A 57,671-nucleotide genomic window follows, 5' to 3' on the forward strand; every position below is an offset into this window, starting at 1 on the left:
CATGAAGCTTGATGGTCACGGCCGCGATCCTCTCACGCCTGGCCCACGGGCCGTCCGCTCCCGACCCCGGTGAACCTTTCCGGTCACAGCACTAGACGGCAGCGACTGGAAGCAGCGACGCGGGGAAACTGGACCCTCTTCGCGTGACAGGTGGCCGCAGGGCTTGATCAAGTTCCGTAGATGTCCGGGTTGTCCGGCCCGCTGGTCCGCGTCGTCCCGTGGTCCCCGGGGGCTCTCGTCGGCGCACCGGCGTCGCGCACGGAGACATGGCCATTGTGGCGGATGCGAACCCGTGCGCGGACGGCGTCTATGAATCCGTTGTGGTGATAGCGCTTGCCGGACACATGCTGGTCCACGATCGGTCGACGTAGGAAAGACAAGCCCCCCGGCTTGCGGGCCCGAAAACAGGTGACCATCCGCGCGGAATGTCTACGAGATCCGGCCACAGTGCGTGCTGATTCTCGGCATTCACGACCACAACGTGCATCAGTGGTTCAGCATCGAACGGGTTTCCGCTCATCATGCGGCTCGCTCCGTGGTGGGAGACGGTTCGGAGTTGATGCGTTCGGCGGTGGGACAGAGCCCGCTCGGCATCGTAGAGATTAGGCGCCAATGGTGACTGATGTGTCGACGGAGATTCGAACACTCGAACAGTGCTCTGTCAAGGTGGTCGCGGCCGGCGGGGTGCCTACGGTGACCGTTCATTTTTCAGACCTCTGTCGTTCAGGTCGGGTTGCCTCCTTCTTGTGGTGGTGGTGTGTATCTGGATCACTGAGATTCCTGCGCGCCGTAGCTGTCCAGCTCCCGTGTTTGTACCACTGCGGCAACCACTTTCTCTCATCAGGGCTTCCCTTGCTGTCCTACGTTCACAACAAGATCTCGGCAAGTGCCGGAGATAGGGAAAGAGGGCCAAGTTGCAAGAGCAAGATTCTCACGTAGATGCGAGCGGATTGCGTTACTCGGAGCAACTCGACGCCCACGGACTCCAGATCGTCATAGATCGCAACAAAGGGCGTTGCGTCATTGCGGCAAGGTCATTCGATCCCGGCCAGACGGTAGTGGTCGGAGACGTCGAACGGATCGTTCCGGCCCGGACGAACCACTCGTTCCAAGTCGGATGGGACAGACATGTGGATCTGACGTCTCCAGCCCGGGACATCAATCACTCCTGTAATCCGAATACCGGCATCCGTGACAACGACCTCGGTGGATTCGACTTCGTCGCGCTCCGGGAGATACTCCCGTCGGAAGAGATCACCTGGGACTACGAGACGAGCGAGTATGTCAGTATCGCCGTCTCCAGGTGTCTCTGCGGTGAAACCCAGTGCCGGTCGGTGATACGCGGATTCGAGTACCGGCGCAGTGATCAATCCTGGCGTCCCACTCACCTGGCCGGCTATCTGCGCGAAGAGCAGCGCCCTCCGGCGCCGTCGGCCTTCACCGCCATGTACCGTCCGGATGGCGGTACTCCCTTGCCTGGGGCGTCTGATGGCCGGTGATCAGGTCGTGATCCACGGGTACCGAGTCGAATGTGCCGAAGTCGCCGACGAGCTCACCGGTCATCCAGGAGTCGCGCAGGCCTATGTGCTGACCGGACGGGACGCACGGGGCGAGGCCTGCCTCATCGCCTACATTGCGCCGAGTGACCGTCGCCGCGTCCCACGGCCGGCCGAACTGACCTCTCATCTGCAAGAGCGGTTGCACGTGCCGGTGACACCGCAGGAGTATGTGGTCCTCCACGCACTGCCGACGACCGGCGACGGGGAGGTGGACACGGCCGCGTTGTCGCACTTGTCACGGCTGGAACGGCAAGCCTTCCGGCCGTACACAGCACCACGGACCGGGACCGAGCGAGTGCTGGCGGACATCTTCCGTGAGGCAGTCGGCATCGACCGCGTCGGGATCCAGGATGATCCGTTCGAACTCGGTGAACACCCCCCGACAGCATTGCGTGTGATCTCCGGGATCAGGTCCGAGTTCGGTATCGACCTCCCGCTCCGAGACCTGTTGCGGCATCGAACCCTCTCCGAACTCGCCGACTGGCTGGACTCGGCGCGGCGCGACCCGGTCGGATTGCCTTCGTATCCGGTCCCCGAGCCCGACGACACCGACGCCCGAAACCCGATGTCTCTCCAGCAGGAGCAGATCTGGTTCCTGCAGCGGTTCGCTCCGGACAGCATTGCCTATCAGGCGCAGACGACGATCCGTATCGTCGGTGCTTTCGATCTCGACCTGCTCGATCGCGTCATCACGGAGATCAGTCGGCGGCACGAGATACTACGCACCACCTACTCGGAGGCAGACGGCGAACCGAGGCAGGTCGTGCACCCGCCGCGACCGGTGCACGCGGCGCGGCGGGACATCAGGGACGTCCGTGAAGGACAGCACGCACTTCTGGACCGGATCGTGGCCGAGGAGTTGCGCAAGCCCTTTGACGCAGAGCGTCTGCCGCTGATGCGCTGGACTGTGGTGCAACTGTCGGCCGAGGAGCACGAACTCATCCTGGTGGAGAGCCACCTGCTGCACGACGGATGGTCGTTCGCGCTATTGATGCGCGAGTTCAAGACGCTGTACAACGCGTTCGCCGAAGGTGTTGATCCCTCCCTGGAGGAACCGGACGTCCAGTACCGGGATTTCGCGCGCTGGCAGCGCGCGGCGCTGGATACTCCGTCCATGGGGGCGCAACTCGCTTACTGGCAGGACCAGTTCAGGTGCCCTCCGCCCCTGTTGGAGCTGCCGCTGGATCATCCGAGGCCCGCAGTCCAGAGTTTCCGCGGGGAGACTCTGCGGGTGGACCTGCCCCCCGAGTTGCCGACCGCGCTGCGCGCGTTCTGCCGCGCTCACCGGGTGACGCTGTTGAGCGCCGTGCTCGCGGCCTTCTACGCGCTTCTGTACCGCTACACCGGGCAGCGGGACATCTGCGTGGGGTCGTCGTTCGCCAGTCGGCAGGTACCGAGGACCGAGAACCTTGTCGGCATGCTCGTGAACACCGTGCTGCTGCGGTGCGACATCGACGCCACCCTGGGCTTCGAGGACCTGGTGAAGAAGGTGCACGGCGTCGTGCAGGACGCAACGGCGAACGACTTGCTGCCGTTCCCTGAACTGGTCAGGGCGCTCAACCCCGACCGGGAGCCCGGCCGCAGCCCGCTGACCGACGTCTTCTTCAGCGTCGACGACTCCCCGATGCCCGACCTCGACCTTGCCGGAGCGACCGGGACGATCTTCGAGCACGGGAACGGGTCGGCGAAGACGGACCTGAACATTGTGGTGATCCCGCACGCGGAGAGGCAGGGTGCCGACGCCGAACTGACCGACGGCCGGATCACCATGCTCTGGGAGTACGCCATCGACCTGTTCGACTCCGCGACCGTGCAACGGATGGCTGACGGTTTCCTGCGGCTGCTGGCTGATGCGATCGTCAGACCCACGGCACCGCTGTTCACGCTGGCCCTGCTCAGCAGGCAAGAACGTGCAATGGTCCTGGACGACTGGAATCGCGAACGTCACCGCCCGGCCGACGACGCCCCGCTCGTCCATGAAGCCGTCCGGGCGCAGGCCCGAAGCACACCGGACGCCGTGGCCATCCGTGACGGTGCCCGAGCGGTCAGCTACGCAGAGCTGATTGAGCAGGCGGACTCGCTGGCCGGCGTGCTTCGCGCACGTGGTGTCCTCCCGCAGACAGTGGTGGGTGTCTGTCTGCCACGTGGCGCTGATCTGGTGATCGCCGAACTGGCCGCCCTTTTCGCCGGAGCGGTCTATCTGCCCCTCGACCCGGAGAATCCGCCGGCCCGCCTGGCCGACCAGTACACCGCAGCCGGCGCGGTGCTCGTCGTCACCGACAGCGTGAGGGCGGAGCGCCTTCCTCGTGACCTTCCGCAGCTGTCGATGGACAGGCTGCCGGACGCCGGCGACGCGAGGAACTCCCCTCCCGCGCATCCTGCGACGGGCACCGACCTCGCCTACTTCATCGCGACATCGGGTTCAACCGGCCGGCCCAAGATCGTGATGGTCGAACACCGGTCGCTCTCCAGCGCGGTCCTCTGGCGTTGCCGGCGCTGCCACCTTGGACCGGCGGACCGGATTGCCCAGGTCGCCTCCCCCGGGTTCGACACCTCCGTGATGGACATCTGGCCCACTTTGGTCTCCGGCGCGACTCTGTACGTGCCCGACCAGGACACGCGGCTGGATCCCGAACGCCTGCGCTCGTGGCTGGCCGACGAGAGGATCACGGTCACCGAGCTGCCGACGGCGCTGGCCGAACGTGTGCTGGAGCTGACCTGGCCGACCGAGCCGGCCCTTCGAGAGCTGATTACCGGCGGTGACCGGCTTCGCGTCCGGCCGGCTGCCGACGTGCCGTTCCGGGTGCTCAACGAGTACGGCCCGACAGAGATCACGGCGACCGCGACGGCCGGGCACATCGAACCCGCCGGAACCGTGGACGGGCCGCCCGACATCGGACACCCGATCACTGGCGTCAGCGCGTACATATTGGACGCATGGAGGCAACCGGTGCCGCCCGGCGCGACCGGTGAGCTCTGGATCGGCGGCGTCGGTGTAGCGCGGGGCTACCACGGCGCGCCGGGCCTCACGGCGGACCGCTTCGTCCCCGACCCGTTCTCCGACGTCCCAGGGCGGCGCATGTACCGCACCGGCGACCTCGCCAGGTATCTTCCGAACGGGCGGATCGCCTTCTTGGGCCGCCGGGACCGCCAGATCAAACTGCGTGGCTACCGAATCGAACCGGCCGAGATCGTTGAGGTCCTGCGCGCCCACCCCGCAGTCACCGATGCAGTCGTACTGGCCACCACCGGCGCGGCAGGACAGGGGGAGAAGCGTCTCGTCGCCTACCTCGAGGCGGACGACCAGCCGGCGCTGCGACAGCAGGTGCGTGAGCATCTCGCCGGCCGCCTGCCGCGTTACATGATCCCCAGCGACTTCGTGGTGCTGGAGTCCTTGCCGCTCAACCGGAACGGGAAGGTGGACGAGCGTGCTTTGCCTGCTCCCGGGCCGATCGAGCCGGATCCCGGATTCCGGTCACCGAGGACCGATACGGAACGCTGGCTCGCCCACGCCTGGTGCACCGTGCTGGGCCTGGAGCAAGTCGGCCTCGACGACAATTTCTTCGACATCGGCGGGCACTCGCTGCTCCTGGCCGCGGTGCAGCGAGCGCTGGCCGAGCGGGGTCACGACCTGTCGATCGTGACGTTCTTCGAGTACACCACGATCCACCACTTGGCCAGGTACCTGGATGATCGCGGAGTCGCCGCCGGCAGGGATGCCGATGACTCCGGTCGAACGGTACGGCGAGGTGCTGGTCGCGCTCGCCTGGACCGACGCCGCGCGGTGTTGCGATCGGCTGAGTCAACGCATGCCCGTGACGCCACCGGAAGGGACGCGTGACCTCGCCGTCGCGCCGACGGCGACGACGTCCAGGCGGTCGGACCGTGGCCCTGAGGTGGACAGGAGGCCGTTGACCGTCTGGGCCTCGTCGCACCCGGCATCCCGCTCTGCTCGGTGAGGCGGTCGCCGGTCCGTGAGGGCGACGGTCAGGCGGAGCGGCAACGTGTCGGACGGACCGCGGTGGTGAGCTCCCCCGGCCCCCCGTCACCCGCTCCACCACCGGCATGATGCAGCGAGCATCGCGATCGGACGACGCGCCCAGGGCCATCCCATCCGGCGACGGACGGCGCTGCCCCGTGCCCGCCAGAGCGATGTGCACGGGCATCGGACCGCCCAGGCCGGACCGGCTGCTCCCGGACGTGCGGGATCCCGCCCCCGTCTTCCCGGACCACGGACACGTCCGAGCAGCCGGACGCGGAGCGAACGCGGGCAACCAGGACACCCAACACCGTTCGGGATGCCCGCAGCGAGCAGGCGTGGGTCCAGGACTCACGCCTGCTCACTGACTAGGAACGATCCTCGGGGAACGTGTCTGCCTCACCGGCTGCGCCAGCCGAATCGGGCGGCTCCTCTGCACTGTGGTGGAGGACATTGCGGAGCTTGGGAATGGCTGAGAACAAAGGAGGCAGGAAACTCGCGGCGTTGAGTCCGGCGGCGACCCAGAAAACCGCCCGTAGCCCGATGGAGTCGACAAGCAGCCCTCCGCCCGCCGCGCCCAGCGGGATGACGCCCCAGGTGGCGAACCGGAAGACGGAGTTCATCCGCCCCAACAGGTGCGGCGGAGTGACGGCCTGACACAGGCTGACCTGCAGTACGTTAAAGACCAGTGCACCGAGATAGGCGACGAACATCCCCAACGCGAACGTCACGGGACCGACGGACATCGGTAGGATCGCCGAGCCCGCGGTGAACAGCACGATGGAAACCATGAAGGCGGTTCCGGTGCCGAAGCGGCGTGCGAAGGGTTCGGCGACGAGCGCCCCGACGACACCGCCGCCGTTGCCGACGGCCAGCGCGACTCCGATCACCACGGGATCCATGGACAGCACCTCGGAGGCGTAGACCACCTGCAGGGCGAGGATGATCGCGGACGCCAGTTCGGCAAGGGTGGCACACAGCAACAGCGGGCGCATCAGCGGATGGCCGAAGACGAAGCGCACACCCTCGCGGATGTCCTGACGGAGGCTGTTCCGCCCGGTCGGCCGGTTCACCTGTGCCGGCTTGCGGATACGCAGGACGAAGTACGCCGACCACAGGTACGTCACAGCGTCGGCCAGCACCGAGAGTGGGGCGGTGAGCCACTGCACCAGCAGCCCACCGAGGGCCGGGCTGCCGATCTGCGAGACCGAACGGGACAGTTCCAGCTTCCCGTTGGCGTCGATGAGGCGGTCCTCAGCGACCAGTGCGGGCAGGACCGACAATTGCGCCACGTCGTAGAACAGCGCGCCCAAGCCGATGAGGAACGTTACGGCATACAGCAGCGGCATACTGAGGACGTCCAGGGCCATCGCGACCGGCACGGCGAGCAGTGCTACTGCCCGTGTCACGTCGGCTCCCACCATCACCGCGCGGAGCGGCATTCGTTCCACCCAGACGCCGGCGGGCAGACCGATCAGCAGGATCGGCAGGTACTCGACGGCCCACAGCACTCCGATCTCGAAGGGCGAGGCGTCGAGGAGAAGCAGCGCCACGAGTGGCAGGGCCAGCAGCGTGATGCCTGTACCGAACAGGCTGGTGGTCTGGGACATCCAGAGATTGCGGTAGTCGGCGGCACCCCACAGGCTCCGGCGCAGTCTCGATCGCCATCCAGGGCGCCGCTCAGCGGTCGTCTTGGGCATGGATGTCCTTCGTCGTGGTCAGTGAGGTCCCGCCGACCTCTCCACGCTCACCGACAGCAGGTCCGCCACCGCGCGCTCGATCGAGGGCGGGCGCTTCCGTTGTCAGCACATGCTGCGCATCCGCTCCGCTCGGACGCGACCTCGCGGAAAATAAGAGGACTTTCGCCGAGCCGAGTTTCCGTGTGCAGGGAGGGCTGGGCCTGGCCGCATTCGCGCTGAGTGACCCGCATGACCCTGAGTGCGAGTGAGCACAATAAGATTGCACGGGTCGCACATTTGTCAAGCCGTGAAGCCAAGTCCTGCTTCTTGCTGTGCAGTTCGCCACCACGGTCAGGGTGTCGCTTTTGTTTGGCCCATGGTCAATTACTCCGCCGGAATCCCTTGCCGCCTCATCCAATTGGCCTGTTGTTCACTTCCTCGGGGATTGCATGGACGCGTTATTGGCCTTCAATGGGCGCCGTCCTGCACAGTTCGCGGGTAATTGCCTGCTCGGCGTCACTGCCGTCGCGCCGGCGTCCCGATCCCTTTCGACCGGAGGCCGAGGTTGGGTACCGAAGACGTTGACGACAGCGGTTTCGTCGCCGTTACGGCCATGGCCGGTCGTTTCCCGGGAGCCCCGGACGTCGAGACCTTCTGGGACAACCTCTGCAACGGCCGGGAGTCGGTGTCGGTGCTGACCGACCAACTGCCGACCGCAGACGGGCATGTGCCGTCCTACGGGCTGCTGAGCGATGCGGAATGCTTCGACGCCGAGTACTTCGACTACTCGCCCGAGGACGCCCTGATCACGGATCCGCAGCACCGGCTGCTTCTGGAGTGTGCCCACGAGGTCCTCGAACGCTCAGGTCACGGCGGCCCGGAGCGCCTGCCGACCGGCGTGTTCGTCGGCGGGTCGGTCAGTGACCACGCAGCCCTCGTCAGGGCCTGGGCGCACACTCGGGGTATCCCCATCCCGGAGACCCGCATCCAGCAGGGGAACGACGTCGACTTCCTTGCCACACGCATCGCCTACAAGCTGGGCCTGACCGGTCCTGCCATGACCGTTCAGTCAGCCTGCTCCTCGTCGTTGGTGGCAGTGCACGTCGCCATCGGTTCGCTGCTCGCGGGCGACTGCGCGATGGCGGTCGCCGGTGGCGCATCGGTGCTGGCCGCGATTCCGGAACTGCGACACGATCCGGACGACATCTTCGCCGATGACGGACGGTGCCGTCCGTTCGACGCGCACGGTCGTGGCACCGTACGGGCGAGCGCGGTGGGGCTGGTGGTACTGCGTCCGCTCGACGAGGCGCTGGCCGACGGTGACCACGTGCACGCGGTGATCCGCGGTACTGCGGTGAACAACGACGGCCGGCGCAAGATGGGTTTCCACGTGCCGAGCGTGGCCGGACCCGCCGGCGCCGCCCGCGCTGCTCAACTGGTGGCCGGTGTCGCTGCCGACGAGATCGGCTACGTCGAAGCACACGGAACCGGCACCCCGCTCGGTGACCCGGTCGAGGTCGCCGGCCTGACCAAGGCGTTCCGCCAGACCACGGACCGGACGGCGTACTGCCGGATCGGATCACTCAAGGCCAACATCGGCCACACGGACGCCGCAGCGGGCATCGTGGGACTGATCAAGACAGTGCTCTGCGTGGAGCATGGTGTGATCCCCGCCAGCCTGAACTTCAGCGAACCGAACCCGGCGATCGACTTCGCATCTTCCCCGTTCGTCGTCAACGACCAAACCGTCCCGTGGGAGTCCGCAGGGCTGCCCCGGATAGGCGCCACGAACGTGATCGCGTTCGGCGGTACCAACGCACATGCCGTGGTCGCCGAGCCGCCGCCGGCGCTCCCGACCACTCCGGGGCGCCGCGACCACCTGCTGGTCCTCTCCGCGCGGACGCGCCCCGCGCTCCGGAACGTCGCTCGCCGTCTGGCCGACCATCTCGAGCGGTTCCCGGAAGCCGACCTCGCCGACGTCGCATGGACCCTGCAAACGGGCCGGGCGATGCATTCCGAGCGCCGCTATGTGGTCGCCGCGGACGCGGCCGAGGCTGTCGAGGCCCTCCGGGCAGGCTCGCCGGGAGGGACGGACGGGGGCCGCGAACACCTCGAGCACATGGTGTTCCTCTTCGGCCGGCCCCGTGAGGACCGCCTGGGCTCCGTCGCTGCGATCCACGCCACAGAGGACGTGTTCCGCGTCCACCTGGACGAGATCGCCGAGGCTGCTCATCCGCATCTCGGCCACGACCTCCGCCGGGCGCTGCTCGACGCCGCAGAGCCCGCAGAACCCGCAGCGCACCTCGCCGTGCAGTACGCGACGGCAAAACTGCTGATGTCCTGGGGGCTGCGTCCCACCGCCGTTGCCGGGCAGGGGCTCGGTGCCCGCTGTGCGGCGGCCGTCGCTGCGGACCTGAACCCCGCCGATACCGCTCGACTGTTCCTGGGGATCATCGAAGCCGACGCGGATGCCTGCGCCGGGGTACCGGCGCAGCAGGGCCGGCCCCTGCTCTGCGACGTCCCGGCGGTGCTGGAAGGCATGCCGGGTCAGATCGTCGTGCACATCGGGGCGGAGCGGACGGCAGAGCCTGCCACCGCCGGCGAGCCGGTGTCCGTCGACGTCCTGGACACGCCCGGCCGGTCACCGGCCGGTTCCCGGGCGCTTCTCGCCGCCGTCGGCCGGCTCTGGGCAGCGGGGGCAGCGGTCGATTTCGCGGCCCTGAACGTGGGCGGGCGGCGGCGCGTCAGCCTGCCCACCTATCCGTTCGAGCGGCGTCCCCATCTCGTACCTCACCCGACACCTCACCACCCGATTTCCCTGACCTATGGAGAGCAACTCTCGTGAACGACATCGAGCGGGCGAACGACATCGAGCGAGCCATCCGATCCATGCTGGCCGCCGACCTCTTCGTCGAGGTGCCGGAGGACCGGATGAACCCTGACGACCTGCTGCGTGGCGACTTCGGGCTGGACTCCCTCGGCTTCGTCGAGCTGAGGGTCCTGTGCGAGAACACATTCGGCATCACCATCTCCGACGACGAGTTCACCCCGGAGAACTTCACCAGCATTCGCGCCGTCGCCGACCTCGTCCGCACCCTGCAGAAGAGTTCCCCGGCCGCCGCCGGCGACTGAACGACCGGACGTCTACGGCCCCGCCCAGCACCGCCGAGAGGACACACACCCATGTCAGCCGTTGATGTGATCGGGCTTCCCGAGCACGAATCGACTAGGCCCTGGTTCGACCGCGATGTTCAGTTCGACCACTACGGAGCGCAGCGAGTGCCGTTCGGGTGCACCGGGGCACGTGGGATCGTCCAGCACTTCGTCGAGCTGACGGGCAGTGATGCGGGACGCGCCTTCGATGTGCTGGACGCCAGTGGCGGGTACGGCTCCGCCTGCCTGGGGGCGGGTTCGGACGTGATCGCCGAGGCCCTGTCGTCCGCGGTCCGCGAGGCCGGATACGTCACCGACGAGGTTGCCTCGTCGGAGCGTTCGCTGCTCCTGGAACGGCTGTTCGGCGCCGGCGGGCTTTTTGCCGACCGGTTCCCGGCGGCGGACTACCGTGTCAGCGGTCGCAACTCGGGGTCGGAGGGTATGGAACTCGCCCTGCGGCTTGTCCTGGAGTCGCGGTTCGACCATCGCAAGCTGCGATGTGTTCCAGGCGCCGAGCAGCGCGACGTCGTGCTCGGTTTCGAGGGGGCGTGGCACGGCTGGACGCATGGACTGCTCCCGCTGATCAACCGCCGCCACTACCGGGTCGGTCTGCCGACGGTCGCCCCCGAACAGTTCGGCTTCCGCACCGACCACATTCCTTTCGGTGACCTCGACGCGGCTCGGGAGTGGTTCGACCGCAACGCGCAGAAGGTCTTGGCGGTCGTGGTCGAGCCGATCCAGGGCGACGCAGGCATCCTGGTGCCCGAGCACGGCTATCTGCGGGAGCTGGCCGCGCTTGCCAAGCGCAGTGGCGCGTTGCTGGTGGCGGACGAGGTGCTGACCTTTGCCAAGACCGGCCGTTTCTTTGCGATGACCGATGCGTCGGGCCCGATCCCCACCGACATCACCGTGATCGGCAAGAGCCTGGGCATGGGGGCGCTGTCCACCTCGATGGTGATCGCGCGCCGGGAGCTGGGCGTGCGCCCCACAGGCACCGTGTCGACTTCCGACCTGCGCCCTCTCACCTGCGCCGTGATCCGGGCCGGACTTGAGCACATCGTCGCGGAAGGGCTCGTGGAGCGTGCAGGACAGGTGGGGGAACACCTGGGCCGCCTGTTGCGCGACCAGGTTGTGGCCGAGTTCCCCGACCTCTACCGGGAAGCCCGCGGCGTGGGCTTGATGCACGGCATCGAGCTGACCGAATTCGCCGCCGCCCGCATCGGCGACTTGCGAAACTGCATGATCCGCAACGGTGTGTACGTGGAGTTCATGTCCGGGGCCGGCCGACGTTCGCGTGGCCTGCGGTACGTGAACGCGACCATGCGGGTGGCTCCACCGCTCGTGGCGACCGCGAACGACGCGGAAACGATCGCCACTCGACTGGCAGGCGGCTCGCGCGCCCTGCGGGAGCTCGCATGACGGCCGCACCGTCGGCGCAGGCGAGTGCACGGCTGCTGGCGGTCCGCCGTCGTGTCGAGCACGTCGACACAGACGCGTCCGGCGTCGTGCACTTCACCCGGTACCCCGTCTGGCAGGAATCCGCACTGCTGGAGAACCTCGAACGACTCGGTGTCGGCCTCGGCGTACTGGCGAGCGACGGTTTCGACCTCGTCGTCGTGGAGGCGACGACGCGCTACCGCTCCCCGGCGCGCTATCCCGAGGAACTGAGCCTTGAACCCGTCGTCGGATACCTCGGTGCCGCGCGGGTCCGCATCGACACGACGATCCGGCGGAGCGCGGACGGCGTCGAGCTCGCCGTCGGCTCCCTCTCCGTGGCACTGACCGATCGCGTGACCGGGGCACCCCGTGCGCTGCCCCCCGCCCTGTACACCGTCCTCGAGGAGACCCGCACCGATGTCCGCCGTTGAACCTGATGCCATGACCGACCAGGGCAGAAGCATGGGTTTCACCGAAATCAAGAGCTGGTTGCGACACCGACACCCCATGCTCTACCTCGACCGCGTACTGGACTACGAGCCAGGTGTACGGCTGGTCAGCAGGCTCTCGGTGTCGGCTCAGATGGACGCGATCGCGGGGCACTTCCCGGAACGCGCGATCTTCCCTGCCAGTCATCTGAGTCAGGCGTTCGCCCAGTCCGGGATCATCTTGTTCCAGCTCAGCACCTCGCTGCTCGCTGACGACGAACTCACTCTGGTCGGTGCGATGAACTCACGGTTCTTCCGGGTCGTCGTCCCCGGTGACACCGTCACCATCACTGTCTCGGCCGACCGCCTCGTGGGCGGTACGACCTTCTTCTTCTCCGGCCGTGCGGTCGTGGACTCCACGACCGTGGCGGCCTTCCGGTCAAACCTGGTGCGGCGCAAGGCCGCCGACATGGAGCCCCAGTGGTGGTGAGTGACCCGGGTGGCGACACCGGCGCTCTGGTCACCGGGATGGCCTGGACCACGGCGCTGGGATCCGACCTGGACGAGGTGTGGCAGGCGTTGCTGTCGGGAGCGACCGGAGTGGTGCCGGTGCCGAGCCCGCATCCGCTGCGCAACAACGGCGCGGCGGTTCTGCGGGACCTCCCCATGGACCTGGACCCAGCGCAGCGCCAGTACGAGGTCGGTACGCGTACGCTGCAGGCCGCGGTCGTCGACGCCAGGCTCGATGTCACCGACCCGCGTCTGCGGCTCGTGGTGGGCACGAGCTACGGATCGCACCTGGATATCCCCGGTGACCGGCTGGACCGGTGGGGCGAGTCGCTCGCAGAAGGGCTGGGCTTGGCACGCCGCCCGATGATGGTGAGTACGGCCTGCTCGGCAGCCTCCGACGCCGTCCTGGTCGGTGCCGCGCTGATCGCCGAAGGAGAGGAGGACATCTGCGTCGTGGGCGGTGTGGACGTGCTGACCCCGGCCAAGCGCCTCGGGCACTCCTCGCTGGGCACCATGTCACCCACCGCGTTGCGCGCCTTCGACGACAGCCACGACGGCACGATCCTCGGTGAGGGCGCGGCATTCCTCGTGCTGGAGCGTGCCCGTTCCGCCCAGGCGCGCGGAGCCCGTGTGCGTGGCCGACTGTCCGGCACCGGCTCGGCCAACGACGCAGCCGGTCCGACGGCCCCCGACCCGAGTGGCGACACCGTCGTGCGAGCGGTGACCTCCGCGCTCACCGCGGCCGGCCGCAGCGTCGGCGACGTGGGTGTACTGAATGCCCACGGTTCGGGCACCCCGGTCAACGACCACGTCGAGAGCCGCGGCCTCGCGCGTACGTTCACCAACGGGACGACACCCGTCGTGTTCGCGACCAAGGGTGCCTTCGGTCACACGCTGGGTGCCACCGGGGCGCTGGAGGCCGTCGCCGTGTTGCTGGCCCTGCGGGACCAGCAGGTGCCGCCGGTGCCCGGACTGAACACCGTGATGCAGGGCTTTCCGCTGCCGCTGCCGACCGGTGGCGCACCTCTGCCGTTCACCGGTGACGTCGGGCTCAGTGTCACCATCGGGTTCGGCGGTTTCACCACCTGCCTCGCGCTGGAGGTGTCCCCATGACGCCCCGCCCTGAGTCTGCACCGGTCGAGAACCTCACGGTGCCGGAGGAATGCGGGCTCGTCACGCTGGCCACGGGACGGACGAGTCGCGCCGCGCACGCCACACCGCACCGGAGGATCCCCTCCCTGTACGCCGACCCGGCCTCGTGGGCCGTCCTCGAAGCCGTCGACGAACTGGGGGCCGCGTGCCCGGACGCCCTGCAGGAACCCGGCACCACGGCGACAGTCATGGTCAGTGCCCACTGCACTCTGGACACGATGCACGGGATCGCCCGCACGGTGGGTGACGGGCGACTGTCGCCGTTGCGCTTCGCCGGCGCGAGCGCCGGCGGGCCGGTCAGTCTCGTCTGCATGGTGCATGGCCTGCTAGGACCGAGCCTCACGATCACCACCGATCCCGCGGCGGGACTGCCGACGGCCCTGACGATGGCCCGGCACTGGCTGCGCACCGGTGCAGCCCGTCACGTACTGGTCGTCGTGCACCACCGTGATCCGCAGCGCGGGCACGAGGTCCGGTGCGTCGTGGTCGGGGCGGCCCCGGGCCTGCGTCCGTGCGGAGCAGTGCGGTGAGCGCGAGCGTCGCAGGCGTCCCGGAACGCGCCGCGGTGCTGGCCTTCCTCACCTCGGCCGTGGACGTCGGCTCGGGCCCCGGCAGTTCGTCCCAGGTTCCCTCCAGCCGGCCCGAAGCCGTCGTCGACGCGGTCGCCGGACTGGGTCTGCTGCCCGGCTCCCCGGTCCTGATCGCGATGCCGAACGGCCGGACCACCCTTGCGGCGTTCTTCGGGGTGTTGCTCGCTGGCGCGGTCCCGGTCCTGCTCCCCCCGGCGGCGGGAGCCGCTCGGATCGCCGAGATCGGCCGGCAGTTGGGTGGCGCCGCGCTGATCGCGCCCCGGATCCACCCCTCACGGTACCGGGCGACAGCGGTGCACACGCTCGACGGCCGGTGCGAGGCTGCGCTGCTGGAGGACGCGGCGCACCAGCGGTACCGGCCAGGCGAAGTGGTGCTGATGACCTCCGGCACCTCCGGCATCGCCAGCGGTTGTCTGCACGGCGTCGACGCGCTGCTGCGCAACGCCGACCGCCACGCCACCGCCATCGGTCAGCGCACGGACGACACCGTCATGGTGTCCCTGCCCCTCTACTACTCCTACGGCCTGGTCGCGCAGGCGCTGGCCGCCTTCGTGCGCGGGTCGCGGCTGGTCGTCTCCGGACCACCGTTCACTCCCCGGTCCTTCGCCGAGACCGTCCGAGACCACGACGTCACGGTGGCCTCTCTGACGCCCAGTTCGGCAGTCCGGCTGGCCGAGAGTCCGCCTGCCGGATCAGCCGCCCCGCGCGTGCTCACCGTCGGCGGCGACGCACTGGACCCGCGGCATGTCGGCTCCCTTCTGGCGGGCGGTGCGCGGGAGCTCTACCTCACCTACGGCCTCACCGAGGCCGGCCCGCGGGTGACCACGCTCGCCGCGCACCGCGAGCCCGAGCACCGCTGGAGCTCGGTCGGTGTCCCACTGCCCGGGGTACGGACCTCTCTGCGTGACTGTGCGGGTGACGGGCACGGCGCGGAGCTCGTCGTCGAATCCGACACCGTCCTGCGCCGGAAGCTCCCCGGGGGCGCCCCGACCGTAGCGGACACCGTCACCACCGGCGACCGCTTCGACATCGATGCCGACGGCTACCACTTCTTCCTCGGCCGGTCCAGCGACTCGGTCGTCATCGCCGGTGAGAAGGTCTGGCTGCCCTCGGTACGGCGCATCGCCGCCCGGGTGCCCGGTGTCCGGCGGGTCGCCACCACCGTCTACCGGGACGACAACGACGAACTGTGCTACGGGCTGGACATCGCGGTGGATGATCCCGGGCCCCGGCAGACGGAAGAGATCAAGAACGCGCTCAACCGCGTCCTGCTGCGCGCCGAGCGACCACACCGGATCACGCTGCGCCGGGCGACGGCGGAGGAGTGGCACAAATGAGGAACGATCATGGCAGCGCGCGGACCACGGTTCCGGCCCTGCAAGCGCTCGCCGACCACGTGCGACGGACGCCGACGGCAGAGGCCGTCCGCTCGGACCGTGAGACCGTGGATTACCGCACTTTGTGGGAGCGCTCCGCGCAGGTCGCGGCGCGGGTCGGGCAGCTCGGCGCGGCACCCGGCACGGCCGTCGGCGTCCACCTGGAGCGGTCGGCCGACTTGGTGGTGACCCTGATCGGGCTGCTGCGGTCGGGCTGCACAGCCGTGCCGCTGGACGTGGGATACCCGACCGAGAGGCTGCGATTCATGTGCGCCGACGCCGGTGTGGGACTGGTCGTCGGCCACCAAGGGCCCCTCGACCGGCTGGGCGGTTTCACGACCGTCGTGACCGACCGGGACGTGGGCTACGCCACCGTCGGCCCGGGACGGCCCGCTCCGGGCGCCGCCCCGGCGTTCGAGCCCCCCGAGATCGCCGGCGACGACACCGCCTACATCGTCTACACCTCCGGATCGACCGGCCGCCCGAAGGGCGTGCGATACGCGCACCGCAACCTTGCCAACCTCGTCGCCTGGCAGACGGACGCCAGTGAGTGCGGGCCGGGCGACCGGACACTGCAGTTCGCACCCGCCTCGTTCGACGTGATCTACCAGGAGGTGCTTCCCACACTCGGCGAAGGCGGCACCGTGATCTGTTGCGGTGAGGACGAGAGGCTCGATCCGCAGTTGCTCTGGGATCTCGTCGAACGCGAACGGGTCAACCGCCTGTTCGTGCCGTTCGTGATGATTCAGTCGCTCGCCCTGTTCGCCCACGATGTCACACCGCAGCGGCACCCGTTGCGCGAGATCCTTACATCGGGGGAGCAGGTTCAGTGCACGGTCCCGATCCGGATGATGTTCACCCGGCTGCCGGACTGCCGTCTGGTGAACCAGTGGGGCACGACCGAAACCCATGTCGCCACCTGGTACAAGCTGCCTGCGGATGTGACCACCTGGGTCGATCTGCCCCCGATCGGCAGACCGATCACCGGGACCGGCGTCCGGGTCTGCGATCCGGAGGGCCGGCCGGTACCGGACGGCGAGGTGGGGGAGCTGTGGATCACAGGGGCGGCCGTAGGTCCCGGTTACCTCAACCTTCCCGAGCGCACGGCACACAGCTACCGCACGGACCCTGCGAACCCGTCCGTTGCGGCCTACCGCAGCGGCGATCTCGGCCGGGTCACCCGAGACGGTCTCCTCGAGTTCCTCGGCCGTGAGGACACACAGGTCAAGGTGCGAGGGTTCCGGATCGAGCTCGGAGAGATCGAGAGCGTGCTCGGTGCCGACCCGTCCGTCGCACAGGCTGTGGTGGTGGCGGCGGGTTCCGCGGCGGAGGAGCGGTACCTACGAGCGTTCCTGGTGCCCAAGTCGGCTCCGGAGGACGCCTCGGCCTGGGCGGCGGGCCTGCTTGCGGCCCTGTGTGAACGGTTGCCGGCCCACATGGTGCCGGTTCGAGCCGACGTCGTCGGGGCGTTGCCACGCACACCCAGCGGGAAGATCGACCGGCTCGCCCTGGCAGGCAGGGGTGCGACGGCGGCTGCCAACGAGGAAGCAGCATGATCGAGAGAGTCACCGCAGGGGCGCCGGACCGCATTCCGGTGGTGGACCGGACAGCAGGACCGCTGCCGCTCTCTGGTGCCCAGCGGGCGCTGTACCTGGTCGAACTGCTCCACCCCGGTACGCCGATGTACAACATCACGGTGGCCGTCCGCCTGACAGGCCCGCTCGACGTGACGCGGCTCCGGAACGGTGTCGCCCGCGTTGCCGTGCGGCACGAGGCACTGCGGACGACCTTTGCGCCCGGCACCGCGCCGCCGTTCGAACCTGTCCAGCGAGTCGGCGCCCCGGACACGGAGCTGCCCGTCGTAGACCTCAAACCCGACGCGACCGACGACGTGGACGTCGCGGCGTTCCGGCTGGCCCAGGAATGGGCCGACGAGCCGTTCGACCTGGAGCGTGGGCCCCTGTTGCGTACACGCTTGATCAGGACGGGGCCCTGCAGGCACCTGTTCGTCGTCACGATGCACCAGTTGGTGTCCGATGGCCCGTCTCTGCAGATCTTCTTCGACGAACTGGCGGAGGAGTACGCCGGTGGGCCCGAACACACCGTGCCGACCCTGCAGTTCGCCGACTACGCGGCCTGGCAACGGGCACGCCCTGTCGATGCTGAACAACTCGCCTGGTGGACGGATCGCCTCACCGGGGTCCCGACGGTACTGCGGTTGCCGACCGACCTGCCACGTCCGGTGGTTGCCGGCCCGGGCGGAGGCAACCACCGGCACACTCTGAGCGCGGCGGTGATGGGACCGGCGCTGCGGCTGGCGCGCAGACTGCGGGTGACACCGTTCGTGCTGGTGCTGACCGCCTATGCCATCTTCCTCGCCCGCCTCGCAGGCACACGAGACGTGCTGGTCGGCGTGCCCGTGAGCACCCGCGACCGTGTCGAACTCGAGAGCATGATCGGGTTTTTCGCCACGACGCTGCCGGTGCTCGTCGAGGCCGACCGTCACGGGAGCTTCGCCGACCTGTGCCGGTCGGTCCAGTCGGAGCTGCTGGACATCCTGACCCACCAGGACGTGACGATGGAGCAGCTTGCGGAGAAGCTCGCACCCGAGCGCGATCCTGGGCACGCCCCCCTGGTGCAGGCGTTCTTCTCCTTCGAACAGGATCCGGTCGTGAGCCCGCACCTACCGGGCCTGCACGCCACCGCCTTCGATCTCCCGCCTACTGGAGCGAAGGTCGACATCGACATGATGGTCTTCCGCGCGCCCGAGTCGGATGACGACTTCGACCTGACGCTCACCTACCGAACCGACCTCTTCGAGGCCGCCACGATCGCCCGTATGGTCGCCCAGTTCGAGCGTTTGCTGGTGGCGGCGGTATCGGAACCGACGGCCGCGATCGGGTCGTTGCCCGGTCCGGCGGAGGACGCCCCTTCGCCGCCGCCTCCTGCGGTGGCGGTGGCGGCGCCCCGTACCGATGTCCCGCAGTCGGCCCGCACCGGTACGGAGCAAACTCTCGTCCAGATCTGGCGCGAGGTCCTGGGCCGCGACGACGTCGGCCTCGATGACAATTTCTTCGACCTCGGAGGTACGTCCTTCGCTCTCACCACCGTGCACACAATGATCAGTGCGCGCACCGGAGTGAAGACATCGTTGGTGTCGCTGCTGGAGTTTCCGACGATCGCCGCACTCGCGCGGCATCTGGCAGGGGAAGCAGCGTCAGGAAGGACAGGACATGCGATGGCCGAGCCGGCGGGCCGGGCACGAGCGGCCCGGCTGCGTGAGCGCCGGAACCGACTGCAACAGCAACGCTCCGGGATGGGGGACTGACGAGTGAACGAGCACGTAGAGAAGGCAGAGGCCGTCAATGCCGAAGACGACTCCGACCGTGGAGGGACCGGGACGGCCGCTGTCGTCGCTGCGGTCTGGAGTGAGCTCTTCGATATGCCGCGGGTCGACCCCGACGACGACTTCTTCGCCCTGGGCGGGCATTCGATGCTAGCGGTCCGGATGTCCTCCCGTCTGCGGAATGAGGTGGGGCTGCGTGTACCGGTGCGCACGATCGTGGAGAACCCGACGCCGCGCGGCCTGGCCGAAGTATTGGACAAGGCCGTCGAGGCGTCCGAGGGTCCGGCTGACTGCTGACCTCGTGGCCGTCCGGCGGGCCAACGGTTCGGCCGGACCGCGAGCCCACGGTTGTCGGGGGTGCCCCTATGTCTTTGGTCAAGGGAAGCGGGGGTGCGGTGAGGTGGGGCAGCATGGCGGGGTGGCTGATCTGCTGTGGGATGACGTGAAGTGCTTCTTCGACCCGGACTTGATGGGGCCGTTGCCGGACGTGCGTGTCCCGGATGCTTCGGTGGAGGACTGGCAAGCGGTCCTCGATCTTGTCGCGGAGAAGGGCTGGAAGTGCCAGTACTCCGAGGGAGAGAGGGTGCTTCCGGTGCCTCGGGCGGAGGCCGTCTTGTCCCGTCCGACGGATGGCGAGTGCCCGGAGCTGAGGGTCGGGCCAACTGCCGATGTTTTGGCGATCTTCCGTTTCCATGCCGACGATGAAGTCGACTTTGACGTCGACCTGCGGGAGTTGCAGGGCCACGAGCGACTTGATGTGTTCTGCCGCTTCCTTCGGGAGATCGGGCGGTGGCTGGGCAAGCCGGTGCTGATGGACCCGGAAGGCGACTCCGGCCATCCGGTGCTCGGCTACGACGTCGAGGCCGATCGAGTCGCTCTCCTCGCCGACCCGCAGGTCAGGTGACCGCGGCCGACGGCTGCGGTTCGTAGAAGTACCCGGGTCGCCTCGCCGGCCAGGTCGTCGTCGAAGCCCACGATCATCTCCAGCTCAGCGATCGTCTCGTCCTCGCCGTCGATCGCCCGCAGCGTGTGTGGCATCGCTCGGGCCGCGTCCGCGATGATGAACGCGTCCCTCGCATCGGTCTGGCCCCGTCGGGGTAAAGGTCGGCGAGTTCGCCGCATCGTCAGCCTCGGAAGATGGGCGACTGGGCAGCCCATGTGCCGGGCCACCACCAGAGGTAATGCCCCGATCGAGGCCGACTGGTCGACGACCACCAGCACGGGTCCGTGGTCTGCCTGGGTTTCGCGGAACAGCTCGCGGAGCTTGGGCTCGGTGTTGTGCAGGCGCTTGTCGAACGCCGTCTTCCCGGCCGGTGTGACGGCGGTGGCGATCACGTGCATGCTCCTCCTTCACGCCGTCGTCCGGCCTTGCCTGGGCACTGAGCTGCCACATCCACCTTACGGAGAGCTCTTCCGGCCTTGGGTGAAGCCGGTGCTCAAGCCCCTCATCAGCAGTCCGTCGATGCCTCCGGACCCGGTGACACCCCCCGGATCATGAACAACAGGAGGGGGAAGTCATGCCGGATCCGAAGGCCGGAGGCCACATTGCGGAGCCACAAAAACGGTAACCGGGGGGACGCCTCATGAGGGCCGCTCCAACAGGAACAGCTCCACGTTCGCGAGTTTCGTGCTGCGTGTGATGCGGAACCTCTCCTCGAGCAGGCGTGCCTTCCGCGCCGCCATGCCGGCGAATGGGTCGCCACCCCGGCTGGCGGAGACAAGCCAGATGCGACGGTACCCGGCGGCGCACCTGTCGGGGTCCGGGCACTCCCCGGCTTCGTAGCTTCCGCGTTGCTCGGGGGTCTCGTACAGGAAGACGTCCGTGGGTCTGCGGCGTTGGCGCAGTTCGTAGTCGAGGGCCCGGCGGGCATTGCGGTGATGGGTGTAGGCGATGGCGTCCCCCGGGCGCTGACCGGCGAGGATCATGGTGGCCATGGAGTGGTAGTCCGGCTCGCGGGGGGTGTTGCGGGCGATGGCCTCGCGGCCGAAGGGCACGCAGGCACTCAGCACGGCGATCAGGACGAGGGGCACTCCTCGGCCCGGCCGGCCGGTGAGACGCTGGATGCCGATGGTCGCCAGCAGGATCCAGGCGGGGACGGTGAAGAGCAGATAGCGGTCCAGGAACAGATGCAGCCACCACGCCGTCACCAGAGTGATCAGGAATGGGGCCAGAGCCCACAGTGCGAGCGGGGTGAGTGGCGTCCCGGCATCAGCGCCGGATCCCGGCTCCCGGGGCAGCCGCGATCGCCGCGTCCTGGTCAGCGCGATCATCGCGCCGCCGATCACGACGGCCGCCGCCGGAGACCGGAAGAGCATGTACGGCATGGAAACGATGTCGTTCCATGCGGGCGTGTTCCAGGCGATCTGCTGAGCCTGGCCACTGGAGAGGGCGACCAGCGGAACGACAGGCGTCAACCCGGCGGTCACCGCCGCCGACCACGCGGTCACGCTGCCCCGGTCGCCCTCGCCCTGCACGCTGCGCACTGTCGCGAGGTGGGCGATCAGCGCGGTCAGCGCAACCATATGGGACCAGCCCATGAGAGGGATGGTCACCGTGTAGAGCACCCATCGTCGCGGCGTCGGCCGTTCCAGCGCACGCAGCAGTGCGAGGAAGCTCAACACGGCCGCCAGCATGGCGAAGGCATACGGCCGTGCTTCCTGCCCGTAGCGCGCGACGGTCGGGACGGTCGCGAAGAGCGTGCCGGCAACGAGTCCGCCCCGGAGACTACGGGTCACTCTGCGGCCGAGAAGTCCGACCAGTCCGCCGGCCGTCGCCATGGCGAGCGCGGACGGCAGCCGCAGGGCGGTGGGGGAATCGCCCGACACCGACACCCAGAGGTGCATGAACACGTAGTACGGCACGAGGGCCAGGTCCACATGGCGCGTGAGCTCGTACAGGTCGCCGAGGGACAGCGATGCCGCCCACCAGGTGGCGTGTTCGTCCCGCCAGCTGCTCCGTTCGCCCAATCCCCGCAGGCAACCTGCCAGTGTCGTCAGCGCGGGGACGTGGAAGGCGGCACCGGAACGTAGCTTTCCACAGCGGGTACCGGCTGGAAGTGTGTCACGACTTCCTCGCATCGAGCCCGCCTCGACCTCAGCCGCCACGATGCCCATCATCTCCGGCGTACTGAATCAGCAGGTGAACGGTGCGCCCCCGCTCGGTGAACGCTTCGCATGCGACGGCGCGACGCGTGCTCGGTCGTTTGCCGGAACGGCGCGTCCTGTCGACTGAGACTCTCTCAGCACATACGACGCCCCGCCGTTCGAGTCGGGCAGGGGTTTCGGCGAGGATGGGAAGGCCGTCCGACACCTGGTGTGGTGCCGGCCACTTCCTGGCAGTGAGGACTCCTGTGCGACACCGGAGACGGCCACCGCACGTCCATTGGCGTAACTTCGGGGAACCGGCCGCCCCAGCAGCGCTCGGGGCGTCACAGGCGAGGAGTGCAACATGGAGGACGCACAGGACATGGCCCGCAGGCTGCGCGCCGTGTGCGATGAGCTGTCGGAGCGCTTCTACGAGCGGGCGGACGTCGTACGGACGCTCGCGGTGACGCTGCTGGCCGGGCAGCACTCGCTGGTGCTCGGACCGCCCGGGACCGCGAAGTCGGAGCTGGCGCGGGAGCTGACGGGCCGGATCGAGGGGGCCGCGTACTGGGAGATCCTGCTGTCGAAGTTCACCGCGCCGACGCGGATGTTCGGCCCGATCGACGTGGCCGCGCTGGCCCGGGGCGAGTACCGGCAGGTGTACGACGGGCGGGCGACCACCGCGCATGTCGCGTTCATCGACGAGATCTTCAAGTGCTCGACGGCCGCGCTCAACGAGACGCTGGGCTACCTCAACGAGCGGATCTACCACCCCGAGAACGGCGGGGCCCCGATCCGCTGCCCGCTGATCGGGGCGATCACCGCGAGCAACGAGCTGCCGGACGGGGAGGATTCGGCCGCGATCTACGACCGGCTGCTGGTCCGGATCGAGGTCGGGTATCTGGAGGACCCCTCGAACTTCGCCGCCCTGGTGCGTTCCGCCGTCGGCCGCCCCGCGGCACCGGAGCCCCCGACCACCGTGGAGCTGGCCGCGCTGCGGCACGCGGTGACCGAGGGTGTCCCGGCCGTGGACGTGCCCGACGTGATCGTGGACGCGGTGGTGACGCTGCGGGCCGCGCTGCGCCGCAAGGAGCTCGTCGCCTCCGACCGCCGGTGGCGGCAGGCGGTGGGCCTGCTCCAGGCGTCCGCCTACCTCGACGGGCGTACGGCGGTGGCGGAGACCGATCTGTCGGTGCTGACGCATGTGCTGTGGGACTCCCCCGCCCAACGCCCGGCCGTGGAGCGGGAGGTGCTGCACCTGGTCAACCCGGACGCCAAGGAGGCGCTGGACCTGGCCGACGTCATCGAGGAGCTGGAGACCCAACTCGACGCCATGGCCGGTCAGTCCCGTGAGGCACTGAGCGAGTGGGTCATCAAGAACGCTCACCACAAGCTCGCCATGGCAGGCAAGCGCCTGGAGCGACTGCGGGAGGAGGCGGCGAACGCCGGCCGTTCCACCACCGCAATCGACCGGGTCACCGGCCGTCAGCGCGCGGTCCGCGCCCGTGTCCTCACCGAGGCCCTCGGCATGGACGCGAGCATGCTGCAGGCACAGCCATGAGGCGGCACCATGAGTGACACGCACAGCAGATTCGACGAGCTGGCGGGCAGCTGCGGGAAGTGGCTGTCCCTGTCCGCCGCCACTGCCGGACGGCACAAGACGGTCGTGGTCGCGGATCCGTTCGAGCGGTTCGCGTGGCGGGACGTATACGAGCAGTCGGCGGGGTTGCGCGAGCTGGCGGCCGAGCTGCGCTCCCGCCACGTCCCCGCCCCCGACCTCCTCGCGGACGTGTTTCTGGCCGCCTACCAGGCCGCCCCGCGCCTGCGCGACCGCGCGGAGATGGCCCCGTCCCACATGGTCAACCACCGGGTCGTCGCCTCACTGCTGCACTCGCCGGAGTTCGCCGGGCTGCACCGGGAGACAGCCGGTGACTCATATGCCGCCGCCCTGGCCGTACTCGCCCAGGCCTCCGTACTGCGCGGTCTCCTCGAGCGCTCCCAGGAGGCCGGAGACCGCGCCGCGGGGGCGGACAGGGCCCACCAGGAGGCCGTGACCGCGGCGAGCGCCGTGAGCGAGGCGCTGCGGCAGGCCGCCGAGGAGGCCGACGAGAACGGCGCCGTTCCCGCTTCGGCTGCCGATGCCGTACGCCGATCGATCGAGGCGGCCGAAGCTGCCGAGGCCACCGTCCGGCAGGAAGCCCGTGCCGCCGCGCGGGCCCTCGCTGTGGCGCTTCCCGGCATCCGTGCCGCCGCACGGAACGCGACGGCGCCAGCGGCCGAGGCAGTCCGGCAGGAGGCCGCGCTGATGCGCGCGTGGGGCGTCGGTGCCGGCGAGCCGGTGCGGATGCCGTTCGACGAGCGCGCGCGGCTCGCCGAGCGGCTGCGCGCCGGCAGGCTCGCGCAGTGGGCCGAACTCATCGGCCGTTTCCGGCGGATGGCCGGCGGCGAGCGCGCCCGCAAGGTGGAGAACGTCGCGGGCGAACTGGTCGGTGTCACCCTCGGTGACGACCTCTCCCGGGTCATCCCCTCCGAGCTGGCGGTCCTCGGTGTGCCGGAGCTGCGCGCGGTGTTCGCCGCGCGCTACGCCGCCGGGGAGCTGATGCTGTACGACTCCCAGGGCGAGCAGACCACCGGACAGGGCGCCGTCATCGCGTGTGTGGACACCTCGCACTCCATGTACGCGGAGGGGCCCGGTGGGGTCACCCGCGAGGCCTGGTCCAAGGCATGCGCCCTGGCCCTGTTCGACCAGGCCCGCCACGCCGGACGTGACTTCGTCGGCATCCTCTTCTCCGCCGCCGACAAGATCCGGGTCTTCCGCTTCCCCGCCGGTCGGCCCGCCCCCGTCACCGATGTCCTCGGCTTCGCGGAGACCTTCCTCGGCGGCGGCACGGACTTCCAGCGTCCCCTGAGCACGGCCGTGGACCTGCTGGAGCGGGAGTTCAACGACACGGCCCGCAGACGCGGTGACATCGTGATGATCACCGACGACGCCTGCGAGGTGACGGAGACGTGGGTGCGCGGCTGGAACGACGCCAAGCGCCGCCTGGGCTTCCGTCTCTTCGGCGTGGCCGTCGCCACCCCGGACTCCGCCACCGCGTCCGGATCGGTCCTGGAGTCCCTGTGCGACAACCTCCGTACCATTGACGACCTTACGGACGTCCACACCGCCGCCGACCTGTTCCGCCTCATCTGACGGGGCGCCACCACTGGCGTGACGCCGGCCCATGACCCATGGGTGGAGAGCCGAGGCTTGCCCCGGGCTCGTCTGCCCTGGTCGGCTCTCTCCTGCTGTGACACGGTGACATCACTGGCCCGCGTACGTGGGTGCCAGGCATGCGCTGACCGGTGTGTTCTCCGCGCTGCGGCCGGAGTTGGCGCCGCAGACGATCTCGATCACGCTGGGGCATCCGACCTTCGCGGCGGGCGGCATGGCCGAGGAGTTCGTACGGAGGGTGTGTGGCGGGCCACCGCTGGCCCCGAGATCACCGCGGACGACGTGGCACGCGAGGTGCTCAGGGCGGTGGGTGCCGACCGCGACCGCGTACGGGTCGGCAACACCGCGAGACTGGCCTGGCGGGTGAGACGTCCGGTACCCCGTGTGTATGCGTGGCTGATGGCGCGGCGGCTGCGCGGGGTCGGGTGACTGCGGATTCATGCGGGTGCGGCTTGGTCATACGCGTCGCGGAACCGGCCAGCTGACCGGCCGTCAGGTGCGGCCGGGCGAGTGGGTACGCTGTCGTGATGCATGACGACAAGCTCGATGCGGACCAGGCGGTCAGGGACACGCTCGCGCCCCTGAAGACCGTGGACCGAGGAACCTACGACCGGGCGGTGGGCTATGTGCTCGAGGGTGCCGGGCCGTCCGACGGTGAGGCCGGGATCCTTTCGGCGTTGGAGGCGCTGCCTGCCGAGGAGGCGAGGCGGCTGATCGACTTCCTCGACGAGCCCGGGCCCGGGGGCCGCAAGGGCTTCGTCTCTCCGGACGTCGTCGCGCAGCTCGCCGCGCTGCACCCCGGCTGGACCGCGTACGCCGCCGAGCGCACCCGCGGCGTGGTGTACGCGGCCGCGGACCCCGCGGCGATCGCGCGGCTCGGCAAGGTCCTGCTCGCCGTGACGCGCGAGGTGAGGCTTGGCACCTACGACGAGTCCCATGGATACGTCGAGATAGACGCCGTCCCGCAGGGCGTGCCGGCCTGGCTCGCTCTGGTCGTCAACGACGCGGCGTGGATGGGCTATGGGTGGAGGAAGGTACCCGCGCTGGAGTTCATCGCGTCGCGATGGACCCCCGACTTCGTCCGGGACGTGGCGGTCGCCGGCGACGTCTCCGAAGACGCCGCGACGAGCGTGGCCCTCACCGTGCTGCTCGAACGGCACGCACCAATCCGTAACGACTTCGACAAGCTGGTCGAGACCCCTGCCGGATGGGACTTCCTCAACCGCCACGCCGACGTCGTCCACGAGGTGGTACCCCTGCTCACCACCGCGGGGAAGATCAAGACCGTCGCGTTCGTGAGCCGGGACCTGTCCGTGCACGGCGGGCTCCTGGCGCAGCTCGCGGTCGACGACCAACGGCGGGTCAGGGTCGCGGCGCTCGCCGAGCTCGCACGCCTCGACGCGCGCACACAGACCGGGCTACTCGCGCCGCACCTCCTGACCGCGCCCGTTCAGGCACTGCGTGAGGTGCTGGCGCAGCTGACCGGGCTCGACGGCGGCCCTGCGGCGATCGACGCCGCGCTCTCCGCGATACCGGACGATGCCGACCGGGCGGCGGCCCTGCGCACCGTGGCCGAACGCGGGCGCGCGCAGCGCGCGCCGGTGGCGGGGCTGGAGGTTCCCGCTCGCCGGCCGGTGCCGCCGGACACGCTGCCCCCGGACCTTCACGAGGCGCTGACCGGGCTGGCGACCGGTGCCCGGTTCTCTACCACTGCCCTGACCGAGGGGCTGCAGGATCTCACCGACGTGCGGGACGTGCTCGGGGTGCTGGCCGACCAGGGTCTGCCCGATCCCGCGCGACGGCTCGCGTCGTTCCTCACGGTGCGCACCGACGGGACGTACGGCCCGACGATCGGTGACTGCCTGTCCGAGGCCGACGCCGAGCGGTGGTGGCCCCTGTTCGCCGAGCGGCTGGACCTGGCGGACGAGTACCTGGAGCTTCTCCCCGGACCGGACCGGGCCGCCCGCCCCCCGACGACCGCCGCGATGCTGAAGATCCTCGCCCACTTCCCGGTGGTCCCCGACGTGCTGGTGCCCCGGCTGACCGGCCTTGCGCTGAGCGACACCCGCTACCGGCGCGGTGCACGGCGCGTGCTCGCCCGGCACCGGGTGGCCCGCGCGTCCGCGGAGCGAGGGCTGCGCGACGGCGCAACGAAGACCCGCGCGTCAGCGGCCGAGTGGCTCGCGGAACTGGGCGAGGCGGACGCCGTCGTGACACTTCGGGCCGCGCTGGCCACGGAGACCAGTGACCTGGTGCGATCGGTCCTCGCCAGAGCCGTCGAGGCCACCGGCGCAGGGACCGCCGTCGAGCCCGGGTGGTTCCCGCTGGAGCTCGTGCCCGCCGCCGCCTGGGAACCCGGGGCATCCGTCCCGCCGCAGGTGCTGCGGAGGTGGTTCCCAAGGGCTCTCGACGAGCTGGGCCGGTTCCGGGAGAAAGCCGAGGAGCTGGGCGTTCCTCGCGAGGACATCGATGCGTGGCTGGGGATCGCGCGCCCGTCGGCCGTGCTGAACACCCGGGGGTCCGGACCGGTCGTCGGCCGGCTGGGCGGACCGGTGCTGCTGCCGCCCGACATGCGGTTGCCCGGCGAGGAACCGGACGACGAATGGGCGGACCCCCTCATCGCGACGATCGACCTGAGCGCGCTGCCCGACGGCGCCACGAACCTGCCGCTTCCGGGAACCGGCACGCTGATGCTGTTCGCGACTCCCGGGCTGGGAGAGACCTCGGGGTCGGCGGTGTACGTCCCGGCGGGCACGCCGGTCGAGGAGCGGCACCTCGAGTTCGACCCGGACGGTTACATCGACGCCGACGAGTTCACGCGCGAGGTGTCCGGCGACCTGCACGTGGAGTACGTGGCGTCCCTGCCGGACTACGGAGTCGACGAGGTCTGCGCCCCCCACCGGTTGGCCGACATCCCAGGGCACCCCAGCGTCCACCGCCTGTTGCGCACGGCGTGGGACAGCGTCCTGGAGGAGTATCCCCACAGGTTCCGTCGGTTGCCCGATCTCGAGCTCGGCGGGTACCCGCACGAGAACGAGGGCGACGGCGACCCCGTCGCGTACGTCTCGCAACGGACCGGCATCGACGAGTGGGTGTTGCTGGCGACCTGGAAGCCGCGCGTGGACGGCTTCGAGTCGTCGACGATCTACTGGGCGGTCCCGCACGACGACCTCGCGGTGGGAAGGCTCGACCGCGTAAGGATCGACGATCACTCCAATCCCTGATCCCGTCCGGGACGCCTGCGGAGTCCGGACCGCTCGCAGCCGTTCGGACCCGCGATCCGGCCGTGCCCGTTGCCCCTGACGCTGACCACCTCGTGGTCGAGCGGGGTTCCTGGCGACCAGCAGGTGCAGGGGGACGCCGAGCCGGGCGAGGGCGGCGTCGACGACGTCCATTTCCTTGTGGCAGCCGCCGACCAGGCACACGGCCGCCTCCGCAGCCGGGATACCGAAGGCGTCCCGGGCCCGGACGCGTTCGACGTCGGTGATCCGGTCGCCTTCATCGGCGACGGCGAACGGCCGCACCTGGAGCGGCAGACGGGGGAAGCGGGCGGCCGGCTCGTCGCGATACGGCGTCGGCGGGCCCGAGTACCCGGGTACGCCGTTCGCCGTGGCGGGTCAAGCGGCCGATCAGCCGCAGCGCGGCGTTCTCGGTGGTCACGAGCTTGTGGACGAACCGGGTGTGCGGCCCGCCGAGCAGCCCGGCGGCGCCGTGCAGGGCATCGCTGGCGCTGAGCACCACCAGCCGTGGTCATGGGCCATGCAAGGCGGCGACCGGCGCGGATACAGGCGGCCTCGGTCAGGCAGCGGGCCACCAGCGTGACCTGGTGCGGAAAGCGCCGTACAGCCGTGGGCCACCAGCCGGAGGCGAACGCCCGCCGCCCGGCAGCGGCCACCGCCGCGGCGGCGGTCCCGATCGCCGCCAGCACGGCCGGCACCGCCCCGGCAGGTCCGGTGACACCCGGCGAGCACTACCTCGACTCCGGCTGCCCCTCCGCCATCTGATTCACTCCGCCGCCGCTCAAGGCATCACCATGGTCACCCGGCCTGCTCGACCACTCGCCCCAGGCCAAGGCCCACTCCGGCTACGACAAGAGCGCCTTCCGCATCGACTGGAAGACCCGCCAGGTCCGCTGCCCCGAAGGCCGCACCAGTGCCGGCTGGCACCCGGTCAAGCAGCATGGCCGCGACGCCATCGTGATCGTCTTCGCCCGCTCCGACTGCTGTGACTGCCCCGCCCTGAACCTGTGCATCGCATCCTGGCGCGGTCAGCATCGAGGGCACCATCAACCAGGCCCTGGATGTCACCGGCCTGTGCCGGGCCCGCTACCGGGGCCTGGCGAGAGTCTGCCTCCAGCACGCAGCCGTACGACCCCCCAGCCGCCGTCGAGGCGCAGGTTCTGCGGTTGCGGCTGCGGCGCGAGCACCGCATCGCACCCGTGCGGCTGGCTGGCCCGCAACGGCATCTCCGCCTCCACCGCCCACCGGACCTTGCTCACACTGTGGCGGAAGAGCCAGTGGCCGGACGAAGCGCTCGTGGTTTGACGACTTCTCTGGCTGCGCTCCTCGTTCTTGGCCTCTCGCACCCGCGCTCACGCCGTGCGAAGAACAGCGCGGTACAGAGGTTCCTGGTTCCCGTGCAGGGCCGCATGGAGTGCGGCGGCGAGTTCGCGGGCCCGCTCTTCGCCCGGCACGCTGTGAATATCGAAGTAGATCGGTCCTGTGTGGGCGTCTGCACCGATCTCGCGGTTGTCGACCATGCGGATGATCGCGGTCTGGACAGTGTCGTGCGCGATGTCGTCAACGAAATGTCCGGGGCCGGCGGTGAGTGTGTCCGCCTTCACGGTCCACCGGGGCCCGTCTGCTTCGATGGCGACAAAGACGGCTCGGTGCGCCATGGGTGCCGGTATGTCGTGTGGAAAGCATCGGTGCCTGAGGCATCCGGAATAAGAGAGGCGGGGTATGGAACCGGCAGCGGCTGCATAGGGGGATTATGCAAGAGATCGTGCAGCCATCCCGGTCTCATGGCGATCTTGTGCCCCGAGCGTGATGTCGAGTCGATGGCCCGATGACGCCGCCTGCTCCGTTTCAGGTGAGTATCCGGAGCCGCGACCGGAGCCGCAGCCGATGTGGCATCAGATGCCTACAGCAACGTAATGCGGTGTACACCCATCGTCATGATCTACGACTCAGGGGGAGGAGTACAGGTGACGCCCTACACCCGATGTAGTACATCAGTCCAGATCCAGAGTCGGATCAATGACGAACAGTCCCGGGCGAGTATGAGCGAGTAACTCGGTCAGCGCCTCCGGCGCAGTTCTTGTGCCGGTGCTGCACCCTGCCCTTGCACCTCGACGGATTGGTCCCAGTGGCTACTTTTCTCTATCGACTTGGCAGGTGGGCGTTCCGGCGCCGCGGCCTTGTCGCCCTGCTGTGGGTGGCCATACTCGTGGGCGCCGGAGTCGCCGCGTCCACTGCGCCCGCGCCCCCCAAAGACTCCTTCTCGATGCCCGGCACCGAGTCGCAGGAGGCCTTCGACCTGCTTGAGGAGCAGTTCCCGGCTGCCAGTGCCGAGGGCGCTGCGGCGCGGGTCGTCATCCGTTCCCCCGAGGGCGAGAAAATATCCGACGCGGCCGGCAAGGCCAAGGTCGGGGAACTGGTCGCGGCCCTGCAATCCAGCCCGCAGGTCGCTTCGGTGACCGACCCGTTCGAAGCGGATGCCGTCAGCTCGGACGGTACGACCGCGTACGCTTCCGTGACCTACAAGGTCAACGCCATGGAGCTGACCGACCAGGCCCGCGACGCGCTCAGCGCCGCCACCGACACGGCGCGCGACGGCGGATTCACCGTCGAGGTCGGGGGCGACGCGGTCATGGCGGAACAGGAAGTGGGTGGCACCGCCGAGCTGATCGGCATCGGCGTCGCCGCCGTCGTACTGCTGCTGACCTTCGGTTCACTGGTCGCCGCCGGGATGCCTCTGCTCTCGGCGATCATCGGGGTCGGTATCGGTATCTCCGTCATCGGGGCGCTCGGCAGCACACTGGAGCTGTCCGCCACCACCTCGACCCTTGCCACGATGATCGGCCTCGCGGTCGCCATCGACTACGCGCTGTTCATCGTCTCGCGCTACCGGGCGGAGATCGCGGAGGACCGCAGCGCGCAGGAAGCCGCAGGGCGCGCGGTCGGTACCGCGGGCTCCGCGGTCGTCTTCGCCGGACTCACCGTCGTCGTGGCCCTGGCCGGTCTCGCGATCGTCAACATTCCTATCCTCACCAAGATGGGCCTGGCCGCCGCGGGCACGGTCGGCATCGCCGTACTGATCGCGCTCACCCTCACCCCGGCACTGCTCGGCTTCGCGGGAAAGCGGGCACTCAGCCGCAAGGACCGTGAGGCGCCCGCCGCAGCGCGGGCGGCCGCAACGTCCAGGCTCGGGACCCGCTGGGCCCGGTTCGTACTGCGGCGCCCGGTCACCGTACTGCTGATCGCAGGCCTCGGCCTCGGTGTCGTTGCCGTGCCGGCCGCCGATATGGAGCTGGGCCTGCCCGACGAGGGCAGTTCGGCCCCCGACACCACACAGCGCAAGGCCTACGACTTGCTGTCCGAATCCTTCGGCGCCGGATTCAACGGCCCACTTCTGATCACTGTCGACGCACGCGGGGCCGACGACCCCAAGGCCGCGGCCGACGCCGTCGGCAAGAAGATCACCGGACTGGGCAAAGCCGCTGCTGTCACCCCGGCCAGCTTCAACAAGGCGGGCGACACCGCCATTCTCACCGTGGTGCCCAAGACCGGCCCGAGTGACGCAGCCACCGAGTCCCTCGTGTACGACATCCGTTCGCTTGCCAGTGACATCAAGGCGGACACCGGCGCGAGCATGCTGGTCACGGGCGCGACCGCGTTGACCATCGACTTCTCCCAGACCTTGGACGACGCGCTCGTGCCGTATCTGGCGCTGGTTGTCGGGCTCGCTTTCCTGCTCCTGATGCTGGTGTTCCGATCCGTTCTTGTCCCGCTGAAGGCTGCCCTCGGCTTCCTGCTCTCTGTGGCCGCGGCGCTCGGCGCGGTGGTCGCGGTGTTCCAGTGGGGATGGCTCGCGGATGTCTTCGGAGTGGATCAGCCGGGTCCCATCATGTCGATGATGCCCATCTTCATGATCGGCGTGGTCTTCGGCCTTGCCATGGACTACGAGGTCTTCCTCGTGACCCGTATGCGGGAGGCCCACGTACACGGCTCGTCCGCCGCCGATTCCGTCGTCACTGGCTTCACCCACGGCGGCCGGGTCGTCGCGGCGGCCGCGATCATCATGATCAGCGTCTTCTCCGGCTTCATCATGGAGGACGATGCCATCATCAAGATGATGGGCTTCGGTCTCGCGATCGCGGTTCTCTTCGATGCCTTCGTTGTGCGCATGGCCATCGTGCCCGCGGTGCTCGCGCTGCTCGGCAGTAACGCGTGGTGGCTGCCCAAGTGGCTGGACCGCCTCCTGCCGAACGTCGATGTGGAGGGTGAAGGGCTCCACGGGGAGCTGAACAGCACGGCGGGGGCAGTACGCGAGCCGGAGACGGCCGGAGTCTGAGGCCGTCTGTACGGCCCTTTCGTGAAAGGCATTGTGCCTGGCACCTGGTCGCTCCCACTCGCGGACGTCCGTCTCGCCCGGATGCTCAGCGTGGTCGTTTCGGCGACGCGCCCGCCCCGGCGGGCGCTGTACGCCTTCCTCGACCTGATTCCGTACTGCATCCCACGCGATCGGGCCTTTTGAGCGAACGTACGTGGGCGTGCACGGATCCCTGCATGGGGTCCACCGGATCTCAGGGACAGCGTGCTTGCTCATGGCCGGGGTCCGGGCCGCGTTCATGGCGGTCGTGCCCCGCGTCACCGCTGAGATCTCGTCGTCGGAGAGCATGGCGCGCGCCGCCATCCGGCCGGCGTCTGCGCGGCAGGTGGTCGCCTCCTTCGGCCGTTGTCAGCCGCCGGCGTGACCTGCCCGGCCAATCGTGTCCTGCTTGTTTCAATTCCGCAGTTCCTCCGCGCTGCCCCCGATCTCGCGGGCCACCGCGCTGACGGCCCTTCCCGAGGAGCGGCGCCGACGGGTCATTGAGCGGTGGCTGACCGGCTACCGTTCACCCACCCGCTCATGAATGCTCTCCGCAACCACCGGGCCTCTCTTGGCCTGTCACCGCTCTCCACTGCTGCACACGACGCATTCGTCTCATCGCACCGGACACGGTCCTGATCGTCCAGCTCGCGCACCGCTTCTGAGCGCATGCCCTGACGGAGCGGGCGTTGCGATTTCGTTATCGTCCGGGCCAGGTCCGATCACACAGCCGGCTCAGCCTTGAAGGCCATGATCGTTCATCACAAGAGACTGGCGGCAGCCCGGTTTCGTGGTGGGGCACGCCTCCGTTGGCGGGGCGTCGTCGCATGTCCAGTAGGGCCGTCGTGAAGGCGTCATCATGCCGCGTTCCCGAACACCTTGTGGGCGGACGTGCGCGTCAGTCCTCCCTTCCCTTTGTCCTCGAGACGAAAGATTCGACATGAGACATGGCATGTGCATGCGTTTATCTTCCGGCGGGCGGTTCGCCGGGAGGCGCCGTCGTGCGACCGCTCCGTTGTGGACACTCGCCGTAGCTGCCGCACTGACCGCGAACGGAATGTCAGGGGTAGGGCAAGCTGCTGGTGCTTCCTCCCGTACTACAGCAGATCGGGTGACAGCCGAACACACTGTGGGGCGGAAGAGCGCGAAGACGGTGACGCTGATCACCGGCGACCAGGTGTCGGTCGCTGCGGACGGCTCTGTCGCCGGGATCAGGCGGGGCAGCGGCCGCGAGGGCGCCTCGTTCTCGGTTCGCGAGGCCGACGGGCACAGCTTCGTCATACCCTTGGACGCGGCGCTGCTCGTGGCCCAGGGCAAGCTGGACCGACGGCTGTTCGACGTGACGCAACTGCTCGCGTATGGCTACGACGACGCGAGCCGTTCCGACCTGCCACTCATCGTCACCTATGCCGGGGACGAGACCCCCACGACGAGCGCCTTCCGTGACGCACGGGCCCGGGTGGGCCAGACTCTGAACGCCATCAACGGTGTGGCGCTGCGAGCCGACAAGCGGGGCCACTCGGCGCTGTGGCACACCCTCACCAACGGCGATGACGGTGGGCAGGGCACCGCGCGGCTGTCCGAGGCTCCAGTGGCGAGCCAGGTGAAGAGGGTCTGGCTGGACGGCAAGCGCCAAGCCGGCCTGGACAGAAGTGTGCCGCAGGTGGGCGCGCCGACGGCCTGGGATGCGGGCTTCGACGGCAGCGGCGTCAAGGTCGCCGTGCTGGACACCGGAGTCGACCAGACGCACTCCGACCTGGCGAGCCAGGAGATCGCCGAACGGAACTTCACCGACTCCGCCGACAACGTCGACCGGGTCGGCCACGGCACGCACGTGGCCTCGACGGTGGCCGGCACGGGCGCGAAGTCGGACGGCAGGTACAAGGGCGTCGCGCCGGGAGCGCGCATCCTGGACGGCAAGGTCCTGGACGACACCGGCAGTGGCCTGGACTCCGGCATCATCGCGGGCATGGAGTGGGCCGTGGCCGAGGGCGCTCACGTGGTCAGTATGAGCCTGGGCGGCACCGACACCCAGGAGGTCGACCCGCTGGAGGAGGCGGTGAACCGCCTCTCGGCCGAAACGGACACGCTGTTCGTCATCGCCGCAGGCAACTCGGGAGAACTCGGTGAGGGCACCATCGATTCGCCGGGCAGCGCTGAGGCCGCGCTGACGGTGGGTGCGGTGGACAAGTCCGACGCGCTGGCCCCCTTCTCCAGCCGTGGCCCACGTGTCGGAGACGGGGGAGTCAAGCCCGATCTGACCGCGCCGGGTGTCGACATCACCGCCGCCGCTGCCGCCGGGAGCGATGTGGCGAAGTCAGCCCTTGCCGAGACCCCCGGCTATGCGACTTTGAGCGGCACGTCGATGGCCACTCCGCATGTCGCCGGCGCGGCGGCCATCCTCGCGCAGCGGCACCCCGACTGGACCGGCGAGCGGATCAAGGCCGCCTTGACCGCTTCCACCGAGCCCGGCCCTTACGGCGCGTACCAGCAGGGCACCGGCCGCGCCGACGTGTCCCGGGCGATCGGGCAGACTGTTGTCAGCGAGGGCCCGGTCAGCTTCGGCCGCCCGAAGTGGCCCCACCACGACGATGTGGCAGTGACACGGGAGATCACGTACCGCAACCTCAGCAGTGAGCCGGTCGTGCTGAACCTGGTCATCGAGGCGCTGGGTGCGGATGCCAAGCCCGCCCCTGATGGCATGTTCGCCCTGTCGTCGCGGCAGGTCACCCTTCCCGCGGGCGGCACGGCGAGCACCTCGGTGACCGCCGACACCCGCGTCGGCGGAGAGTCCTACGGAGCGTTCGGCGGCTCGGTGACCGCGGTCTCGGACGACGGGCGGACCTCGGTACGCACTGCCTTCGGCGTGGAGCGCGAGGCCGAGTCCTACGACCTGACCATCAAGCACGTAGGCGACGACGGCAAAGCCTTCCCGAGCGGCTGGACGACCGTTGAGGGCCGGGACACGTCCTACTTCCAGGTCTCCACCGATCCGGCGGACGGCGAGGTCACCGTGCGCCTGCCGAAGGGCAGTTACGCTCTCACCGGCATCCTCCCCGCCGATGGGGCGGCCGCAACGACGGCATCCCTCCTCCTGGCTCCGGCGCTCGATCTGACCAAGGACACCACGGTCGTCATGGACGCGCGCAAGGCCAAGGCCACTCGCGTGACCCTCCCCGATACCGGAGCAGTGAACAACCACGCACAGTTCATCCCGGGCTACACCGCATCGGACGGACGGCGCCTCCACTACATTCCGCCCATCTACGACTTCCCCGATTTCCAGAGCTTCAAGGTCGGCCACATCGGGCCCAAGGTGTCAAAGCAAGTCGCATACGCCCAGTACAGCGGCTTTTGGACACGCCAGTCGGCTGACGGGCACGCCGTGAACTATCGCCTCGCGTGGAACCGGCAGGGTTCGCTCGGCGGCTTCACCGCCCACGTCCGGCGCAAGCAGCTGGCCGAGATCGACTTCACGGTCGGCAGGCCCGGCCCCCTCCCGACCGCTCAGATCTCGGCGATACCGATAACGCCCATCGGCGAGCTCGGTGCCGACTTCAGTACCCCGACGGAACGTCCCCTGCCGTTGCGGACCACCGAATATGTACTTGGCAACGGAGTCAGGTGGACATACGGCGTAGACCAATTCGAGGCCGATTACTCCCAGTCGGCACCCGCAATGGCATACGCGCCGAACCGCAGGTACACCGCGTTGTTCAACGCCGGTGTCTTCGGTCCTGTCCTGTCCACGGCCAAGGGCGAACCGGGGTGGGGAGGACGTGCAGGGCTCGCTCGGAGCGGGAACACGATCAAGGCCCACCTGCCACTGTTCGGTGACAGCGGCGGGCATGAGAGCAGCACCGCCGGGGCGAGGGTGGTGAGTTCGCTCCGTGCCGACGGTAAGGAGATCACCACCGACGGGGATCCGCTGAACATTGCCTGGTACTCCGTTCCCGCCGAGGACAGCCGTTACGAACTGAGCGTCGATGCCTCCCTGGACCCAGAATTCTTCCGCGTCAGCACCCGTGTGCACGCCCAGTGGACGTTCGACTCGGCCCATGTCGAGGAGGGCAACTGGACGCGGCTGCCGCTGTCCGTGGTCCGCTTCGCTCCCGAGCTGTCACTGACCAGTACGGCGAAGGCCGGCACGAGATTCGAGGTGCCTTTCACCGTCCAGGGCGCGGGCACCGCGGCCACGGCCAAGAAGCTGGCGTTCGAAGTGTCCTACGACGAGGGCAGCACCTGGACCACGGTCGAAGCCATCGACGGTGACCATCTGGTGCTGGACCACCCGGCGCAGCCCGGCAGCGTCTCCCTGCGTGCCAAGCTGACCGACCGTGACGGGAACACCTTGGTTCAGACGATCGACCGCGCCTACCTCACGGTGCGATAGGAGCAAGGGCCCCGAAGGCGATGTCGACGGCGTGTGCAAGGACCCATGGGCCTTGGACACGCCGTCGTTGCCTGCACCCGGCCCGTCCTTCCTGAGTGCCTGCTCTTTCCTGAGGCCAACATGACAGGACGCCGGCTGTGCCCGATCGGCGAACGGCTCGTTGGGCTGCGATGAGCAACGTCACGTCCAATACGGCCTGCGAGCCGGTACTGGGCCAAGTGCTTCATGCGGGTCCCAGAACAGCGGGGCAGAGCACTCGGCGGTCGGCGCCGGGTGCCAGGTCACATGGTTCCGTGCCTCACCGCCTCCATGGCAGATACCTCAGGTGGTCAAGCCGGCGCTGGTCAGCCAAATGTGTTCGCAGGTCGAAGCTGCCTTGTGCAGCTCCTCGCGGGATTCCTGTGACGCATGGTAGAAGGTCCGCTCGATCATCCAGCACAAGGCGCGTGCCATCGCCGGGGCCTCGTCCGGCGCGGTGCCGGGCTGGATGCCGGCTCGTTCGAGGACGGCGGTGATGGCCGCGATGAACAGGTCGGCCGTGTGGTTCCACAGCTCGCCGATCTCCGGCACGGTCAGCGACAGGTCGATCGCCGTGCGCATGACCAGGCCGTGCTCGTTCCACAGCTCGACCGTGCGCTGCATTGCTGCTGCGATGGCCTGGCGGGGCTCGTCCGTCTGCGCGGTGGCCCGGGACCGTTCCCACAGGTGCTCGACGGTCCGGGCCACGAGCGCGGTGACCACTTCTTGCTTGGAACCGAAGTAGAAGTACAGGGCGCCGCGTGTGATGCCGGCGCCCTGGGCGATGTCGCCGACGGTCATGGCGTCGTAGCCCTGGTGCGCCAGCAGGGCTTCACAGGTGTCGAGGATCGCCCGCTCCCGGACATCGCCCTTGCGTACGGTGGTGCGACGGCCGCGTGCGGGGCGGTGGCCGGGCATCAGAGCTGAGCGCCCTCGGCGAAGTCGGTCGTACGGGAGAGCGTCTCCCACGCGCGGATGTCCTCGTCCACGGCCGTGCGCGCGGCGGTGACCAGTCGCAGCGCGTCCGAGCCCAGGACGAGGTGGGCTGGCGGTTTGTCGACCGAGGTGATGTGCACGACGGCGTCCCCGGCCTTTGCCGGATTGCCCAGCTGGTTGCCGCTGGCCTTCTGCCGCGCTTCACGGATGGGGGTGAACAACTCGTCGTAATCGTCGACGGTCCGCGCGGCGCGTGTCATGGACCGTCCGGCCCAGTCGGTGCGGAAGGACCCGGGCTCGATCGCCGTCACATGGATCCCGAACTGCGCGACCTCCTTGCCCAGCGCCTCCAGGATGCCTTCCAGGGCGAACTTGCTGCCGCAGTAGGCGGACATGCCGGGCACGGCCATGAGCCCCCCCATGGAGGTGACGGCCATCAGGTGTCCGCGGCGGCGCCGGCGCATGTGGGGCAGGGCCGCCTGCAGGGTGGCCACTGCCCCGAACACGTTGACATCGAACTGCCGCCGCACCTCGGCCAGCGGGGTTTCCTCGAAGGTGCCCTCAAGGCCGTAGCCGGCGTTGGCGATGACGACGTCCAGGGGGCCGACGCTCTGTTCCACTTCCGCGACCACACCGGGGACGGCGGTGTCGTCCGTCACGTCCAGGATGCGTCCATGAGCGTGCCCGGGTTTGAGCTCTTCGAAGGCTCGCAAATCCTCCTCGGAGCGGACGGTGCCGACGACGGCGTGCCCGGCGGCAAGGGCGGCTTGGGCGAAAGCGCGCCCCAGGCCCGTGCTGACGCCGGTGATGAGCCAGTTCCGCTTCTCCATTGCTCTCCAGAAAGGTCTCGCGGGAAGCCGGGACGCTTCTTCCTGCTGAAGCCTACACGGTGTCGATTTTTTTCGTTGCTGCGTCGATTCAGTGCAGGCGTCCAGGCGTGCCGGGTGCGGCGGCCGGCTGACGGTCTTGAGCTCCGGCCGGTGACATGCACCCGCTCAGGACCAAGCGGGCTCGTCCATTCCGTTCCCTTTGCCCTGTACCCGGGCCGGAGACGCGTGCCGGCACACCGACGCGTTCGAACACCTTTTACGTCTGCGGAGCATCAGGACAGGCGTCGTCCGACTGCGACTTCATCCACCCGTTCCCGAACACATGGACGGTCACCTGGGTGGTGAAGACGCCGTCCCGAGAGGCATCCGCGAACCCCTCACTCATGCCGGCCACCGTGCACACCAACTGCAGCATGGCTGGATGACTGAGGGGAGTGACATCATTCGGAAGCTCGACGGAGACCTCAGTGCCGCTGTGGACCGTCGCATCCGCTGTCCCCGAAAGGCGGGGCAGCTCCGTGGTGGCCGTCCTGGCTTCTTCGGCGGTCGGGCCGTCGAACAGCTCGTCCAGTACGGTCCTGAGGTCCGCAGGAGCATTGATCGTGCGGGGATAGGCTGCCGGATCACCGTCGTCCAGGAAGTAGAGGAAGATGACGTCCGGCACGGCGGGCTCCGAGTCGGCGTCGAACAGGCCGCTCGCCGGCGCGCCGGCCTCGATGACATCGGACGGGGGTACCCCACACGCTGTCAGCATGAGCGCGGTCGCGAGTCCCAGCAGCGGCAACCAGCGCGGCCCTTTCACCAGGTCTCCTCGGCGGAGGTGCAGTCGGCGGCTGCGATGTCGCGGCGCAGGGGGATCCTGACCGTGAAAACCGCTCCGCCACCGGCAAGGTTGGCGGCGCTGATGCGTCCTCCGTGCAGGCGCACGTTCTCCGCTGTGATGGCGAGTCCGAGTCCGCTGCTCTCGCTCCTGACGCGTGTGGTGTCCACCTTGTAGAAACGCTCGAAGATGTGGGGCATGGCGTCCTCAACGATGCCCGGTCCGTTGTCGGTCACTTGGATGACGACCCATGGCGCTTGCGCTTGCTCCTCGCTCACATCGATGGCCAAGTGCACCGGCGGCGCTCCGTGCCGCAGTGCGTTGCCGATCAGGTTGGCCATCACCACATCGATCCGGCGCGGGTCCACTCGTGTCCGCAGCACGCCCGGCCGGGGCAGGCGGGTCGTCACGCGGTTCTGCCAGCCCCGAGTGGTGAGGGTGTGCTGGACGAGCTCGATCAGATCGATGTCGTCCAGGCTGAGTTCGGCGACGCCGGCGTCGAAGCGGGAAATCTCCATCAGGTCGTTCACCAGCACATTCAGCCGGGTGGTTCCCTCGCTGATGAACCACAGGGCTTCTCCTGTGTCGCGGTTCACGTGCAGCGCGTTTCCGTCGAGCACGTCTGTGACCGCGGACATCGCCGCCAGCGGCGTCCGCAGCTCGTGGGAGACATCCGCGACGAAGCGGCGCGCCTGAGCCTCCAGGCGGCGCGACTCCGCGAGCGAGAGCTCCAGAGCTTGCGCCATGTGATTGAAGGACTGCGAGAGGTCGGCCAGTTCATCGGACCCGCGGACGGCCAGCCGGACATCGAGGTGTCCCTGGGCCATGCGACCTGTCGCCCGGCGCAACGCCCCCACCGGACGGAGAACACCGTTCGAAGCCAGTATGGCCAGGAAGACCGCGAGGCCCAGGGCCACCACGGTGGCGTGCTCGATGGCGCTGACGATCGCATCGACATAGCCCTGTTCGGCTTTCTGCGACACCACCAGGTACATCGCCACTCCAGAGAGTTCGTCCTCCTGGCCGTTGTCGTACGTGACCGGCATGCCTACGACGAGGTAGGGGCGCCCGTCGGTGCTCACCCGCTGGAAGACGGCGGCGCGTTTGGTGTCCACCGACCGGCGGAGCTGCGGGCTGATTGTGTCGAAGTCCGCACTCGGTGCCGAGGCCCGGACGTTTCCGTACGTGGCGAGCACCCGCCACCCCTGGAACTGGTTGGCGGAGAGTACCTGGTTCACCGCCTTTTGCAAGTGGGTTCTGCTCGGTGCTCTGGGCATGTAGGCGGCTGCGGCATCGACGCTGGTCCGGAACCGACGGATGACGGAGTCCTGGTTCTGCTGCAGCACCCCTGTGCGTGCCTCCCGGAAGGCGAGGGCTCCGGCGCCCAGCGCACTGACCATCGCCACGAGGACGAAGGCCACGACGAGGCGGGAGCGCAGGCTGCGCAGGGAGAACAACGCCCGAGCCAGGCCCGGTTGAGGAGACCTCGCGGGCTCGGAGACGTGCGCGGGTGCGGCTGCCTGGCGCTCGCGTACGCACGCGCGTACTGATTCCTTGCCGCTCACGGGGAACCGAAGCGGTACCCGAAGCCGCGAACGGTCTGGATGTACTGCGGATGTCCGCCCAACTCACCCAGCTTGCTGCGCAATCGCTTGACACAGGCATCCACGAGCCGTACATCGCCGTAGTAGTTGTGCTCCCACACCGCTGTCAGCAGTTGGGGACGGCTGAACACCTGTCCGGGCGAGGCTGACAGGGTCAGCAGCAGTCGGAGCTCGGACGGAGCGAGCGCGACGGGTGCACCACGGTGTGTCACCACCAGCCCGGCCCGGTCGATGACGAGTTCCCCGTGAGACTCCGCTCTGGGCCGTACGGAATCGGGGACCGCAGTGTCCTGCCTGCGGAGCACGGCCCGTATGCGGGCGTCGAGCACCCGGGCCCGGACGGGTTTGACCACGTAGTCGTCCGCGCCGGCCTCCAGTCCCACGATCACGTCTATGTCGTCGCCTTTGGCGGTCATGATGATGATCGGCACTTGGTCACGGATTCTGATGCGTCGGCATGCGTCAAGGCCGGAAATTCCGGGCAGCATGAGGTCGAGCAGGACGACATCAGGGTGGAAGGGGTGGAGCTGCTGCAACCCCTCTTCGCCTGTCCCGGCAGCAAGGACGTCGTGTCCCTGGTGCTCCAGCCCGAACTGAACGGCATGACGGACGTCTGGGTCGTCTTCGACAACGAGGACTCGTGGCACTTCGGCAGTGTAGGCAGCCCGCGTTCGTCCCCCTACTCGCGAAAGAGTCCTTCCCCGCAACCGTTGCAAGGATCACATCGGCACGCCGCGAGCACTCACCCGCCGAGTCGACCGAAAGAACCGTTCGTTATCGATCCGTGATGATTTGAACTCATGGCGATCATCCGAAACGGCCATCTTGACACGCCATGCGCTTGGCACGGCAGCAGGAATACGCATCGACCACAGGCAGCGTGACGTCCCTCAGCGGTGGTCGTCACCGCCTCCCACGAACACGCGGCCGGTGGTACGCGGTCGGCACGCTACTGGCTGCGGGCCTGCTCGGCCCTGCCGCGTTCCTCGTGTACGACATGTCAAAGGACACGCCGCACCGTGAGCCGTCCTCGCGGGACGTGGCATCCGTACCCCCCGCCCCCGCTCCGGCACCCAGCCCTTCCCCGACTCCCACCGAGATCGACATCCCCCCGACGGGCACCGGAACCTTCGTCACCGCGCCGACCGGCGGGGCCCCGGCCGGTGACGGCCCCAGTCCGCTCCGGTACAGGGTGAGAGTCGAGACCGGCATCGCCATCTCGCCGGCCGAAGCGGCGGACGAGATCGCCGGGATACTCGCCGCTCCACGGGGCTGGACCGACAACCGCTCCTATGCGTTCCAGCTGGTGGGCGCGGGAGAGCCGCACGACCTCACAGTGACGATCGCGACACCGGGTACGACGGACGCACTGTGCTGGGCGGGCATCCGGCAGGACACCGGAGGCAGGTACAACTGCGAGGTCCCCGACGGCGTCGTGGTGAACCTCAAACGCTGGGTCAAGGGCTCGCCCACCTTCGACGGTCCGATCCATGACTACCGGGCGTTGATCATCAACCATGAGATGGGGCACTTCCTCGGCCACGCGCACATGACCTGCGCAGGACCCGGTCAACTGGCCCCCGTCATGATGCAGCAGATCAAAGGCCTGCACGGATGCATCGCCAACGCCTGGCCCTACGACAAGAACGGCCAGTTCGTCACGGGACCACCTGCGCAGTGAGCCCGCGGCGGTCCAGGGCCTTGAGCGGACCGTACCCGTGCCGCTCCGCGATCCGGGAGCCTGAAAACCGTGACCGGGAAAGGTGATCACGTAACTGTTCGCCCGACACCGGACAGTGAACTGCTGGGGCCCCGCCGTATCGCCCGCCAGCGGCGGTCGGTGCCTGGAGCTGAGCATGATCTCGGCTTCGTGATCACTCTGAGGATCCTGGGGCGCCGTCCGGACCGTCACCTCGATTCTGGCCGGTGGCTCAACAACGGTGATCGCCTGGCCCAGTCGTCGTCAAACGAGCCCCCTTGGCGGGCCCGACCGGTGGATCCGGCACGGCTGAGCGGAGCGACACCGGCGCCCTGGCCGGAGCAGCACCCGTCTGCGGGGCGCCGGCGGGTGAAGGCCGGTCACTCTCCCTCGCCACGGCTGTCCAGGGGCGGCAGCATGGTCGCGGTCGGCTCACTCGGTGAGCTCGGCGATCTTCGGCGCCGTCTCCGCTCTGACCGCACGCCCCCCGCTCCCCCACGACGAGGTGGTTGGGGGCCCGGCAGCCGAGGGTGAACGGGAGCGTCTGGTTGGCCCCGAAGAGGCACGATGTCATGCGGGGATCTGGGAGAGGATCGTCTCCAGGCCGAAGGCGAAGCGCTCGTCGAAGTTTCGCCGGAGGTGGGGCATGACCTGCTGCAGCGCCGGGTGCGTGCTGGGCTTGACGGCCTGGGCGAGTCTCTCGTCCCCCTCGTCGGGGGCGGCTTGCTCCTCCTGGGCCAGGCCGAGGGTGAAGTAGCTGACTGTCCAGACCGTCCATGCCGCCTGCCGCTCGTCGGCGCCGGCATCGAGGAGGGCGTTGATGAGGCGGTCGGCGAAGCGCAAAGTGTTCGGTTCGGCTGGGTAGGTCCCGGTGACCAGGGCGGCGCCGTCGCGATGGGCGAGGAGCGTCCGTCGGTAACGGCCGGCCAGTTCGCGGAATCGTTCCAGCGGGGCGTCGGGCAGGGCGTCATAGCTGATGCCGGCGAGGATGGCGTCGGCCATCAGCTCCAGCATCCGGGCCTTGGTCTTCACGTGCCACAGCACGGTGTTCATGCGCACCCCGAGGCGGTCGGCAACCGCCCGGGTGGAGAGGCCGTCCAGCCCCCGCTCTTCCAGTACGTGGAGGGCGGCGCTGATCACGGCGGTGCGGGTGAGCTGGCCCACGGCGTTTTCTCCGGCTTGCTTCTTGGTCACTGACCTAGTTTACTGCCGTCCCGGCATATTGGTCACTGACCAAGAACGCGTTGAAGGAGAGACCATGAACCACCAGGTTGTCGTCGCAGGTGCCGGACCCGTAGGCCTGTGGCTGGCCGGCGAACTACGCCGTGCGGGCGTCACCGTCGCCGTGATCGAGCCCCGCACCGAACGCGACTCCCGCTCCCGGGCCCTGACCGTGCACCCCCGCACGATCGAGACCTTCGCCTCCCGCGGTGTGCACCAGCAGTTCGTGAGCGAGGGCATACCGCTGCCCGGCGGCCACTTCGGCGTCCTCGACTCCCGCCTCGACTTCCGCGGCCTGCCCAGCCCGTTCCCCTACACACTCGCCCTGCCCCAGGAACGCACCGAGGCGCTGATGGAAGGCCAGGCCCTCGACCTAGGGGTGGACATCCTGCGCGGGCACGAGGTCACCGGCTTCACCGACCACCCCGACCACGTCGCCGTCCAGATCACCGGACCGGACGGCCCCGCCACCCTCCGGGCGGACTACCTGGTCGGCTGCGACGGCGCTCGCAGTACGGTGCGCACCGCAGCCGGCATCGACTACCCAGGCACCCCCTCGACCGTGCTCGGCTGGCTCGGCGACGTGGTCCTCGATGACCCGCCCGCTCCCGGCTACAGTTACTTCGGGCCCGCCGGAACCCTCATGGTCGTCCCCATGCCCCGCGGCGTCCACCGCCTGGTCGGCATCACTCCCCGCGACCTGACCACCACCTGGCCCGGCGACCTGACCCTGGACGAACTGAGCGAGAACGTCACCGCCATGGCCGGCACCGACTTCGGCCTGCGCGATCCCATCTGGCTCTCCCGCTTCGGCAACGCCACCCACCTGGCCGACCAGTACCGCAAAGGCCGCGTCTTCCTCGCCGGTGACGCCGCCCACCAGCACTTCCCCGCCGGCGGCGTCGGCATGAACGTCGGCATCCAGGACGCTGCCAACCTCGCCTGGAAGCTCGCCGCCACTCTCAACGGCTGGGCTCCCGACGCCCTGCTCGACACCTACCACACCGAACGGCACCCCGTCGGCGCCGACCTCACAGCCACCAGCCGCGCCCAGGTCGCCCTGATGACCGCCTTCACCCCAGAAGGACTCGACCTGCGCGGTCTGCTCGCCCAGCTGATCACCGCTCTGCCCGACCTCAACCACCACCTGGCAGCCAAGGTCAGCTCCCTCGCCGTCACCTACCCGCCCACCGCCCCCGGCGCGCACCCGCTGACCGGCACCCGCGCCCTCGACCTCGCCCTGGGAGACACCAGCCTGTTCGCCCTGCTGCGCGCCGACGGCTACCTCCTGCTGGATCTCACCGGCAGCGGCCGTCTCACCGGTTCCCCACGCCCCGGGCTGCACGTGCACACCGCCACCCCGTACCAGCCCCGCGAGGACTTCGCCGACGTCCGCGCCGTCCTGGTCCGTCCCGACGGCCACATCGTCTGGGCTAGCACCGAACAGGACGACACCGCCCTCACCGAGGATCTCACCGTCACCCTCGCCACCACCCACCGGAAGTGAAGTGAGCCGCCTCCTGACCGTCCAGCGCGTCGCCCCTGGCCTGCTCCAGTCGGAGGACTACACGCTCGCGCACTGCGATGGTGTGGAGGACGGAATTGAGCTGGCGGTCGCCGGAACGGGAGAGCCGGTGGCGGGCCTTGTCCGCGCTGGCGATCTCCGCCGGGGCGGCACCGGCGTAGTTTGCGAACGCCGCCGAGGTGGCAACCGGTGAGCCCGTCGGGTGCGGCCGATCAACCGGGCGGCGGCGTCCCACGGCACGCTACGAGCGGCCAACCCGACCGCGTGCCGCTGTCCCCGAACAAGTCGGCGGTTCAGTTCCAGTTGCCCCGCGTGCGCCGTAAGCGGCCGGTTGAGTGGGTAGCTGCGCTGCCGCCCGTACGAGGCGGATCGGACGGCGGCAGGCGGGAAACTTGGTCACACCGGTGCCTGGCGGCGGGACCGCCGGGGGCGTCTATGCCCCGTGGAAGACAGCTGTGGTGGTATGACCAGATGGCCAGACACCGGTCGTCACGGGAGTGTGTCACACAATGATGACCGTGCGCTCCCCCGGCGCATCTTCGTTCGCCCACGCTTTCTCGATGTCGGCGAGTGGCATCGGACGTGGGCGGACAGTCATAGCGCCTGAGCTGATCGCGGCGGCGAGCCCAGGAAGGTCTCTGCGGTAGAAGTCGGGTGACACGGTGGCGAATCCGCTTCCCAGGATGCGGATCGCATTGGAGATCAAGGCGAACCCGCGCAATGTGATCTCCGGACCGCCGCCTCCTCCGATCTGAATCCAGTCGAGCTGGCGTGTGTGCCCGGTGCGTGCCTCAAGGATGGCGTGCATGGCGAGTTCCGTAGGCGGCCCCCATACGTAGTCGAGCACTACGTCGACTTCCGCCGCGGCCTTGGCGTATGCGGCCGCGGTGGCAGACGCGTTGGGCGTGAGGGCGACCACCTCGTCGGCTCCCTCGGACAGCAGCTCGGTCAGGCGAGCTTGATTCCGACCGGCCGCGATCACCTGTCCTGCGCCGAGATGCCGTGCGACCTTGACCGCCATGGAGCCGGCGTTTCCCGTGGCACCGATCACCAGTACCGACTGCCCGGCCGTGAAGGGCGCCCGCGCGCGGAGCGCCACCCATGCCGACAGGGCCGGGTTCATGGTGGCTGCGATGACCGCAGGGTCCGCGTCGGCGGGGAGCGGGATCGCGTCGTCGGGGTGGATGACGATGCGCTCCGCGAGCGTGCCGGTGGCGGGGGCCATGACGTAGGCGAGGTTTCCGCAAGGCCTGCGTACGACGGCGTCGACGCCTGCCATGAACGGCAGCCGAGTGGCGCTTGCGAAGTGCTTCCCCGCGGCGATACCGCGCGTTGCCGGGTGCACTCCCACGGCGATTACGTCGGCTGTCTCGTGGCCGGCGGCGGCCTGTGGTTCAGGGATGGTGCGGTAGCGCGGCGGTTCGTCGAAGGATTCCACGAGTGCGGCCTTCATGGTGGTGATGAACTCCTTAAGATGCATGTGCGTATCTAAGCGAAAGCTAGATGGCCGCGGTAAGATACGCAAATGGACCTAAGGTCGGGGAGGGGGACGAGTGAGAGCGCTCGAGCCGAGGCGCCGGCTCGCGGGCATCGTGCCGGTGGCGCCAGCCGCCGCCGCGGGGCCGAGCTGGAGAACGCGATCCTCGACGCCGCGTGGGAGGTTCTGGTCGAGCACGGATACTCCGGCTTCACCTACGAGGCAGTCGCGGCTCGCGCCGGTACGAGTCGCCCGGTCCTCTACCGGCGCTGGCAGCAGCGCGAAGACCTGCTGCTGGCCACGCTTGCCCGGCACTGGCAGCCCATCGACGTACCCGACACCGGCAGCCTCCGCGACGACGCGATCGGCTTTCTGCGAAACGCCAGCACAGATCGCGCACAAACGGTCATATTAAAGAGCATCCAGCTCGGCGACTACTTCCGCGCCACCGGGACGAGTGCGAGCGATCTGCGCGAAGCGCTCGGCGGGGCGGACCAGCCGGGGCCCTTCACACAGATCGTCGACCGCGCCGTCGCACGTGGCGAACTACCCGACGAACAACGCCCCACCCGCATCGTCAATCTGCCCTTCGACCTGCTCCGCCACGACATGCTGATGACGCTTCGCCCGGTACCGGACGAAGCCATCGTCGAAATCGTGGACCAGGTCTGGCTGCCCCTGCTGGGTAGCTGGAGCAGTCCGTGGAAAGTGGCGGAGCATCGCCAATAGCATGAGAGGCTGCTCCTCACGCTGGCGGGACGGTTCCTCTTCCAGCAGTCATCCCGCAGCGTTGCCGATCTGCGCTCCGCACCCACCGGGGAGCGGCGTCGCGGCAACCACCTATGGCTGGGCCCAGTTAAACCTCATCGACCACTGGGGAGCCGACGACAGTCCCCTCCAGCGGCCAGCCGACGAGAGCACACAGAAGGCGAACCGCACGAACACGTGTGGGGCGGGCGCCTCAAGGCCCTTCGTGGCGCTTCCGGCCACCGTGCCCGACGACGCCTGCGACGAATACCCCTTCGCCGGGTCGTACCAGGGAGGCACGAACGGCGGCCTGTGCGCGGACGTCATTCCGCAGTTTGGAGAACGGCGTCTGGAAGTTCTACCAGGATCTCAACGCGCCTGCGGTCACCCTCAACGAACCGTGTATTCGCGGCCACGTTCCATCGACTCAGAACTCAGCGGCTGGTGGCAAGCTGGGCAGTAACAACCAAGGCTGACCGGATTCATAGGCTGTCCGGGCTGGCGGCCTGGGAAAGGCCACTGTGAGCTTCTGCTGCTGGCGTAGGGCAGGTGCTGGCGGGACTGGAGGTATGCCCGCATGAGGTCAGCGACGGGCTCTGGAAGCGGGGAGGGCGGGTCTCCCAGCCGGATGGTGACGGTGGCCCCGTCGTCGATGACGTCGTGGACAGTGAGGCGGACGATGCGGGTGACGGGTTGCGCGTAGAGGAGAACGAGCGCGGCGGCGACCCGGGCCCGCAGGGACAGGGAGTCGTCGTTGCGGGTCCGCCGGAGAATGGCGAGTCGGTGGTGCTGGTGCAGCGGCGCTTGGTCCTGGTTGATGACCTGGGTGGGTAGGGCGAGGCGGGGCATCCGGCTCGTCTTCATGTACCAGCGCAGGAACGTCTGGGCCGGGCGCCGGGTGGCCAGCTTCGCGGTGTGCCAGGCGTCGAGGTCGGCCTGCTGGCAGTGTTCGAGGGCGCGGCCTCGGTCGGCGAGCCAGACGAGGAGGGCGCCTGCCTGGGCGATCTCCTGTTTCGCCTGGCCGGTCTGGGAGCGTCCCAGAGGCCCCTTCTCGGCCTTGCTCCGCAGGCGCCGCATCTGGTGCCAGGTGGCGAAGTGCTGAAGAAGTCGACAGTGTTCGGGGTCCTCAATGACGGCGAGTCGTTCGGTCAGCCAGCGCTGATAGAGCATGAGCTGTCGGTCGACGCGCGGCAGGACGCCGCTGTCCATCAGCAGGTCACGCAGGTGGGCGACGGTTCGCCAGGGGGTTTCCTGGTGTAGTCCGTCGTGGGTGAGCGGGATGGTGCCTGTGGTCAGGCCCCGTAGGAGGCGGACGACGTTGGGGTCGCGGAGCCAGATCAGGCGACTCTTGGGCCGGTCCATCTTCAGCAGGGCGGTGACCAGTGGTTGCAGCGGAAGCGCGACGTGCCCGGTGCCGTCGTCGAGGAGGCGGGCGAGGGCGTCGGCGAGAGTGCAGCGTTCGCAGAGACGCCCGCCGAGTAGGAGCCCTTCGAAGCCGCAACGGTCGCAGAAGAAGTCGCGGGTGATGCCCGCGCAGTCGCGGCAGATTGAATTGTCGGCGGTGTTAGACCGGGTAGTAGCCGGTCGGTTCGGCAGTTGGGGCAGGAGCCGCGGACGCGCATCGCGCGGTCATAGCAGGTCCGGCAAATTGGGCCGTCCGACCATTCCGCCGACTTCGCCGCCCGACGGCCGCAGCGTGCACAGTTTCGGACATGCCAACGCTCGTACTCTTCCGGTGTCATCGCTCAGCTCTCGGGAGTCAGCCGGACCCGCGTGGGTCGGCGGGCGGCGAGGTTGATCGGTGCCTCTTCGCCGGCGGCGCGGCGGGCTGGGAGGTTCTGGGCCGAGGTGGCGATCAGGTCGGTGGGCGTGCAGTCGAGGATGTCGCAGAGGGTGGCCAGCACCGGCAGGGACAGCCGTTCCGGGGTGCCGGAGACCAGGCGGTGGACCTGGGAGGAGGACAGGGTGATGCCGCGTTCGGTCAGGTGCGGCATGAGCTCGGCGACGGTGAACATGCCGCGGGCGGCCATCAGCTCGCGCAGGCGCCACCGGTAGCTGATCTGGCATGGCATCAGGAGGTCCTTCCCGGCCGTAGAGCGGCCTCGATGGCGGCGTCCAGGACGCGACGCAGGGAGCGGGTGCGGAAGTCGGAGGAGACGCAGGTGTAGATCGCGGTAGTGGAAGCGTGGTCGTGGCCGACCTGCTGTTGGACGAACAGGGGGTCGTGGCCGTCCTCGATCAGGTGGGTGATGTAGGACCTGCGCAGCGAGTGGAACTCCAGCGCGGGGTCCAGGCCGGCGGCATCCCGGTAGGCGGCGAAGCGGGAGTCCAGCCGCTGGAGCCCGATTCGCGGGCCTCTCTCGGACGGCCAGAGGGCTCTGCTGGTCGAATGCCGCATCCCGGGCCGGACCTCGCTAATCCACTCCTCGATCGTGCCGGGTGTCCAGTGCCAGACGGTCAGCACGCTGCGACGCTTGGGCGGTGAGCCCTTCTTGGCCTTGCCGTAGCGGACCGCAGGGTGCCGTACTCACCGAACTCCCGGCCCTCCGGAGTGCGGCCGAAGTCGGTGAGATCCAGCATCCGGGTCTCGTTGCGTCGCAGGCCGTAGGCGTACGCAACCTTGAACAGGACGGCATCGCGGAAGGCCGGCAACCAGCCCTTGCGGCTCTTGCCGCGAACGCGCACCACCTCCTCGTCGGCATGGTCGAAGAACGCCTCCAGCTCGGGCCGGGTGAAGGCCCGTCGTTCCGGCTCGCCTTCGGCCTCGTCGGCGTGCGTTGCAGCGTTCCAGTCGTAGACCACCTGGACCGGGTGGGTGCCGAAGTGCCGCAGGCACTCGTCTGTCCAGCCGTAGGCCGGGTTGGTCAGGAAGTCGCAGAACTGGCGTACGGAGCCCTGGTAGTTGCGCAGGGTGGAGCGGACGCAGCCGTGCACGGCCCGCAGATCGGCCGACCACTCGTCGACGTGCTGCGGCGTCCACTGCCACGGCATCGCGTCGGCATGCCGGGTGAAGGCCCGGACCGTGCGTTCCTGGTCACCGACGTATCCCGGCGAGAGGTTCCGGGCGAGCTGTTGGTTGCGCCAGCCTTTGATCATCGCCTCGAAGACCTGCTCGTCCGGCCGCAGCAGCGGCAGCCCGTCGATCAGGTGCAGCCGAGCAGCCCCTGGAACAAGGCCGTCTCCACCCATCCGTCATCACTCTCCGTCTATCGCATCTGACGCGAGAATTTCGCATCAGATGCGACCGGGGGGCGTCTTCGCAGTTCAATCGCTCGATGGAGTGAGACTCGCAGGCGTCCGCCGAGGAGACCGCTACCGTGGTTCCGAGGTCAGCGTCCCTGGTGAGACCACTTCCATGCGGTCGTGGGCCAATCTCCAGGACGGGTGTCGCCTATTCGCATCCGATGCAATTGGCGTCGGTAAACATCGGTACAGCGGTTGGCGCTGAGACTGATCATGGTCCGGCTGTTGCAGCCTGAAGGGCGTTGACGCGGATCTCGTACTCGCGGCGGGCTTTGCGCTGGGCCGGGACGGTCGGGGTGCCCTGGCCGCCGTCGAGGAGCTGGCACCGGGCGAGGAGCCCTCGGCGCACGGCGGGGACGGCGCTGACGCGCAGGGCGTAGCCCTGGCCGCGCCGTCGTGGATGCGCAGGGCGAGGCGGCCGTGGGGCTGTACGACGGGGCGATCAGTTGGCGACGAGGTGAGCGAGGGGGGTGGGCGGTTCGGGGAGCGATGCGGTTTGGGTGCGCCAGAGGCGGGTGGTGGTTTCGGCGGTCCGGTGTGCCTGTCCGAGGTAGTTCTCCGGCTGGGTGGGAAGGCCGGGCAGGAGTGTGTCGAGGTGGTGTTCGGTCAGGACGTCGCGCAGTGTCAGCGTGAGGTGTGTGCCGGTGGTACGGGTACGGGTTGCGGCTTCGTGGACAAGGTCGTGGGCGCGTTCGCGGCCGACGGGTCCGGCCAGGGTGATCATGTGTGATTCCGCCATGACGAGGCCGCCGTCGCTGTCGAGATTGGCGCGCATGCGGCGGGCGTCGACCCGGAGCCCGCGCAGGAGGACGATCGTTTCTGTGAGGGCCGTCCCGGCGGTTACGGCGAGTTCGGGCAGGACGCGCCATTCGGTGTGCCATTCGCCGGCGGCGCGCTCATGGCCCGCTTCCTGGGCGCGGAGCAGTGCGGAGGTGAGGGCGCCGGCGGTGCCGCTCAGTCCGATGATGCTTTCAGAGGTGATCGGGTTGACTTTCTGCGGCATGGTCGAGGAGGCGCCGCGGTGGTCGCTGTAGGGCTCGAACACCTCGGCGATCTCGGTCCGGGAGAGGTCGACGATGTTGCGGGCCAGGCGCGCGCAGGTCGCGGTGAGCAAGGAGCACAGCCAGCCGAACTCGGCGACTCCGTCGCGGGCCACGTGCCAGGGGGTCGCGGTGTCGTGCAGGTCGAGCAGACGGGCCATGCCGCTTCTGACGGCTGCCGCGTGGGGACCGAATGCGGCTGCGGTGCCGCCGGCTCCGGACAGGGAGATCACGCCGATGCGCGGTGCGGCCTCGGCCAGGCGCTGCCGGTGGCGGGTGAACTGGGCCAGGAGGGTGGCCAGGGTGGCGCCGAACGTGGTGGGTACGGCCTGTTGGCCGTGGGTGCGGGCCGCCATCACGGTGGAGGCGTGCTCGGTGACACGGTCCGCGAGGACATCGCCGAGTTCGGCGATCCGGCGTTCGAGAGCGGCCAGGGAGCGGACCATCTGCAGGACGAGACCGGTGTCCATGATGTCCTGCGTGGTGGCGCCGTAGTGCACCCGACCGTCGGGTCCCGGCGGGAGCCGGCGGCTGATCTGCCGGACCAGGCCCAGGATGGGGTAGCCGACGGTGCGGGCAGTGCGCCACAGCTCTTCGCGGTCGATGTGGTGCAGCTGTGCCGCGTCGCGGATGGCGTCGGCCTCCGCGTGGGTGAGCACTCCGGTTTCGGCCTGGGCCCGGGCGAGAGCGCGTTCGGCGGCGAGCCAGCCGTTGAGGGCCGCGTCCTCGCAAAAGAGGGCACGCTGCTCGGGGTCCGCCGCGAGTCGGCTGGTCAGGGAGAAGGGTTCCGACGGCGGGACAGGCGGGTTCATGACCGGTCCTGGGGGGCGCGGGTACCGGCGTCGGCGGGAGTGTCGATGGCGACGTACTTCTGCTCCAGGTATTCGTCGATGCCGGAGTTGCCGCCCTCGCGGCCGGCACCTGAATGCTTGATGCCGCCGAAGGGTGCCCCGGGGTCGGAGACGTAGCCGCGGTTGAGGCCGAGCATGCCGCTCTCGATCTGTTCGCTCATCCGCAGTGCTCGGCCGAGATCGCGGGTGTAGAGGTAGGCGACCAGGCCGAACTCGGTGGCGTTGGCCAGCGCGAGTGCCTCGTCGTCGCTGGAGAAGGTCCGGATGGCGGCGACGGGGCCGAAGATCTCCTCGCGGCTGATGCGTGCGCCGTCGGGGATGTCGGTGAGCACGGTGGGCGGATAGAAGTAGCCGGGCAGGTCGGGAGTGCTGCCGCCGGTGTGCAGCCGCGCGCCGCCGGCGACGGTCTCCTCCACCAGCCGGGCGACACGGTCGCGCTGGGTGCGGTCGATCAGCGGGCCGAGGTCGGTACCGGGTTCCGTTCCGCTGCCGAGGGTCAGGCCGCGCATCCGGTCCACGAGACGCTCGGTGAATTCCCGCGTGACATCGGCGTGAACGAGGAAGCGGTTCGCCGCGATGCACGCTTCGCCGATGTTGCGCAGCTTCGCGGTCATGGCGCCGTCCACCGCCGCTTCCACATCGGCGTCGGCGCACACGATGAACGGGGCGTTGCCGCCCAGCTCCATCGAGGTGCGCAGTACGTTGGCGGATGCCTGGGCCAGCAGCAGCCGGCCGACCGCGGTGGAGCCGGTGAAGGAGATCTTGCGCAGCCGCGGATCCTTCATCAGTGTCTCGGCCACCGCGGCGGCGCCGGTGGTGGGAAGGAGGTTCAGGACGCCGGCGGGCAGGCCGGCCTCGATCAGGACTGTGGCCAGTGCGATGCTGGTGAGCGGGGTCTGCGGGGCGGGTTTGAGGACCATCGTGCAGCCGGCGGCCACTGCGGGGGCGATCTTGCGGGCAGGCATCGCCAGAGGCGCGTTCCAGGGCGTGATCAGCAGGCACGGTCCGACGGGCTGACGCATGACCAGAACCCGTGCCGTCGCGTCCTCGCTGACTTTCCAGGTCCCGTCGATGCGGACGGCTTCTTCGGCGAACCAGCGCAGATATCCGGCCGCGTAATCGACTTCCGCACGGGCCTCGGCGAGGGACTTGCCCATCTCCAGTGTGATGAGCCCCGCGAAGTCCTCACGGCGCTCCAGCAGCAGGTCGTGGGTGCGGCGCAGAATGCGGCTGCGTTGTCCCGGCGAGGTCGCGGCCCACTGCGACTGCGCTCCGGCAGCCGCGCCGAGGGCGTCGAGTGCGTCCGTGGTGCCGGCATCGGCGACCCGGGCCACCGGTTCGCCCGTCGCGGGGTTCTCCACGGGGAACGTGGCGCCGCCGGTCGCGGGCAGCCACCTTCCGCCGATCAGCAGCCCCCGCGGCAGTGCATCAACGTCAAAGGGGCGTGGCGTGTGGTCCGTCATGGTGGTTTCTCACCCGTCGTCGAAGGAGGGACGGCCAGTCGAAGGAGGGAAAGCAAGAGGTGCGGCCCGGGCCGCCGCTGCCTGGAGGGGTGTGCGGCGGCGGCCCGGGGCGAGGGGTCGGGTCAGCCCGCTGCCAGCGCGGCGTTGATCGCTTCGGCCATCGGGGCACTGGAAGCCGGGTTCTGGCCGGTGAAGAGGTTGGCGTCCCGGATGGTGAAGGCCTGGTAGGGGTCGCCCTGCTCGTGCCGGGCGCCCCTCTCGCGCAGACGGCTCGCCAGCAGCCACGGAGCGTTGTCGGCGGTGCCGAACAGGCGCTCCTCCTCGTCGGTGAACGCGGCCATCCGCCGACCGGCGAAGATCCACTTGCCCTGCTCGTCGACCGCGGACAGCAGTGCGGCCGGACCGTGGCAGACCGCGCCGACGATCTTGCCGGCGCGGTCGGCCTCGATCAGCAGTCGGCCCAGGTTCGCGTCCTGGAAGAGGTCGACCACGGGGCCGTGCCCGCCCGGCAGCACCACGGCGTCGTAGTCGGAGGCTGAGACCTCCTCCAGCTTCAGCAGCGGTCCGAAGTCGCTGAGCGCCTTCTGCGCGTGGGCCACGTGCCGGGCACAGTCCTCACCGGCGATCGCCGGGTCGGCGCTGTGCTGGTCCAGAGGCTGCAGCACACCCCCGGGGGAGGCGAAGTCGACGGTGTGGCCGGCGCGGACGAATGCCTCGTGCGGCGCGGCGAGTTCCTCCGCCCAGTAGCCCGTCGGGTACTTCGAGCCGTCGGTGCGCTCCCACACGTCGGTACCGGACATGACGATCAGAATGCGACTCATGACTGTTTCCTCGGCTTCTCGGTGTCAGCCGGTCACCTGTTGGACCGGGCTGTCGGATCGGCTGATCCGTCGGCCCTTCCACTGTCGGCCGCCCCGGCCGCCCGAAGGCGGCCATCATCGGCCCTGACCTTCCTGAGTCCGCTCTGCCTAGGACTGACAGTCCCTGTTGAGGCGACCGTGGCCGCGGCGATTCGGCCACACTGGATCCATGGCCACCTTGAACCGCGAACTCGCCGATTTCCTGCGCCGGGCCCGTGCCCAATGCGATCCAGCGCGCGCGGGACTGCCGCCGGACACCCGCGTACGCCGCGTACCCGGCCTGCGACGTGAGGAGGTGGCACGACTGGCCGGAGTCTCCGCCGACTACTACGCGCGCCTCGAACAGGGACGCCACATCACGCCCTCACCCGCAGTGGTCGAAGCACTGGCCCAGGCACTGGAACTCGACGCCGCCGGCCGTGCCCACCTCAACGACCTCATCGGCACCACCACTGCGGCGCCCCGACGCCGACGTCCGCCAACCGTCCAACGCCTGCGCTCCGGCCTCCACCAACTGCTGGACTCCATGGAGGGCACCCCCACCCTGGCCCTGGGACGCCGGGGAGACGTCCTCGGCATCAACAGGCTGGCCAAGGCGCTGTTCACCGACTTCGACGCCCTGCCGCCGGCTCAACGCAACTACACACGGTGGCTCCTCCTCCACCCGGAAGCCCGCACCCTCTTCGTCGACTGGGACATCCAAGCCCGCGCAGCCGTGGAAAACCTCCGCCTCGACGTCGGCCGTACCCCCGACGACCAATCCATCCAGGACCTCGTCATCGAGCTGAGGGAAAACAGCGCAGAGTTCGACCGCTGGTGGCAGCAGCACCGCGTCCACCAGCGCACCCACGGATCCAAGCGACTGCTCCACCCGCTCGTCGGCGAGCTGACCGTGCAGTACGAGACGTTCGCCCTCCCCGGAGACACTGAGACAGCTGTCTTCCTCTACAACACCGAAGCGGGCTCCCCATCCCGCCGTGCACTCGACCTCCTCACCTCCTGGACGCTCACGCCCACCGTCTCTCGCAGCGAGTCCTGAACCCCGCGAGCCTCGGTCACCCAGCGTTACGTCACTGGCATCTGAACGAGTGCTGTGACCTGCGCTCGCGCGCCGGCCGCGAGGCGGCTGACAAGGCGAGGCCCCGCACGTTCGTCACCGCCCTGGCCGGCTACTCCCAGTTTTGTCCGCCGTCGTCCTCGTCCAGCTCCGGCGCGTCCGGGTCGCACAGCGGGCGCAGGGCGCCGGATGCCGGGGTGGAGGCCGTGAAGCTTAGCGGCCGAACACGTTGAGGTTGGCGTGCTGGAGCGGGGAGACGCGGGCGACATCTTCGTCTGGGACACGAACTCCTTGCCCGGCACCTTCATCTGCCGGGCCACGAAGGAGACCGCCTCGTCCGGGAAGTCCACCCGACCCCGCGGGAACCGGCCGTGCCGGGTGTAGTACTTCAGCAGCAGCGCGAACCCTAGCCGCGTCCCGCCCCGCTTACCCGCCACAAGCTCCATCTCGTCATCGAGCACCGTCCAGTGCTCGACCAGCTCGTCCATCCCCACCGGCTGCCGACTCATGGCCGCAGATCGTGCCGGAGAGAGCCAGGTCACACTGCCCTCTCCATCAAAGATCCACATCTCGTTTGGGGCTTATGACACGTTCGTTAACGGCACCCGCTCTCGGGTCGTGGAGAGAGCAAGGCGTGAGGGACTCAGACAGCTTTGGGCACAGCGGGGCGGCGTTCAGGTCGCTGCCGGGCTCGTAGACCAGCGGGCAGTTGAAACGCTCGCCCGACGCGGCGTAGCGACGACAGTGAGGAGCTGAACCCGCCAGCCGAGACGCGGTCGAGGCGACG

46 protein-coding genes and 3 pseudogenes are annotated in these 57,671 nt (G+C 69.0%); 27 read left to right on the forward strand and 22 right to left on the reverse strand.

What is annotated here, in order from left to right:
• Positions 1-307 precede the first annotated feature (307 nt).
• Positions 308-523: an MbtH family protein gene (locus ACZ44S_RS35655; RefSeq protein ID WP_466936905.1), complete on the reverse strand. Its 216-nt coding sequence runs from the start codon at positions 521-523 to the stop codon at positions 308-310.
• A gap of 391 nt (positions 524-914) precedes the next feature.
• Here ACZ44S_RS35655 and ACZ44S_RS35660 point away from each other — a divergent pair, with 391 nt between their 5' ends.
• From ACZ44S_RS35660 to ACZ44S_RS35670, 3 genes and pseudogenes are all read left to right on the forward strand, one after another.
• Positions 915-1,499 (forward strand): SET domain-containing protein-lysine N-methyltransferase, encoded by a 585-nt coding sequence (locus ACZ44S_RS35660; RefSeq protein ID WP_466936907.1) that lies wholly within the window; start codon positions 915-917, stop codon positions 1,497-1,499.
• Complete coding sequence (locus ACZ44S_RS35665) at positions 1,489-5,400, forward strand: non-ribosomal peptide synthetase (protein WP_466936909.1); 3,912 nt, start codon at positions 1,489-1,491, stop codon at positions 5,398-5,400. Before ACZ44S_RS35660 ends, ACZ44S_RS35665 begins: the two co-directional genes overlap by 11 nt.
• A 220-nt stretch (positions 5,401-5,620) precedes the next feature.
• Positions 5,621-5,910 (forward strand): annotated as a pseudogene (locus ACZ44S_RS35670) (IS200/IS605 family accessory protein TnpB-related protein); the annotation flags it as partial.
• On the opposite strand, the gene ACZ44S_RS35675 reads toward ACZ44S_RS35670, so the two are convergent.
• Complete coding sequence (locus tag ACZ44S_RS35675) at positions 5,907-7,238, reverse strand: MFS transporter (RefSeq protein WP_466936911.1); 1,332 nt, start codon at positions 7,236-7,238, stop codon at positions 5,907-5,909. The pseudogene ACZ44S_RS35670 and the gene ACZ44S_RS35675 overlap by 4 nt on opposite strands.
• 544 nt (positions 7,239-7,782) lie before the next feature.
• On the opposite strand from ACZ44S_RS35675, the gene ACZ44S_RS35680 reads away from it, so the two are divergent.
• The 12 genes from ACZ44S_RS35680 to ACZ44S_RS35735 all read left to right on the forward strand — a co-directional run bounded on the left by ACZ44S_RS35680 (position 7,783) and on the right by ACZ44S_RS35735 (position 20,113).
• Positions 7,783-10,062 (forward strand): beta-ketoacyl synthase N-terminal-like domain-containing protein, encoded by a 2,280-nt coding sequence (locus ACZ44S_RS35680; RefSeq protein ID WP_466936913.1) that lies wholly within the window; start codon positions 7,783-7,785, stop codon positions 10,060-10,062.
• Positions 10,059-10,349, forward strand: a complete 291-nt coding sequence (locus tag ACZ44S_RS35685; protein WP_466936915.1) for an acyl carrier protein — start codon at positions 10,059-10,061, stop codon at positions 10,347-10,349. Before ACZ44S_RS35680 ends, ACZ44S_RS35685 begins: the two co-directional genes overlap by 4 nt.
• A gap of 51 nt (positions 10,350-10,400) precedes the next feature.
• A complete protein-coding gene (locus tag ACZ44S_RS35690) occupies positions 10,401-11,789 on the forward strand; it encodes an aminotransferase class III-fold pyridoxal phosphate-dependent enzyme (protein WP_466936917.1) in 1,389 nt (462 codons plus the stop codon).
• Complete coding sequence (locus ACZ44S_RS35695) at positions 11,786-12,238, forward strand: acyl-CoA thioesterase (protein WP_466936918.1); 453 nt, start codon at positions 11,786-11,788, stop codon at positions 12,236-12,238. The genes ACZ44S_RS35690 and ACZ44S_RS35695 overlap by 4 nt, the downstream gene beginning before the upstream one ends.
• 31 nt (positions 12,239-12,269) lie before the next feature.
• A complete protein-coding gene (locus ACZ44S_RS35700) occupies positions 12,270-12,725 on the forward strand; it encodes a 3-hydroxyacyl-ACP dehydratase FabZ family protein (RefSeq protein WP_466936920.1) in 456 nt (151 codons plus the stop codon).
• Positions 12,722-13,858 (forward strand): beta-ketoacyl synthase N-terminal-like domain-containing protein, encoded by a 1,137-nt coding sequence (locus ACZ44S_RS35705; protein WP_466936922.1) that lies wholly within the window; start codon positions 12,722-12,724, stop codon positions 13,856-13,858. Before ACZ44S_RS35700 ends, ACZ44S_RS35705 begins: the two co-directional genes overlap by 4 nt.
• Entirely contained in the window at positions 13,855-14,427 is a 573-nt protein-coding gene (locus ACZ44S_RS35710) for a hypothetical protein (RefSeq protein ID WP_466936924.1), read from the forward strand. Before ACZ44S_RS35705 ends, ACZ44S_RS35710 begins: the two co-directional genes overlap by 4 nt.
• Complete coding sequence (locus tag ACZ44S_RS35715; RefSeq protein ID WP_466936926.1) at positions 14,424-15,824, forward strand: class I adenylate-forming enzyme family protein; 1,401 nt, start codon at positions 14,424-14,426, stop codon at positions 15,822-15,824. The genes ACZ44S_RS35710 and ACZ44S_RS35715 overlap by 4 nt, the downstream gene beginning before the upstream one ends.
• Positions 15,821-17,419 (forward strand): amino acid adenylation domain-containing protein, encoded by a 1,599-nt coding sequence (locus ACZ44S_RS35720; protein WP_466936928.1) that lies wholly within the window; start codon positions 15,821-15,823, stop codon positions 17,417-17,419. Before ACZ44S_RS35715 ends, ACZ44S_RS35720 begins: the two co-directional genes overlap by 4 nt.
• The gene (locus tag ACZ44S_RS35725; protein ID WP_466936930.1) at positions 17,416-19,191 is read left to right on the forward strand and encodes a condensation domain-containing protein; all 1,776 of its coding nucleotides are present in this window, start codon (positions 17,416-17,418) and stop codon (positions 19,189-19,191) included. Before ACZ44S_RS35720 ends, ACZ44S_RS35725 begins: the two co-directional genes overlap by 4 nt.
• A gap of 3 nt (positions 19,192-19,194) precedes the next feature.
• Positions 19,195-19,506, forward strand: a complete 312-nt coding sequence (locus ACZ44S_RS35730; RefSeq protein WP_466936932.1) for a phosphopantetheine-binding protein — start codon at positions 19,195-19,197, stop codon at positions 19,504-19,506.
• A 121-nt stretch (positions 19,507-19,627) separates the two neighbouring features.
• Complete coding sequence (locus ACZ44S_RS35735; RefSeq protein WP_466936934.1) at positions 19,628-20,113, forward strand: hypothetical protein; 486 nt, start codon at positions 19,628-19,630, stop codon at positions 20,111-20,113.
• Here ACZ44S_RS35735 and ACZ44S_RS35740 read toward each other — a convergent pair.
• Positions 20,104-20,550, reverse strand: a pseudogene (locus tag ACZ44S_RS35740) (IS110 family transposase); the annotation flags it as partial. The gene ACZ44S_RS35735 and the pseudogene ACZ44S_RS35740 sit on opposite strands and share 10 nt — an antisense overlap.
• Before the next feature lie 240 nt (positions 20,551-20,790).
• On the reverse strand, positions 20,791-22,176 hold the full coding sequence (locus ACZ44S_RS35745) for a glycosyltransferase family 39 protein (RefSeq protein WP_466936936.1): 1,386 nt from the start codon (positions 22,174-22,176) through the stop codon (positions 20,791-20,793).
• A gap of 481 nt (positions 22,177-22,657) precedes the next feature.
• On the opposite strand from ACZ44S_RS35745, the gene ACZ44S_RS35750 reads away from it, so the two are divergent.
• On the forward strand, positions 22,658-23,854 hold the full coding sequence (locus ACZ44S_RS35750; RefSeq protein ID WP_466936938.1) for an AAA family ATPase: 1,197 nt from the start codon (positions 22,658-22,660) through the stop codon (positions 23,852-23,854).
• Positions 23,855-23,863: 9 nt separating this feature from the next.
• Complete coding sequence (locus ACZ44S_RS35755) at positions 23,864-25,486, forward strand: VWA domain-containing protein (RefSeq protein ID WP_466936940.1); 1,623 nt, start codon at positions 23,864-23,866, stop codon at positions 25,484-25,486.
• A gap of 111 nt (positions 25,487-25,597) precedes the next feature.
• Here the strand turns inward: ACZ44S_RS35755 and ACZ44S_RS35760 are convergent, their stop codons facing one another.
• On the reverse strand, positions 25,598-25,723 hold the full coding sequence (locus tag ACZ44S_RS35760; protein WP_466936942.1) for a hypothetical protein: 126 nt from the start codon (positions 25,721-25,723) through the stop codon (positions 25,598-25,600).
• A 24-nt stretch (positions 25,724-25,747) separates the two neighbouring features.
• On the opposite strand from ACZ44S_RS35760, the gene ACZ44S_RS35765 reads away from it, so the two are divergent.
• The 3 genes from ACZ44S_RS35765 to ACZ44S_RS35775 all read left to right on the forward strand — a co-directional run bounded on the left by ACZ44S_RS35765 (position 25,748) and on the right by ACZ44S_RS35775 (position 29,511).
• Positions 25,748-25,936, forward strand: coding sequence for a hypothetical protein (locus ACZ44S_RS35765; RefSeq protein ID WP_466936944.1), 189 nt, complete (start codon positions 25,748-25,750; stop codon positions 25,934-25,936).
• Between the two features lie 98 nt (positions 25,937-26,034).
• Positions 26,035-28,731, forward strand: a complete 2,697-nt coding sequence (locus tag ACZ44S_RS35770; protein ID WP_466936946.1) for a hypothetical protein — start codon at positions 26,035-26,037, stop codon at positions 28,729-28,731.
• A gap of 624 nt (positions 28,732-29,355) precedes the next feature.
• Entirely contained in the window at positions 29,356-29,511 is a 156-nt protein-coding gene (locus ACZ44S_RS35775; RefSeq protein WP_466936948.1) for a hypothetical protein, read from the forward strand.
• Between the two features lie 587 nt (positions 29,512-30,098).
• On the opposite strand, the gene ACZ44S_RS35780 is transcribed toward ACZ44S_RS35775, so the two are convergent.
• On the reverse strand, positions 30,099-30,404 hold the full coding sequence (locus tag ACZ44S_RS35780; protein ID WP_466936950.1) for a hypothetical protein: 306 nt from the start codon (positions 30,402-30,404) through the stop codon (positions 30,099-30,101).
• Positions 30,405-30,874: 470 nt separating this feature from the next.
• Here ACZ44S_RS35780 and ACZ44S_RS35785 point away from each other — a divergent pair, with 470 nt between their 5' ends.
• On the forward strand, positions 30,875-33,082 hold the full coding sequence (locus ACZ44S_RS35785) for an MMPL family transporter (RefSeq protein ID WP_466937012.1): 2,208 nt from the start codon (positions 30,875-30,877) through the stop codon (positions 33,080-33,082).
• A 1,303-nt stretch (positions 33,083-34,385) separates the two neighbouring features.
• A complete protein-coding gene (locus ACZ44S_RS35790) occupies positions 34,386-37,493 on the forward strand; it encodes a S8 family peptidase (RefSeq protein ID WP_466936952.1) in 3,108 nt (1,035 codons plus the stop codon).
• A 321-nt stretch (positions 37,494-37,814) separates the two neighbouring features.
• Here ACZ44S_RS35790 and ACZ44S_RS35795 read toward each other — a convergent pair whose 3' ends face one another.
• The 5 genes from ACZ44S_RS35795 to ACZ44S_RS35815 form a co-directional block, all read right to left on the reverse strand.
• Positions 37,815-38,429: a TetR/AcrR family transcriptional regulator gene (locus ACZ44S_RS35795; RefSeq protein ID WP_466936954.1), complete on the reverse strand. Its 615-nt coding sequence runs from the start codon at positions 38,427-38,429 to the stop codon at positions 37,815-37,817.
• The gene (locus ACZ44S_RS35800; protein WP_466936956.1) at positions 38,429-39,277 is read right to left on the reverse strand and encodes an oxidoreductase; all 849 of its coding nucleotides are present in this window, start codon (positions 39,275-39,277) and stop codon (positions 38,429-38,431) included. The genes ACZ44S_RS35795 and ACZ44S_RS35800 overlap by 1 nt, the downstream gene beginning before the upstream one ends.
• Before the next feature lie 256 nt (positions 39,278-39,533).
• A complete protein-coding gene (locus tag ACZ44S_RS35805; RefSeq protein WP_466936958.1) occupies positions 39,534-40,079 on the reverse strand; it encodes a hypothetical protein in 546 nt (181 codons plus the stop codon).
• Entirely contained in the window at positions 40,076-41,497 is a 1,422-nt protein-coding gene (locus ACZ44S_RS35810) for an ATP-binding protein (protein WP_466937014.1), read from the reverse strand. Before ACZ44S_RS35810 ends, ACZ44S_RS35805 begins: the two co-directional genes overlap by 4 nt.
• 161 nt (positions 41,498-41,658) lie before the next feature.
• Positions 41,659-42,348 (reverse strand): response regulator transcription factor, encoded by a 690-nt coding sequence (locus tag ACZ44S_RS35815; RefSeq protein WP_466936959.1) that lies wholly within the window; start codon positions 42,346-42,348, stop codon positions 41,659-41,661.
• Between the two features lie 350 nt (positions 42,349-42,698).
• Here ACZ44S_RS35815 and ACZ44S_RS35820 point away from each other — a divergent pair, with 350 nt between their 5' ends.
• A complete protein-coding gene (locus ACZ44S_RS35820) occupies positions 42,699-43,382 on the forward strand; it encodes a DUF3152 domain-containing protein (protein WP_466936962.1) in 684 nt (227 codons plus the stop codon).
• 588 nt (positions 43,383-43,970) lie between these two features.
• Here the strand turns inward: ACZ44S_RS35820 and ACZ44S_RS35825 are convergent.
• On the reverse strand, positions 43,971-44,594 hold the full coding sequence (locus ACZ44S_RS35825) for a TetR/AcrR family transcriptional regulator C-terminal domain-containing protein (RefSeq protein ID WP_466936964.1): 624 nt from the start codon (positions 44,592-44,594) through the stop codon (positions 43,971-43,973).
• 64 nt (positions 44,595-44,658) lie between these two features.
• On the opposite strand from ACZ44S_RS35825, the gene ACZ44S_RS35830 reads away from it, so the two are divergent.
• Positions 44,659-46,128: an FAD-dependent monooxygenase gene (locus ACZ44S_RS35830; RefSeq protein WP_466936966.1), complete on the forward strand. Its 1,470-nt coding sequence runs from the start codon at positions 44,659-44,661 to the stop codon at positions 46,126-46,128.
• On the opposite strand, the gene ACZ44S_RS35835 is transcribed toward ACZ44S_RS35830, so the two are convergent.
• A complete protein-coding gene (locus ACZ44S_RS35835; protein WP_466936968.1) occupies positions 46,100-46,381 on the reverse strand; it encodes a transposase in 282 nt (93 codons plus the stop codon). The genes ACZ44S_RS35830 and ACZ44S_RS35835 overlap by 29 nt on opposite strands.
• A gap of 267 nt (positions 46,382-46,648) precedes the next feature.
• Positions 46,649-47,626: a quinone oxidoreductase family protein gene (locus ACZ44S_RS35840; RefSeq protein WP_466936970.1), complete on the reverse strand. Its 978-nt coding sequence runs from the start codon at positions 47,624-47,626 to the stop codon at positions 46,649-46,651.
• A gap of 45 nt (positions 47,627-47,671) precedes the next feature.
• Between ACZ44S_RS35840 and ACZ44S_RS35845 the strand changes: the two genes are divergently transcribed.
• Entirely contained in the window at positions 47,672-48,352 is a 681-nt protein-coding gene (locus tag ACZ44S_RS35845; protein WP_466936972.1) for a TetR/AcrR family transcriptional regulator, read from the forward strand.
• Position 48,353: 1 nt separating this feature from the next.
• Positions 48,354-48,833 carry a NucA/NucB deoxyribonuclease domain-containing protein gene (locus ACZ44S_RS35850; protein WP_466936974.1) on the forward strand — a complete coding sequence of 160 codons (480 nt, stop codon included), beginning with the start codon at positions 48,354-48,356 and terminating at the stop codon, positions 48,831-48,833.
• On the opposite strand, the gene ACZ44S_RS35855 is transcribed toward ACZ44S_RS35850, so the two are convergent.
• The 7 genes from ACZ44S_RS35855 to ACZ44S_RS35885 form a co-directional block, all read right to left on the reverse strand.
• Positions 48,761-49,732, reverse strand: a complete 972-nt coding sequence (locus ACZ44S_RS35855; RefSeq protein WP_466936976.1) for a hypothetical protein — start codon at positions 49,730-49,732, stop codon at positions 48,761-48,763. The two genes, ACZ44S_RS35850 and ACZ44S_RS35855, sit on opposite strands and share 73 nt — an antisense overlap.
• A 383-nt stretch (positions 49,733-50,115) precedes the next feature.
• Positions 50,116-50,442 (reverse strand): helix-turn-helix domain-containing protein, encoded by a 327-nt coding sequence (locus ACZ44S_RS35860; protein WP_466936978.1) that lies wholly within the window; start codon positions 50,440-50,442, stop codon positions 50,116-50,118.
• Positions 50,442-50,834 carry a tyrosine-type recombinase/integrase gene (locus ACZ44S_RS35865; RefSeq protein WP_466936980.1) on the reverse strand — a complete coding sequence of 131 codons (393 nt, stop codon included), beginning with the start codon at positions 50,832-50,834 and terminating at the stop codon, positions 50,442-50,444. The genes ACZ44S_RS35860 and ACZ44S_RS35865 overlap by 1 nt, the downstream gene beginning before the upstream one ends.
• The gene (locus ACZ44S_RS35870) at positions 50,828-51,559 is read right to left on the reverse strand and encodes a hypothetical protein (RefSeq protein ID WP_466936982.1); all 732 of its coding nucleotides are present in this window, start codon (positions 51,557-51,559) and stop codon (positions 50,828-50,830) included. Before ACZ44S_RS35870 ends, ACZ44S_RS35865 begins: the two co-directional genes overlap by 7 nt.
• Positions 51,560-52,055: 496 nt before the next feature.
• A complete protein-coding gene (locus ACZ44S_RS35875) occupies positions 52,056-53,465 on the reverse strand; it encodes a lyase family protein (RefSeq protein ID WP_466936984.1) in 1,410 nt (469 codons plus the stop codon).
• Entirely contained in the window at positions 53,462-54,967 is a 1,506-nt protein-coding gene (locus ACZ44S_RS35880) for an NAD-dependent succinate-semialdehyde dehydrogenase (RefSeq protein WP_466936986.1), read from the reverse strand. Before ACZ44S_RS35880 ends, ACZ44S_RS35875 begins: the two co-directional genes overlap by 4 nt.
• 122 nt (positions 54,968-55,089) lie before the next feature.
• Entirely contained in the window at positions 55,090-55,788 is a 699-nt protein-coding gene (locus tag ACZ44S_RS35885) for a type 1 glutamine amidotransferase domain-containing protein (protein ID WP_466936988.1), read from the reverse strand.
• Positions 55,789-55,996: 208 nt separating this feature from the next.
• Here ACZ44S_RS35885 and ACZ44S_RS35890 point away from each other — a divergent pair, with 208 nt between their 5' ends.
• Positions 55,997-56,866 (forward strand): helix-turn-helix transcriptional regulator, encoded by an 870-nt coding sequence (locus ACZ44S_RS35890; protein WP_466936990.1) that lies wholly within the window; start codon positions 55,997-55,999, stop codon positions 56,864-56,866.
• A gap of 353 nt (positions 56,867-57,219) precedes the next feature.
• Here the strand turns inward: ACZ44S_RS35890 and ACZ44S_RS35895 are convergent.
• Positions 57,220-57,453 (reverse strand): annotated as a pseudogene (locus ACZ44S_RS35895) (DUF4158 domain-containing protein); the annotation flags it as partial.
• Positions 57,454-57,671: the final 218 nt, after the last annotated feature.

The sequence above is a fragment of the Streptomyces malachitofuscus genome (genome assembly GCF_055571035.1).

What these genes read in the sequence shown, in the direction of transcription:
- ACZ44S_RS35725 (WP_466936930.1), top strand. Translation starts at nt 17,416, where the DNA reads ATGATCGAGAGAGTCACCGCAGGGGCGCCGGACCGCATTCCGGTGGTG.
- ACZ44S_RS35870 (WP_466936982.1), bottom strand. Translation starts at nt 51,559, where the DNA reads ATGGGTGGAGACGGCCTTGTTCCAGGGGCTGCTCGGCTGCACCTGATC.
- ACZ44S_RS35720 (WP_466936928.1), top strand. Translation starts at nt 15,821, where the DNA reads ATGAGGAACGATCATGGCAGCGCGCGGACCACGGTTCCGGCCCTGCAA.
- ACZ44S_RS35760 (WP_466936942.1), bottom strand. Translation starts at nt 25,723, where the DNA reads ATGCCGCCCGCCGCGAAGGTCGGATGCCCCAGCGTGATCGAGATCGTC.
- ACZ44S_RS35875 (WP_466936984.1), bottom strand. Translation starts at nt 53,465, where the DNA reads ATGAACCCGCCTGTCCCGCCGTCGGAACCCTTCTCCCTGACCAGCCGA.
- ACZ44S_RS35750 (WP_466936938.1), top strand. Translation starts at nt 22,658, where the DNA reads ATGGAGGACGCACAGGACATGGCCCGCAGGCTGCGCGCCGTGTGCGAT.
- ACZ44S_RS35795 (WP_466936954.1), bottom strand. Translation starts at nt 38,429, where the DNA reads ATGCCCGGCCACCGCCCCGCACGCGGCCGTCGCACCACCGTACGCAAG.
- ACZ44S_RS35880 (WP_466936986.1), bottom strand. Translation starts at nt 54,967, where the DNA reads ATGACGGACCACACGCCACGCCCCTTTGACGTTGATGCACTGCCGCGG.
- ACZ44S_RS35665 (WP_466936909.1), top strand. Translation starts at nt 1,489, where the DNA reads ATGGCCGGTGATCAGGTCGTGATCCACGGGTACCGAGTCGAATGTGCC.
- ACZ44S_RS35820 (WP_466936962.1), top strand. Translation starts at nt 42,699, where the DNA reads ATGTCAAAGGACACGCCGCACCGTGAGCCGTCCTCGCGGGACGTGGCA.
- ACZ44S_RS35840 (WP_466936970.1), bottom strand. Translation starts at nt 47,626, where the DNA reads ATGCATCTTAAGGAGTTCATCACCACCATGAAGGCCGCACTCGTGGAA.
- ACZ44S_RS35845 (WP_466936972.1), top strand. Translation starts at nt 47,672, where the DNA reads ATGGACCTAAGGTCGGGGAGGGGGACGAGTGAGAGCGCTCGAGCCGAG.
- ACZ44S_RS35755 (WP_466936940.1), top strand. Translation starts at nt 23,864, where the DNA reads ATGAGTGACACGCACAGCAGATTCGACGAGCTGGCGGGCAGCTGCGGG.
- ACZ44S_RS35890 (WP_466936990.1), top strand. Translation starts at nt 55,997, where the DNA reads ATGGCCACCTTGAACCGCGAACTCGCCGATTTCCTGCGCCGGGCCCGT.
- ACZ44S_RS35710 (WP_466936924.1), top strand. Translation starts at nt 13,855, where the DNA reads ATGACGCCCCGCCCTGAGTCTGCACCGGTCGAGAACCTCACGGTGCCG.
- ACZ44S_RS35850 (WP_466936974.1), top strand. Translation starts at nt 48,354, where the DNA reads ATGAGAGGCTGCTCCTCACGCTGGCGGGACGGTTCCTCTTCCAGCAGT.
- ACZ44S_RS35855 (WP_466936976.1), bottom strand. Translation starts at nt 49,732, where the DNA reads ATGGACCGGCCCAAGAGTCGCCTGATCTGGCTCCGCGACCCCAACGTC.
- ACZ44S_RS35780 (WP_466936950.1), bottom strand. Translation starts at nt 30,404, where the DNA reads ATGGCGCACCGAGCCGTCTTTGTCGCCATCGAAGCAGACGGGCCCCGG.
- ACZ44S_RS35690 (WP_466936917.1), top strand. Translation starts at nt 10,401, where the DNA reads ATGTCAGCCGTTGATGTGATCGGGCTTCCCGAGCACGAATCGACTAGG.
- ACZ44S_RS35830 (WP_466936966.1), top strand. Translation starts at nt 44,659, where the DNA reads ATGAACCACCAGGTTGTCGTCGCAGGTGCCGGACCCGTAGGCCTGTGG.
- ACZ44S_RS35885 (WP_466936988.1), bottom strand. Translation starts at nt 55,788, where the DNA reads ATGAGTCGCATTCTGATCGTCATGTCCGGTACCGACGTGTGGGAGCGC.
- ACZ44S_RS35655 (WP_466936905.1), bottom strand. Translation starts at nt 523, where the DNA reads ATGATGAGCGGAAACCCGTTCGATGCTGAACCACTGATGCACGTTGTG.
- ACZ44S_RS35675 (WP_466936911.1), bottom strand. Translation starts at nt 7,238, where the DNA reads ATGCCCAAGACGACCGCTGAGCGGCGCCCTGGATGGCGATCGAGACTG.
- ACZ44S_RS35860 (WP_466936978.1), bottom strand. Translation starts at nt 50,442, where the DNA reads ATGCCATGCCAGATCAGCTACCGGTGGCGCCTGCGCGAGCTGATGGCC.
- ACZ44S_RS35695 (WP_466936918.1), top strand. Translation starts at nt 11,786, where the DNA reads ATGACGGCCGCACCGTCGGCGCAGGCGAGTGCACGGCTGCTGGCGGTC.
- ACZ44S_RS35810 (WP_466937014.1), bottom strand. Translation starts at nt 41,497, where the DNA reads ATGGTCAGTGCGCTGGGCGCCGGAGCCCTCGCCTTCCGGGAGGCACGC.
- ACZ44S_RS35800 (WP_466936956.1), bottom strand. Translation starts at nt 39,277, where the DNA reads ATGGAGAAGCGGAACTGGCTCATCACCGGCGTCAGCACGGGCCTGGGG.
- ACZ44S_RS35700 (WP_466936920.1), top strand. Translation starts at nt 12,270, where the DNA reads ATGGGTTTCACCGAAATCAAGAGCTGGTTGCGACACCGACACCCCATG.
- ACZ44S_RS35770 (WP_466936946.1), top strand. Translation starts at nt 26,035, where the DNA reads ATGCATGACGACAAGCTCGATGCGGACCAGGCGGTCAGGGACACGCTC.